This window comes from Flagellimonas hymeniacidonis (genome assembly GCF_008040165.1).
GTDB lineage: Bacteria > Bacteroidota > Bacteroidia > Flavobacteriales > Flavobacteriaceae > Flagellimonas > Flagellimonas hymeniacidonis.
Map to the genome: position 1 here is coordinate 553471 of NZ_VRUR01000001.1, position 57671 is coordinate 611141.

Consider the following 57671-nt stretch of genomic DNA (forward strand, 5'->3'; position numbering starts at 1 on the left):
ATTCAATAGTTTGGGGAACGGGATTTCGTTTATCGCTCACACTTACTTTTACCATGGTACAGCTTTCAATTGTCGTTACAATAAGGAAGATAAATATCCAACGGAATCTTATAGGTTTTGTCCTTATTCCATCCATTTTTTATCAAATTTGATGGCAAAAATAAGATCTAAAGGGTATCCAGAAAATGATGAAAATCAGTTTGCAACTTGTTATAATCCTACTCCAAATCAAGTAAAAAAGTAAAGAACCACAGTATGTACCACAAACAGCTGTTTTAAGTTGCAAATTCAACTGCTAGATTACATCTTCCATTCCATTTATTACTATATTGTAGAATAAATCGAATTTTTATTTCTATATTAGTTCTACAATTTAGTACCATTTATTTTTCAATCTAGAAATATAAAGTGTCATTCCACGTGAATTGAACAAAAAAAATTATTGTCAAATTATGAAAGAAACGCGCTTAGGGGAATTCGAAGAAATCATCTTATTATTAGTGGGTATCCTGGAGAATGAGGCCTATGCTTTTAAGATTGCCGAGGAATTTGAATCCCAAACAGGGAAATCCGTTTCCATCGGGGCAACCCACTCCACTTTGGACAGACTATGCAATAAAGGATTTTTGACTTCCAAACTGGGAGAACCTACAGCAGTACGCGGGGGGCGAAGAAAACGAATTTACACCATTTCGGCAAGTGGCCAAAGGGCTTTGGAGGCATCAAAAAATCTTCGGATCTCCCTTTGGAACCAATATCCTGCATTTACAAAATTTACATTCCAAACATAAAAACAAAATGTCCGATAGAAGAAGTATGCCCCCAAAATTGGCAACCCGGCTGTTGAACTGGTTTGTCAAGGATAATCTGGTCGAAGAGGTTTCGGGCGATCTTGAAGAAAGATTTTATGAAGATGTAAGAAGAAAATCGACGTTCCGCGCCACCCTCAACTACTGGTACCAAGTGCTAAATTACCTAAGACCTTTTGCCATAAGGAAATCAATTTCGATTACAACTATAAATTATGCAATGCATAGGAGTCATCTAAAAATCGGGTATCGCAATATTCTAACCGACAAGTGGTATTCTATTATGAACATCGGTGGTCTTGCTTTGGGGATGGCCGCGACACTTCTTATAGGTATTTGGGTTTATGACGAACTTTCATATAATCAGAAGTTCGAAAACCATGAGACCATTGCTCAGGTAATGCAGACACAGGCCTTTAGTGGGGAGGTAAAGACCAGTGTCAACCAACCAATGCAATTGGCCCCTGTTCTTCGAACAGTTTACAAAGATCATTTTAGCCATGTGGTAACGAGTTCTTTTATAAACAATGAACTTTTGACAGTGGGCGAGAATGGTAAGACCAAGATCTCCCGCTTAGGAAACTTTATGGAACCTGGCATTGCGCATATGCTATCCCTTCAGATGTTAAAGGGGAGCAGGGATGCACTTCAAGACCCTACGTCAATGCTATTGTCCGAAACTACGGCAAGGGCCCTATTCGGGAATAAAAATCCAATGGGTCAAAACGTACAGATCGGCACTGCAATGGAAGCCCAAGTGGCCGGAGTTTATAAAGATCTTCCTCAAAATTCTGATTTTGCAGACCTTACTTTTATTGCACCTTGGCAACTGCTGAAGACTACAGCTAATTTTGAGAATCGCGTAGGCTGGGGCAACAATTGGTTCCAGACCTATGTACAATTATCGGATGGTGCAAATATTGACGAGGTATCTACCTTGATCAAGAATGTGAAATACGATAATATTAAAAATGAAGGGGATTCTGGAGAAGCGCATACAAGACCTGTCATTCATTTACATCCTATGAAAAAATGGCATCTGTACTCCCGTTTTGAAAATGGCATAAATACAGGTGGGGCCATAGGGCGGGTGTGGATGTTCGGAATTATCGGTGTTTTTATTCTTTTGTTGGCCTGTATCAATTTTATGAATCTTAGCACGGCCAAATCGGTTAAAAGGGCGAAGGAAGTAGGTATCCTAAAAACTATTGGATCGTTAAAAAATCAATTGATTTCCCAATTTCTGGGCGAATCTTTCCTAGTAACCTCTATGTCTTTTGTGATTTCTTTGATTTTAGTTTTGATAGGCTTGCCATTTTTTAATAATCTAACGGACAAGACGATGGCAATTCCATATGCGAATCCCTTATTTTGGGTGTCATGTCTGTTCTTTGTCTTATGTACGGGATGTATTGCCGGAAGTTATCCGGCTTTTTACCTTTCATCTTTCCGACCTGTAAAAGTGTTAAAAGGGACTTTTAATGGTGGTCAAGGCGCTTCAAACCTTCGAAGGATATTGGTAGTCTTCCAGTTTACCATTTCCGTGGTACTTATTATCGGCACTGTCACCATTTATAGGCAAATACAGCATGTAAAGGAAAGACCCATAGGCTACGATAAGAACCAGCTGCTATATGTTCCTATAAACGGTCCGGAAGTTCGTGACCGTTTTGAAACAATCCGCAACGAACTTTTACTATCCAACGATATAAAGGAAGTAGCAGCTTCCGATGTCCTGGTTACAGGAACCTTTATTACCAATAGCGGCTTTGACTGGAAAGGAAAAGATCCTGCAATGAGCGAAGAATTCAGTACCCTTCGATCTACTCATGGCTTTGGGGATATGATCGATTGGGAAATCAAGGACGGGCGGGACTTTTCACGTGATTTTAAAAGTGATTCCCTAGCCTTTATCATAAACGAGACAGCGGCTAAATATATGGGGCTTGAAAATCCAGTAGGAGAAATGGTAAAATGGGGAACTATGGGCTCTTTTAAGGTTGTTGGTGTGGCAAAGGACATGGTAACGCGTTCACCCTATGAACAAGTCAAGCCAACAATTTTTACTTTGCATTATGGTGGTTTTCTGAATTTCATCAACATAAAAATCGGTAAAGGGAATAATACCAAAGAGGCATTAGCACATATTGAAAAAGTGTTTAATAAATATGACCCCAAAAGCCTATTCACCTATAACTTTTTAGATGATGAATATGCCCGTAATTTCATTGATGAAGAACGCATGGGGAAATTAGCCACCTTTTTTGCACTGCTTGCCATTTGCATAAGTTGTCTGGGCATCTTAGGTCTTTCGGTCTTTGTAGCGGAACAGAGAACCAAGGAAATAGGGGTCCGAAAAGTGCTTGGCGCGTCGGTTTTAAGTTTATGGAAATTACTGTCCCGGGATTTCGTCGTACTGGTCTTTATATCCTGCTGTATCGCTATCCCTGTTGGTTATTATTACATGAATGTATGGATTCAGGACTATAACTATCGTACCGAACTAAATTGGTGGATCTTTGTGGCGGCGGCTATAGGCACTTTGGCCCTTACACTTTTGACCGTAAGCTTCCAATCTATCAAAGTCGCAATCAACAACCCTGTTGAAAGCTTGAAAACAGAGTAGGTCTTTGAATCGGTATTTCAGTAAAAAAAGCAAGAAGGTCTGCAAAACTATGAACAGAATTCTTTAAAACCAGAGTCTCATAAAACCAACGTTTTTGGAATACCGATAAATGAAGAACAAAGTTTCCGAACACCAACAATTAATAGCAGTTTACGGGCAGCCTATTCTCAGGTAAGGTTAAATCATAAATACAAATTAAGATTTCCCAATACCATATATACAGTCCTGGTGTCCAAATACAAAAAAACACAACAAAATCGTTATTTAAATCGCTAGTTTTAAATAAGTTGAACACCTCTTCTCATTGACAATTGTTCAACTTTATCCTAAACAGTTTTAAATGAAAAATTTGTCCTGTATATTTCTAATCCCCCTTTTAGCACTTTTTGTTTTTGTGACTTGTAAGGAGACCACAGAAAAGACGAAAACACAGCATGGTGCGAAAACAGAACTTCAATTTAAAATTGATTCAATCGGCAAAAGCTATATCGATGATGGCACGGTTTTGGGCTTTTCAATTGCTGTGTTGCAAGAAAACGATACGTTGTATAATGGCGGTTTTGGACATTTGGATACCGCCCGAACAAAACCCATTACCCCAAAAACCATATTTCTCCTGGCCTCTATTTCAAAGCTTGTCGGGGCAACAATGGTAATGAAGCTGGTCGAGGAAGAAAAACTTTCGCTGGAACAAACATTGTATGAATTATTACCAGACTATCCCAATGCCGAACAAGCACAGAAAATAAAATTGCGTCATCTTCTTTCCCATACCTCAGGACTTGCCGAATATTCCGAAGTCATAGACAGTGTTTATGTTAAGACAAGAGTAGCTCCTACTAAAAATGATATCTATGCTTTCTTAAAAGACAACGAATCCTTGTTCGAGCCGGGCGAAAACTATTGCTATAACAATTCAGGATTTCTATTAATGGGGATGATAGTTGAACAAGTAACCGGCAACAGTTTTCAAAGTGAACTGGATCGCATTATCAATACGCCTACCGGACTCCATTTAAAGTTAATTGCTGAAAATACCCATAATACGAACATGTCGCCCTATTATGAACTGCATGGCGAAAGAATGGTAAACGAACCGCATTGGACCTGGATCAAAGGCGATGGCGGTATAACCACTAGCGCTATTGAGTTGGCACATTTTCCATTTAAATGGGCAAATGGCGACATAATTTCCAGAACGTCCTATCGGCAGATGATCACTCCTACAATCTTAAGCGACAGTATTGAGACGGGTTATGGCCTTGGTGTAAGAAAGGGAACTTTAGAAGGGTATCCTGTACACGGTCATACCGGGGGCCATAAAACAACAAAATCAAAAATGGTATTTTTCCCGGACAAGAAACTAAGCATTGTGGTTATGGTCAACACGGACAATACTCCTACACATGCGAACAAGATTTTTGGAGATATTGTGTTGGCCGTCTTAGGCAAAAAAATGCCCGACTTCAGTTCGGTAAACAAGGAAAATGATGACCTCGCCAAGTTTGAGGGCACATATCAAGTTCCAGGAGGAAAGGGTCCTAGGACCATACGAATTGTTTTTAATGAGCAAGATTTCCATTTATACTATCGTTTTGGTGACAATGATACTGAAGGCGAAAAGATGTATCATTTAGGAAAAGGCGAGTTTTGGATAGAAAGATGGCCTTTGGACCGTGTTGTTTTCAATATGGACCACAATGACCAGGTACGTGCATTAAGGGAGTATTACTATGGATTTTATGTCACATTAAGAAAAAAAAACAGAATAAACTAAAATTTGATTATCTCGGAACAAAGTCAAATTGCATAGTTCTTTTGAAGTAATTATAGCTTTTTTTGCCATTGTACTTGTTTTACTAAAGTCTTATAAAGTGAACGTTTAGCTAGACCATTTCTAAGGCATTTTTATTCGATTGCAATTAGGGTTTGATACTATTTGGTAATCCCGAAGATTAAAAGCATGTAAGCGAATTTTCAGAGACAGTCAAGAATATTAAATATACTAGGTTACCCTTTAAAATACAAATAAGCAAAAATAATGTGTACGATAACATAAAAAAGTGTTATCGTACACACAAACTGTATGTCTTTTTCATATCTTGCTGATTGAATGAAGAAAAAACAAACAATAAAAGACATAGCCCATGCCGCTGGTGTGTCAATAGGTACGGTAGACAGAGTACTTCATAAAAGAGGAAAAGTGTCCAAAAAGTCCATGGAAATAGTGACTAAGGTTCTTAATGAACTTGACTACAAACCAAATCCGATTGCCAGAACCCTTAAAAATAACACTATCTACTCCATAAAAGTGTTGCTCCCTGATCCTAAAAAGGATCATTATTGGAAACGTTGTATGGAAGGGATAAACGAAATAATTGTAGAGTTTGGTGCTTTTGATTTTGAAATTGAAATCTATTGTTATGATCCTTCCAAACCCAAATCATTCTCAAAAATTGGAGAGCAATTGATTCAAACTGAAAATCTGGACGCTTTATTATTTGTTCCACTATTTGAAAAGGAAAGTAATACGCTTTTAAAAAAACTTAATACAAGACAAATTTTATCGGGGACTTTTAACAGTAGTCTTTCCAACAACCTTGTAGACCAACATACTGGGCAAGATCTATATTCGAGTGGACGTGTAGCGGCAAAACTCATTTATGATTTAATAAAACCACACTCAAGAATTGCAATTATCCATATTGATGAGGCTTTTAATAATGCAATTCATATGAAACAAAAAGAACAAGGTTTTAGCTCCTTTTTTAAGGAATACAGCTCTTTTGAAATAAAAACACTAACTCTAAATAGTAACGAATTCCAAAGCAAGTTTCCAGATTTTGTGGAGCAATTCAATCCCATAGATGCTTTTTTTATAACCACCTCCAAGGTGTATGAGGTTCCTGAAGCGTTAAAAAGTCAAGGAACAAAGTCTAAAATGGTCGGGTATGATCTATTACTAAGAAATGTTGAATGCCTAAAAAAAGGTGAAATGGATTTTCTTATACATCAAAACCCTAAAATTCAAGCTTCTTTAGGGCTGAAAGGATTAATTGAGAAGCTAATCTTTGAAAAGGAAATTCCCAAGAAGCGTCTGCTTCCTATTGATATTGTAAACTCAGAAAACGTTGAAAGTTACCTGATTTGAGAAAAAATCGATGAAAAGAAGAAATTATTTGAAAACCTTGTTAATGGGGACCATCGCTCCCTGTATTTCCCCTTCAGTGCTTGCCAATAGCACTTTTAAGCCTTGGCCTTATTCAAAAGGTTTGAGTTTCAATAGTAATTGGCACAACTGGCCAAATATGAAATGGACAGGGCCAGAATATTGGGGTAATAGGTTGCAGGATTGGCTTATTAAAGATGGTAAGGTTATATGTGACGTTACCGATAAAAATAGAAGCCTTCACCTACTCCCTATTCAAAAGCCTGAAAAAATGGTTGGTTTTATCACCTCCATAGTAATTGATGTATTGAACCGTGAATTGAAAAACATAGATGAAGGGTGTTTAGGGGTTCAGTTTGGGGTTAGAGGGCCAATTGAAGATTACAGATCGGCTGCCGTGTTTGGGAAAGGAACCCATATTGGGTTAACACCGAATGGTAATCTCAAAATCGGCCATCAAATTTTTGAGACTACTTTGGATTCTATTCCCGATCATTTCGGACTTGTGGTGGAAGCGGTTCCCAACCATAATTCGTATGCGGTTGCAGTTTCTGTGACCAATCCACAAAATGACCTTTTGCTTTATAAAAAAGAAGGGGTGGAATTATCCAACACCCAGCTCACTGGTAATTTTGCTTTATTGTCTGATTTTAAACTCAAAAAAAATCAAAATAAAAAAATAGAGCCAAGTGCCGCCTTCTCCAATTGGCATATTGCCTCACAGGATTTAACCTTAGAGGAAAATAACTTTTTTGGACCCGTCTGTTTTGCACAATACACGTTGAACAAAGGGAAGCTAAAGCTTACCGCACAAATGGCACCTTTAGAAGAAATACAAGGGCTCTCGGTTCATTTTCAAGTAAAAAACGATGAGAATAAATGGACGACTCTCAAGTCAAAGGCCATAGAACCAGAGGGCCGGTCCGTCCAATTTTCATTTGTCAATTTTGAAAAGGAACAAGATGTTCCCTACAGAATCGTTGCTGACATTCCTTTACTAAATAAAACAGAAACCTACCATTACGAAGGTACCATATCTACTGAGCCGCATAGCAAAGATGAAATTAGAACAGCTGTTTTTAGCTGTAATTTCCACTATGGTTTTCCAGATGCCGACATTCCAAAAAATGTATCAAAGTTAAACCCGGACATCATCTTATTCCTTGGAGATCAGTTTTATGAGGCAACAGGAGGTTTTGGGGCCATGTTCCAAGGAGATTATGATAAAATGTGTCTGGATTACTTGCGAAAATGGTACATGTTCGGTTGGTCTTATCGGGACTTATTCAGGCATCGACCGTGTGCCATCATTCCAGATGACCATGATGTTTACCATGGTAATATTTGGGGAGAGGAAGGTGAACAGGCAGACACATCCAGAGGGTTTGGTGCTTCTGCCCAAGATAGTGGAGGGTATAAAATGCCCGCCAAATGGGTAAATATGGTACAGCGCACACAAACTGGCCATTTACCTGATGCATTTGACCCATCACCTGTAAAACAAGGGATAGGCGTATACTATACGCATTGGAATTATGCAGGTATAAGTTTTGGCATACTAGAAGATCGAAAGTTTAAATCAGCCCCCAAGAATGTTCTTCCAGAAAGTGCGGAAGTTAACAATGGCTGGATTATGAGCGATGATTTTGACATCAAAGAGTATCGGCATATTGAAGCAGATCTTCTTGGTGATCGACAACATACATTTCTTGATGAATGGGCTCTAGATTGGAGCAACAACGCCCAAATGAAGGTGGTTCTTTCCCAAACTAATTTTGCGACTTTGGCCACACTTCCCGAAGGCGCAAAGACAGGGGCCGTAATTCCCTCTCTACCTATTCCAAAAAGAGGTGAATATATAAAAGGAGACCGCCCTACGGTAGATATGGATTCCAACGGTTGGCCAGCCTTAGGTCGCGATCTGGCAGTTAAAACTATTCGAAAAGCTTTTGCTTTCCACATTGCCGGGGATCAACATTTGGCGAGTTTTATTCAATATGGTTTAGGAGAACATGGTGACAGTGGATATGCCTTCGCAGGACCAGCCTTAAATAACATATGGCCCCGTAGATTTTGGCCAGATGTGGATAGCAGCGAGCACACATATGATAATCCTGCCTATTTGGGTGAGCACTTGGACGGTTTTGGCAATAAAATGACGGTATTTGCTGTTGCAAATCCTCAGAATACGGGTAAAGAACCAAAAATTTTGCATAATAGAGCGGTAGGTTATGGCTTGGTTACCTTTAATAAAAGGCAGCGAACTATTAAAACCGAATGTTGGCCCAGATTTATTGACCCCACCATACCCAACAGTCAATATCCAGGATGGCCAATTATCATAACACAGGAAGACAACTATCCAAGAAAAGCCGTTGCATGGCTCCCAAAAATACAATGGAAAGGAAATTACAAGCCAGTACTAAAAGTATTTGATAATAAAGGGCAACTAGTTTATGCTATAAGACCTGAGACTAGCAATTATAGTCCAAAGGTTTTTAATGAAGGTACATACATGATTGAAGTGGCTATACCGGACCTTGATTTTGAAAAAAAATATTTCAACCTGAAAGCGAGTGAAAAGCAAACTAAAACCATAAGAATCAATTTACTTAAGGAGATTAAAAAAAAGCCTCTTCAAAAATGAAGTTTTAAGAGTTGGGATATTGCCAATTACTAAAACAACTCGTTAAAAATTTGGACAAAAGGTGCTGTTCATGATTCCATTGATTGTAACACAACAATATTATATTTTTCTATCAACCTTGCTATTCCAATTTCCTTGCTCTCATTTTTAATGGCCATTGGAGGTTTTCCAAATTCTTCTTTAAAACATTTGGTGAAGTATTTCGAGTTCTTATACCCCACCATATATCCGGCTTCCGAAATATTATATCCGTTTTCCAAGAAAAGTAAGGCCGCATGTTTCAACCTTAAGGTTTTGTAAAAATCAATTAGCGTTTTGCCGGTAATATCTTGACATTTCCGGTAAATCACCGAATAGCTCATATTCATAATATCTGATAAATCCTCCAGCTTAAATTCTGAACATTCCAGCTGATTATTCAGCTCATTCACTAATCTTTCCATAAACAGATCTTCCTTAGATTTAACCCTTTCCATTTGAGGGTTGTTGATTATATCTGCCTTGTGCTTAATAATCGTTTTCTCCCTATTATCAAGAATGTTATCCACCTTTACCAATAGTTCATTAGGGTTAAAGGGCTTTTGAATAAAGGCCAATGCTCCAGTTTGCAAGCCCGCCAATTTGGTTTTAGCGGCATCTTTGGCAGTAAGCAATACGATTGGAATATGTGATGTAGCTTTTGATTTAATAAGGATCTTACTCATGGTTATTCCATCCATTGTAGGCATCATTATATCACTGACAATAAGGTCGGGCATTTTTTTTCTTGCCAATTTCAACCCTTCTTGACCATTGTCTGCAATGAACACATGATACTTTTCATAAAACAGATCACGGAGAAAAATTTGCATGTCCACATTGTCTTCTACAATCAGTATGGTAGCTCCTCTTTCAATTTTATTTTCATAAGTAATATCCAATTGATTGAGCAAATCCATTTCGATAGGTGACAGCATGTATTGTGGACTTATATCCATACCAACGCCCTTTTCTTCGTTTGAAAAAATATCACCGGTTTTTAAACCTACAGTAAAACAGGTTCCCTCATCTGAAGAGGAAACTTTTATCTTGCCATGGTGAAGATCAACCAATTCTTTGGTAAGGGCCAGTCCAATCCCCAATCCTTTTACGTTCTTTCCAATTTCTGATTGATAGAACATCTCAAAAATATCCTCTCGCTCTTCCAATGGGATACCTGGCCCCGAGTCTATCACGCAAATTTTGAGCTTTTTCCGTCCTTCTTTTACCTTCAAAACAATCCTTCCGCTACGGGGGGTAAACTTGAAGGCATTGGATAGGAGGTTGTAAAAAATATGCTCCAACTTTTCTGCATCATACCAAAGAAATACTTCTTCTTTTGGGTAGTCTTGGACGAAATCAATATTTTTAAATCTGGCTTGTTCAGAAAATGAATCGGCTATTTTTCTTAGATCGTATATGATATTTTTCCTTAAAGCGTAAACTCGCAGTTTATCCAACTCCCTATCCCTCACGGTCATCAATCCTTTTGAAATTCTGGAGAGTCTTTGCGCATTGTTTTTAATCAAAGAAAGACGTTGCCTCAATAATTGATTGCCGTTGGAGATTGCCCTTTGCAACATATCATCAATCGGACCGGTAATCAGCGTCAACGGGGTCTGAATCTCATGGGACATTTTCGCAAAGAAATTCATTTTTAAGGCATACAGTTCTTTTTCTTTATTAAACTGAAATTCTTCTCTGTGCAATTTATTTCTAAGCCTTACCCAAAAAACAATCCCAAGAAAAAGTAATCCAACAATTAAGGAATATACCAAATATGCAATACCGTTTGACCACCAAGGAGATTTAATAGAAATAGCTATTTGCTTTGTTGGAATATTCCAAACGCCTTTTTTGGTTCCTGCTTTTACTTCAAAAATATATTCGCCCGGCGGAATGTTGGTATAGGTTGCCACGCGCTCCCCTCTTGGAGCGATCCATTCCTTATCAAAACCGTTTAATCTGTAGGCATAATTATATTCTGGATTAAGAACATCCCCAATAGCTGCAAATTGGAATGAAAAGGACGACTGATCATACTTTAAATTCAAGGATTCCACATTTTCAATTCCTTGTTCAACTTGATTAGGCACCAAGTCAATTGCCGGTTTATTCAAAATATCTATTTGGCTAATGCCTAAATGTGATTGCGGTTTATTTTTTTTCATCAAATGGGGATAGAAGGCACTCACCCCATCATCACCTCCAAAATATAACATACCATCTTCGCCTTTAAAAGCACTTTTCCTTATAAAATTGTCTCCTTGTAGACCGTTTACTCTGTAATAAGAATCGAGCGAATCCTTTTTTACGTCATAATGATGAAGTCCGTTTCTACTACTCATCCAAAGTTTTCCATTATCATCAAATAACATTGCACTTATCTCCAAGTCCTTTATGCTGTTATGCGTTATGAATGATTTATAGGAATGATCTTGGGTGTTAAAGCGTAAAAGAGACCCTGAAAGGGACCGTATCCAAAGATTATTGTCCACATCGGCTATCATAAATGAGGGGTCATAGTTATTTGTATCCTCTATATGCGTTTTTTGATAGTACTTAATTTTTCTGAATAGGGAGTTATGAAGATTATCGCTGTTTTCCTCAAACTTGAACAAGCCCCCCCTGTTCATGCCTATCCATATGGAACCATCTTGCGCCTCGCAAATACTTTCTGATATGGTTCCTGACAACCCATGTGACCGATAGTTAAAATGAGCCAACACTTGTTTACTTTCGTTAAAAAGAAGGACTCCTTCACTTGTGGATGCCCAAATGCGATTTTTTGAATCTTGATAAAGAAAACGAACATCAGCACTTCCTTTTTCTGAAATCCCGGGCATCTTAACCTTACTAAACACATTTTGCTTAGGATTGTAAACGGAAAGGCCATTTTTATAGGTGGCTATCCATACTTTTTTATTTGAATCCTCTACAATTCGCTGAATATATCTTCCTTCAAAAATTGGGGAATCATTCGTCTTATTGCCATATTGAACGCTTGTTCCATCTGGAAATACTCTATTCAACCCTTTTCCATCTGTTCCAATCCAAAGTGAATTATCAGAGGTTTTAAGTACACTAAGGACTGTAGATGGGACATTTTCATCCGATCCAGTGTAGTATTGTATACTGCTACTATAGTTTGGTAAGATATCTATAAAACCTCTTTTGTAAACTACCCAAAGATTTCCGTGTACGTCTTCAGAGATATTGGTTATGCTATTGTTTGTAATAGAGAATTTATTGTTGTCGTCATGTTTAAAATGGGAGATACTATTACTGTCCTTATCAATTTTATACAATCCTTCTCCATCTGTTCCTGCCCAAATATTCCCTTGAGCGTCGCAATAAAGGGAATAAAACTGAGGAGAGTTCTCTGGGGATGTTTCCCCCGAACCTGAAATAGGAAACGCTTTCAAATTTTGGGAATCAGGTTCGTACCTATAGAGTCCATAAAGTTCAGAAACAATCCATATTCTGTTTTTCTTATCAGAAACCAAACGCACCACATGGGGGATTTTGTCATCAAAGGGCATTTTTACTTCTTGCAGCTGTTTAATAGTGACCTTGTAACCATAGATCTTACCATCTGCTGTACCAATCCATATTTGGTTGGAATCTGTGGCGGCAATAGTGGTTATTGTTTGAGGTCTATTTTCAATATAGGGCAGGGTGGCTATTCGTGACAATTTTGAATCGCAATAGGCATATTCGTAAAGAGCTCCCTCTGCTGAACCAAACCAAACCTTATTATCAAAAGGGATTATGGTATTGATTCTTACCGGTTTCCCTTCAATGGATAAACTGTCTCTAAAATGAACATATCTGCCATTCTTTCCAAACTGGGTAAGTTCACCATTATAGGTGGCCAGCCAAAAGTTGCTCTTTTTATCCTTTTTAAAGAATACCCTTCTTTTATTCGCAAATTCGTATCCAAAAATTTTAGAATAGGATGTAAAGGTAAAATCATATCCATTATACTTATAAATACCATCAAAGGAAGTAATAAGGATGTTACCTAAACTGTCATTTTCTATTGATGAAGAGGCCTGAAATACCCTTTCAAAGTGAATAAAATTATTGAGTTCCTGACTTTGCGCTAATTGAAGAAAAAATAGACTCAAAAAGCAACATAAACCTCGGTTCAAACGAAACCCTTCCTTAAACTTTGTTACAAAGCATTTAAAAAAACCTCCGGTGTCTGTAATTAATCCGATTGCCATTCTTTCATCTCCCATTTCGACAGCTATTTTAGATACTATCAATCAATACATTTCCATAATCAATCGATAAACCTTACCCAAATTACATTTTTTTTCTTTAAACATGAGCATTTTAAAATCAAATAAATACAATTAATGTGTACGATAACATTTTAAAATGTTATCGTACACATTAATTTATGAAACTTTGACCTCCTTATCTTCCAAAATGAACCATTTTGAAAGGGAAAAAGGACTGAAAGCAGAAAAAATAGGTGGTCTTAGACTAAAATGTATACCCTTTCCCTGGACAGTTATACCAATATTTGAAGAGGAACAAATTAGCAACAATATTAATTAAAGATACCTCTAGATATCAATATGAATTCAAGAAGAAATTTTGTCAAAAAATCTGCACTGGCCAGTACCGGATTGGCCCTTGCTCCTAGTATTTCCTTTGGTATTACAAAAGGATCCAACGCAGCCAAATTAAATATTGGACTTATTGGAGTTGGCTTGCGAGGAACAAATCATTTAAACAACCTACTGCTTAGAGATGATATAAATGTAGTCGCCATTTGTGATGTAGATGATGCAAGGATACAATTAGGTTTGGATATTATCTCCAAAAAGGGTGCGGCCAAACCAAAAGTATTTGGGAAGAATGAATATGACTACAAAAACTTACTTGAACTGGACGAGTTGGATGCGGTAATAATAGCCACTCCATGGTTGTGGCATACCCGAATGGCAAAAGATTCAATGCTCGCCGGAAAGTATACAGGTTTGGAAGTTTCGGCCGCTAATACCCTTGAAGAGTGCTGGGACTTGGTTAATACCCATGAACAAACCGGAACACATTTAATGATTTTGGAAAATGTCAATTACAGAAGAGATGTATTGGCTGTGCTCAACATGGTAAAACAAAATGTCTTCGGAGAAATGGTACACTATAGATGTGGCTACCAACATGATCTTAGAGGAGTACTCTTTAATGACGGAAAAACTGCCTATGGCAAAGGTGTGGAATTTGGTGAAAAGGGAATCTCAGAATCCAAGTGGCGTACACAACATTCACTATTACGAAATGGAGACTTTTACCCCACTCATGGAATAGGACCCATAGCTCCAATGGCCGATATCAATCGTGGAAATCGATTTTTAACGATAACCTCACATGCTACCAATGCAGTTGGATTCAAGGATTATATAACCAAACTTGGTGGTGAAGAACATCCCAACACTAAATTAAAATGGAAGCAAGGTGATGTAGTAACAAGTACCATTGAAACCTCAAATGGAGAAACAATCATCATAACCAATGACTGTAATCTACCTAGACCATATTCCCTAGGATTCCGTGTACAAGGCGCCAAAGGCTTATGGGAAGTAGATGGAAACCGTATTTACGTTGAAGGGAAATCAAAACCACATCGCTGGGATGAAGCCAATCAATGGTTGGAAAAATATGATCACCCCCTATGGAAAAAGTACGGAACCTACGCCAAAGGAGCGGGTCATGGCGGAATGGATTTCTTTGTAATCAATGCCTTTGTACAATCAGCTAAGCAAAATATTGCGCCTCCTATGGATGCCTACGACGCCGCAGCTTGGAGTGCTATTACTCCACTTTCTGAACTTTCCATTGCCAATAATGGTGAACCACAGGATTTTCCAGACTTCACTCGTGGAAATTGGATAAAAAGAAAACCCTACAATTGGATTAAGGATTCTTATTAAAATTTAAACGCAAGCAAACTAGATAACCTAAGATTACTAACTAAAATCAAATGATTAATGCAAAAACTGAAAACTAAATTCGTATTTCTAACGACTCTTGTTTTTTGTGGCATGCTATCCGCCCAAAATATCAAGGTGACAGGAAATGTAACAGATGTTGAAACCGGAATGCCTATTCCAGGTGTTAGTGTCATAGAACAGAATACGACAAACGGCGTTGCCTCAGATTTTGATGGAAATTATGAAATAAATGTACCATCAGATGCGTCATTGATTATAAGTTCAATTGGTTTTATTTCTCAAACCATACTTGTAAATGGACAAACCACAATAAATGTTTCTCTATCTCCCGATGTATCTCAATTGGACGAGGTAGTTGTAGTTGGTTTTGGCACGCAAAAGAGGGAAAACGTTACAGGGGCTACCTCTTATGTTCAACTTGATGAAATTATTAATGATCGTCCTATAGTAGATGCCACACAAGCCTTACAAGGTGTCGCTGCTGGATTACAGGTTGTACAAAATTCAGGACAACCCGGTAACAATACCACTTCAATAAACATTAGGGGTTTTACCTCAATCAATGGAGGATCTCCTTTGATTCTCATCAATAATGTCCCAGGTGATATTGAAGACCTTAACCCAAGGGATATTGAGTCCATATCGGTGCTTAAAGATGCCGCGGCCTCATCCATTTATGGTGCAAGGGCAGCTTTTGGGGTGGTACTCATTACCACAAAAGCTGCCAATCGTAATAAAAAAGTGAGTTTTAGTTATGATGTGACCACAAGTATTTCACGGGCTGTAGATCTTCCTGAAAAAGCTGCCACCAGACAATTTGTGGAGGCCCTCGATGATTTTGGCGTGAATGCCTATTTTGCAGGCCAGAATGTGGATCGTTGGAAAGAACTATTGGATTTGTACGATGCCAATTCCAATGAACTTAATTTGGTCACAGACCCAATCAGTAACAGAACCTATCCTATACACGATGATGGCGGACAACTATATCCCCTGGCAGATTCAGATATCATAGAAGATTTTATCAATAATTTTGGGTACTCTACCATCCATAATTTTTCAGTATCGGGTGGTGGTGAGAAGATTGGTTACCGCTTAAGTACCGGTTACGCTTTTGAAGATGGTGTTATGGTCACGAGTAAAGATTCGTTCAAAAAATACAACATTAATGCCCAAATAGATGCCGATATTACTCCATCCCTTACATCTTCCTCCAACGTTTTGTTCCGTTCCAGTATCCAGTCCATACCAGATGCTAGGTATAACGATGCAATTCAACAACGCATGTACGATCCTACAGGTTTTTTTGATGATGGAAGCGGGGTAGTTCTACCATTTGACAGTCCTGGGAATAGAGTACGTTTTACCGTTCCCGATAAAAGAGATGATGATAATTTACGTTTGTTCCAGCGTTTGGAATGGAAGCCCTTCAAGAATTTTTCAATTACAGGGGAATATACATATGAAAAGAACTTTATAAATCGAGTTGAAGTTAATAATGGCCAAAGGTTCTACAGCACTTTTAGGTTCAATCCAACCGTTCCTGAGGAAGATGCACTTCGCAATTCAAGTCTTAGAAAAGCACAGACAAACAGGATTTATAATGGTTTGAACATTTACGGAAAGTATGATTTGACCTTAGGTGACCATAACTTCAATTTTCTTGCAGGTTTTAATAAGGAGGACGAAAAGCAAGATGTTTTTACGGCATTTAGAAATGACCTTATTGATCCAGAAACTCCAACCTTCAATTTAGCACAAGGAGAAGATTTCTTAATCACCGATTCTTTTTATGAATGGGCGGTAGTGGGTTATTTTGGTCGATTGAATTACAATCTCTTAGATCGTTATTTCCTTGAAGGAAACCTACGTTATGATGGCTCTTCCCGATTTGCTTCGGGTAATAGATATTCATTGTTGCCCTCTGTGTCCATAGGCTGGGACATTAGCGAGGAACCATTTATGAAAAATGTGGACTTTATAAACCTATTAAAGCCTAGGGCCTCTTGGGGTAAGATAGGAAACCAAGAATATAGAAGGCCAGACAATAATCAACAAGACTATTATCCTTCCATACCAGGATATGAAAGCTTTTTGGCAGAATGGATAAATCTAAGTGCGGACCAACGTTTTATAAGTTTTAACCCAGCTCAGTTGGTTAGTGATACTTTTACTTGGGAAGAAGTAGTTACCAAAAACTTGGGGTTGGATGCTAATTTTTTCAACAATCGGTTGAATACCTCTTTTGATGTTTATGTACGTGAAACCAATGGTATGCTCAAGGCTGCCCTTCCGTTGCCTGCCATCCTGGGCACAGAAGCGCCTTTACAGAACGACGCCGATCTAGAAACCACTGGATGGGAAGTACAAGTGGGCTGGCAAGATAAAATTGGTGACTTTACCTATGGTATAAACGTCAATGTTTTTGATAGCCAATCTAAAATAACTCGTTTTGAGGCATCCGAAAAATTGATTGGTCAATTTTATGAGGGTCATGAAATAGGTGAAATCTGGGGTTATGTTACCGATGGTTACTATACCGCTGATGATTTTGTGTCCGGAACTTTGGACGCCGATTTATCTGGTCCTAACAGACAGTTGCTCGATGGCGTTCCCTTTCCGGAAAATGCTCCTGTTCCCTACCCTGGCGATGTAAAGTACAAAGATCTTAATGGTGATGGTATAATCACCGATGGAAACGGTACGACAGCTCCGCAGTTTGATGACAACGGAAACGTGATTGCAGATACTGGTCCTGGTGATCGCAAACGTATTGGTAATAATACGAGAAGGTACCAATTTGGCATCAATGGTAATATGGCATACAAAGGATTTGATGTTTCTTTTGTCCTGAACGGAGTAGGACAACGAGATCGTTGGAGAGGTTTCACAACCGTAAATGGGGAGAATAGGCAACAAGATCTGGATTTGATTTTCCCTTATGTTTCAGTTTTTGATCATATCTATGCACATCAACTGGACTATTGGACACCAGATAATCAAGATTCCTTTTATCCAAGAATTTATGGTGATGCAAGTACCGGCAATACGGATAGCAACTATGTGAGGAGCAGATTTGTACAAACCAAATACCTAAGTGATGAGAGTTACCTTAGAATTCAAAACATCACTTTGGGCTACTCATTTGATTCCAATGTTTTAGAGCGTTTAAATGTAAACAAGCTAAGGGTTTTTCTAGCGGCCAACAACCCTTTTACCTTCGATAGATTGCAAAGGGGCCTAGATCCAGATCAATCGTTGACAGGCGCTGGTGTACGAACCAGATATCCCATATTGGCACAGTACTCTGTAGGTCTTAATGTATCATTCTAAAAAAATTGAAATGAAAAATTTGAAAAATATTTTTTGCTTAGCAAGCTTAATGCTGCTTTTGACCATAAGTTGCGATAGTGAATTGGAACTTGTTCCACAAGATGAGCTATCCGAGGCGACTATATTCAGTACTTATAACAACGTACGAACATATTCATGGAGTTTCTATGAGTTTTTTAACACCTTTCCCAGAAGTACTACTTGGGCGGCCACACTGGATTTGGATGGTGACCTTATGCAAAATGGCGGCAGCAGTGTCTCACGACCTTATATTGCTCAGAATATTGATATTCCCGCTAACAGTTCAGGAACCATTTATGGTAATTCTTATGCTAACATACGTCGTGTGAACATCATGTTGGGAAACATCGATGAATCCGAAATGGAAGAAGATGATATTGCCCATTGGAGAGGTGTAGGACTATTCTTTAGGGCTCATGAATTTTTTAATCTTTTAAGAACTTATGGAGGGGTGACTTGGTTGGAAAATGAGATTACCGATGCTGACACAGATATATTGAATGCTCCCAGGGATTCAAGAGATCTTGTGGCAAACAATATATTGAGAGACTTACTTGAGGCCATTGCTACCATTAAAGAAGAAGGTGATGGCCCCAATACAGTAAACTCTGATGTTGCCAGAGCGCTATTGGCACGTTTTGCTCTTTTTGAAGGTACATGGCGCAAATACCATGGACTTGGTGATCAGGATAAATTCCTAAATGCAGCAATACAAGCTTCCTCAGAGCTAATTGACAAATATCCAAGCATACACCCTAGCTACGATCGCGTTTTTAACAGTATTGATCTTGCTGGCATTGAAGGGATATTGCTCTACAAACACTATGTAATTGATGAATTAACCCATACTGTTTCAACAAATACCAGGTCAACCAATAACAAATACGACATTACCCGAAAAGGAATTAATAAGTTTTTGACCAAAAATGGTCTTCCAGTTGCCAATCCAACTAATACCCAGTTTCAAGGAGATCAAGACTTTTATGCAGAATTCAGAGATCGGGATGACCGTTTACTTCTTATGAGTCCGCCTCCATATAGGGTAAATGGAGATGGAACCCAGAACTGGACTCCCACAGGCAATCCCGCCGATGAGGAATATTTTCCAATACTTGCGGCTATAACAGGTGGCTTTCCTTACAAAGAATTACCTGACAGAAACTGGTCCAAAAGAGTTACCGGTGAAGTTCCCAATTTTGACAGGTTAGTTCCTACGCAAACTGGAAATGGGTATCGTTTTTGGAAGATTTGGAACGATCACAATGATGCGGTATCATCTAGGGATTTAAATGATGACCCCATATTCAGAATGGGAGAGATACTTCTTATCTACGCAGAGGCAAAATTTGAGGCAGGTGATTTTGATCAGGCTACGGCAGATTTGACAATTAATCAACTTAGACAGCGAGGAGGTGTAGCAGCCATGACAATTGCTTCAATTACCGCAGATTTTGACCCAACCAGAGATCCTGATGTTGATCCTGTTTTGTTCGAAATAAGACGTGAGAGAGCGGTTGAAATGATGGGGGAAGGCGTCCGAAGGGACGATTTACGAAGATGGAAAAAAATGGATTACGCCACGGAAGTAAAATTGGGAAGGTGGATACGACAATCGGATTATACCCAAACGATACCAATTCAGAACAATGCAGCAGAAGGTTATGTGCAATTGATTCCCATTGCACCGCCAGCTTTCCCCGATTATTACTATTTATTTCCACTACCGGCGGACCAATTGGTCCTAAACCCAAATCTTGAACAAAACCCTGGGTGGTAAACCAAACTAAAAATCGACAAAACATGAAAAGTAATACTATAGTTTTAATGATGAGAAGTTTTGGTCCTATGGCCATATTCCTATTGACCTTAGGCTCATGTGCGCGTAATGATGATGGCTATCCTGAAACCATCGATATTGATCCAGCCAAGTTACCCGAAGTATCTTTCACCGCATCAACTACTTTGGTTATGCAAGACGAATCGGTAACTTTTGAAGATACCTCGACCAAGGAACCAATTTTATATACTTGGGAATTTGAAGGAGGAAGTCCAACCAGAAGCACGGTGTCCAATCCTGTGGTTACCTATCCAGTAGTAGGTACCTTTAGGGTATCCCTTAAAGTCCGCAATGAATTTGGAGCAGCTGAGGTTGTACAAGAAAACTTTATTACCGTTGAAGGTATACCAATTGATCCTGCCGTTACGGTACTTCTCAATTTAGATGATAGCCTTCTCAATGAGGGTTCCGCGGGTGGTGCCGCAATTTCAGCGGGGACGCCAGCATACGCCACTGGCGTGGATGGTCAGGCGTATTCTTTTGATGGAACAAATAACCTAACCCTTCAAGGGTATACTGGAATAAACGGAGCAGCTCCAAGAACTGTAGCTGCTTGGGTAAATACTACCAGCACAACTAGGGAAACCATCACCCATTGGGGTGCGCAGGCTATTGGTAGTCGAGCCTCATTTGTTATGAATGGATCTGGAGTTATCCGCTACGAGGTTGCCGGTGGTGGAATTAACAGTGTTTCTACTGTAAATGATGGAGCTTGGCATCATGTAGCCCATACCTACGATGGTTCAACTGTTAGGTTATATATTGATGGAGTCGAGGATGTTTTTTGGGATACGACAATAATCAATACAGGTGTGGGTGGTGAAACAGATGTAGAAATAGGTGCCCAACTCGGAAGCAATATTTTTGATGGATTGATTGATCAGGTATATATATACAATAGGGCTTTGTCCGCAGCAGAAATTCTAACATTGTCACAGCAATAAATATTAAGATAATAGTTTAGTTTGAGTTAGTTCTTTTGTAAAGATGCCCGAAAACGTTCCCCCAATAGGTTGGTTGTTCGGGCATTCTTTCTTTTAAGGGATTTAACCCACCCTATGATACCATTAGACATAATTTCATGAGAATTAAGATTGTAATATTTGTAAATATCTTTTTTGGTTTGGTGGGATGTCAAACAAGTCAGCCGTCAAATACCTCTACCCAGACCAAACCCAATATCATAATAATAAATATAGATGATATGGGATGGGGAGAACCTTCATATATGGATGGTGATTTTTATGAAACTCCCACAATAGATGCCCTATCTAAGCAAGGAACTATATTTACCAATGCCTACGCGGCGGCAGCTAATTGTGCGCCGAGCAGGGCAAGTTTAATGACCGGAAAATGGACCCAACGACATGGGATTTTTACTGTTGGAAGCTCCGAAAGAGGAAAATCCAAGGACCGAAAATTAATTCCAACAGTTAATAAGACGAATATATCCGAAGAGTTTTTATTGATTCCTGAATTGCTTAAAAAAAATGGCTACCATACCATTCATGCAGGAAAATGGCACTTGTCCGACAACCCCTTGCAAAATGGATTCGACACGAATATAGGTGGAAGTTATGCCGGACACCCATCAAGTTACTACGCTCCCTATAAAAATTTAGATATCACAGCTCCGAAGGGTGAACGCTTAACCGGGGTCATTATGGATAGGCTTATTGACTCTATAGAAAACAAGGATAAACCATTCTTTGTTAATTATGCTCCCTATGCCGTGCATACCCCTATTCAACCCATAGATTCCTTATTGGAAAAATATCAGAACAAAGAGAAAATTGAAGGAAGAAGCAATCCCAAATATGCGACCATGATTGAGGATGTGGATACTAATATTGGGAAATTAATTTCATTCTTAAAACAAACAGATCGTCTTAAGAACACCATTATCATATTTACATCGGACAACGGGGGGTTGTTTTATGTTAGCAACCAACACCCTTTAAGATCAGGTAAAGGGAGTTACTATGAAGGAGGTATTAGAGTGCCTTTTTTCATTATTTGGGAAGGCAAAATTGATAGGAGTAAAGTAGATAAGACCCCTATTTCCCATCTAGATATCTACCCCACCTTGTTGGAGATTGCTGATATTGATTCACCTGGCAATTTAAGATTGGATGGAAAGAGCTTACATCCTATCCTATTAAAAAAGGAAGTTTTGGAAACACGTCCCCTATTCTGGCACTTTCCTGTTTATTTACAGGCCATCACAAAGGAAAATGAGAATCGTGATCCAAAGTTTAGAACACGTCCAGGGTCGGTGGTCCAATATGGCAAGTGGAAACTGCACCATTATTTTGAAGATAACGCCTTGGAACTTTACAATTTAGAAGATGATCTGGGAGAAAGAAACAATTTAGTCAAAGCCATGCCGGAAAAAGCTGAGGAATTATTTGGGTTATTGGAAATATGGAGAGCCGATACCAACGCCCCAACACCACATGAAATCAATGAAGCATATCAAGAACCAACCATAAAAAGGTCGTGAATACAAACACCATGAAACCAATACATCTTTTTTTATTCTTTTTGACATTTTTTTTTGGCTCTTGCTCATCAGATAGTGCAGAAACTAATACTCCGCCAACCAGTAGCGAAAAACCAATGGAATCCAAAGAACCTGAAACTTCAGAGGATGATGTTTGGAATGTTAACCGGAGTAATCAATATGCTTTGAATGTGGTTTTCTTTAATCCTACAGATTATACAGTAAATGAGGGATTATTGAATGAAGTCGGAAATATGATGGTCTATGTGCAACAGTGGTTTGAACTTCAAATGGAGCTCAACGGATATGGCAAAAAAACCTTTGGTTTGGTTACAAATCAACAAGGCAAGGCAAGAATTCATTTAGTACAAGGCAGGCTTGCATCCACATCTTACCAAGGACATAACGAAATCCTTAACGAAATTAACCAGTATTTTGCTGCCAATCCAAACGCGAAACAAGGAACCCATACGTTTGTTCTAGGTTTTAGGGATAGTGGCGTTCCTTTTTACGGAATCAATAAAATAGCTTTTGCCAATACAGATGATTTTAAACTAGTCCCGACTGGAAAATCCATTGGTGATTTTCAACTTATGAACTGTGACCGATTGGGCGGTATCATGCATGAACTAGGGCATGGTCTCAATCTGCCACATTGCGCACATAAGGGTTCAGATTTGCCGAAAGTTTCTTTAATGTCATTTGGAAATCACACTTATCAAAATGATGGTTCTGAACGTGTTTTTCTAACCGCATCGAGTTCGGCTATCCTAAATGTATGTGAAGCTTTTAATACAAAAGACAATATTCCATATTATGCCACTGATGTTGGTGCCGAATTTTTGGGATATACGGTAGAGAAAGATGAAACTAACAACTCCTTGATGGTACAAGGTACTGTTACATCTCCTGCGGTATTAAATCATATCTATGTTGGACATGACGGTTTTCCTGCAGGCGGGGGTGATAATTACGATGACGTAACCTTTACGACAGTACTTGACCCCACTGGAAATATAAATGAATACAATTTCAATCTGCGGATTCCGTACAGCGACCTTTTTAATGAATATAAGGATGAGACGAAAAATGATATGCAGCTCACATTCAACGTTATTGCAAAAAATGGCAACAGGCAAAAAATAGGAGGTTATGCCTATACCATAGATTTAACAACAAAAATCCCCAATGATGACGTGATTGCTTCCTATATCCCATTCGTGTTACGTGATAGAAGTAACTGGACCATATCAACCAATACAACAAGCCCAAATCCCGACCGTGTTGCCACCACTATGCTAGATAGTGATCTATCATCTTACTGGCATTCAGATTATCCTTATAGCATTGCAGATAGTGGACCCCATGAGATTACCATTGATATGGCGGACTCAATGACTTTTAGCGGAGTTTACCTGTTTTCAGACAGAGCGGGGACCAATTATAGACCAAAGAATGTAGTCATTCAAACAAGCAATGATGGTATAAGTTTCACAACGGTTAAAGAAATGTCTCTATCCAATGGTTTGACAGAAGCTAAGATCAACTTAGACAACAGTGTTAGCTCACAATATTTAAGAATTTTGATAAGTCAGGTATACATTCCCTCTGGAACAGAGGAAAACCTTATCTTAAACGAAATCGATATCATTTCGGAATAATAATATTTCTTTAAAAAAATGAACATGAAATTCCATTCTTTCTCAACAGATTCGATCTATTTCAAACCTATCAATACAATCATGCTCTTGTTGCCAACTGTCTTTTTTGGCCTTGTGGTAAGTTCGTGTAAAGACAATACAGAAACAGAAGTCAAAACGGAAAAACCAAATATCATTTACATCCTTGCGGACGATTTGGGATATGGTGAATTGGGCGCTTATGGTCAAGAAAAGATTGAAACTCCGCATATTGATGCTCTGGCCAAGAACGGGATGCTATTTACACAACATTATACCGGAGCTCCTGTTTGCGCTCCCGCAAGATACATGCTAATGACAGGTAAACATTCTGGACATGCCTACATAAGAGGCAATGATGAATGGAATGAAAGAGGAAATGTTTGGAATTACAAAGCTGTCGTTCTAGACTCTACTTTAGAGGGCCAAAGACCAATTCCTTCATCTACGGTATTGTTTCCAAAATTGTTAAAAGAAAATGGATATACAACGGGAATGGTAGGGAAATGGGGACTAGGAGCACCTCATACCGATGCAATTCCAACCAAGATGGGTTTTGATTTTTTCTATGGATACAATTGCCAAAGACAAGCACATACCTATTACCCTGTACATCTATATAAGAATGAAAACAGAGTCCACCTTAACAACGATACCATTCCACCAAGTAAAAAGTTAGCTGAAGGTGCAGACCCTAATGACCCATCAAATTACAAAGATTACAACCTAAACGATTATACCCCTGATTTAATGTTTGATGAAATGTTGGGTTTCATCTCTGAACACAAAGAAAATCCTTTCTTTTTCTATTGGGCAACGCCTATACCCCACAATCCAATCCAAGCTCCCCAAAAATGGGTGGATTATTACAAAGAAAAGTTCGGGAAAGAGAAACCATATTTAGGAGAAATAGGTTATTATCCACATCAAAATCCAAGAGCAGGATATGCCGCCATGATTTCTTATTTAGATGAAAATGTAGGGAAGCTTGTTGAACACCTTAAAAAAAATGGGCTCTATGAAAATACCATTATCATGTTCACTTCGGATAATGGAGTAACCTATTCTGGAGGTACGGATGGTGAATTTTTTGACAGTTCAGGTATTTTTGGCGAAGAATATGGAAGAGGTAAAGGTTTTGTGTACGAAGGTGGAATTCGTGTTCCAATGATTGCTTCATGGCCAAATCATATTAAGCCTGGCAGCACAACCAATCATATTTCTGCTCAATATGACTTAATGGCAACCTTATTGGACCTTAACAATATTGAAAATCCTAATAAAACAGATGGCATTAGTTTTTTACCAACCTTGTTGGGGAAAGAAAATCAATCTGAACATGATTTTTTGTTTTGGGAGTATCCTGAATACGGAGGACAAGTTGCTATAAGAATGGGGGATTGGAAAGTAATCAGGCAAAATCTCAAGAATCCAAAAAAAGAACCAACATTAGAACTATACGATCTTAGCATAGATCCTGAAGAATTGAACAATATTGCCCACCAAAATCCAGAAATCATTGAAAAAGCAGCCAACATTTTTAAGGATGAACATGTCGACGCGGAGATAGAACGATTTAGGATTCCTTTAATTGAAGATGGATTGCTTTCTGATGCGCAAGATTAACTATATTATCTCAAAATTCAGGACGAATTTATCACTGATTAAGTATCTGTTTTCCATTGGAGATATTAACGAGCTTGGACGCAGAATAGTTCTGAGTTTTGGAATCTTTCCTAATGGGAATACCGAATGGCACCAATTTCTTCTCGTTCACCAAAACTTAAGTGACTGATAATGAATCGGTAAGTTACCTGATGGGGATTTCTTTGAAGAGTGTTCCAAGACTTTTTCCCTCTTACCAGCCAGAGTTGATTCGCTTCATATATCTATTTACTAGGTACATGGTCTTCACATCAGAAGAGATGAACGGTACACCACCGTGGCGGAGCACATGCCAACCCACCATAGGTTCGTCAGCGAATGGAGCAGCGGGAAGTTCATCGCCTGGACGGCACAGATCGGCCCGCACTGCAAAACGTACATCATCGGGATATTGGACAAGAAGCAGCACCCCGAGCAATCCTACAAGTCATGCCTGGGGATACTCCATCTGGCCAAAAAGGTCGGCGACCAGAGGTTGGAAAATGCCTGCAAGCGGGCATTGGACTACGGGGCGTACAATTACAATATGGTGGAGCATATCCTAAGGAACGGATGGGACGACATCGAGGAAAACCCAGGGGAGCACATCGAAGTTCCCAACCACGACAACATCAGGGGCGGAGATTATTATAAATAAAACCATAAAATCAATGATCATGAACACAAAGACACTTGAACATATGAAACAACTAAGGTTTTACGGAATGGTAAGGGCCTTCAACACCAGCCTTTCCTCCGGGAGCGTCGATTACACCAACGACGAACTGGTGGCCTACCTTATGCAGTCCGAATGGGACGATAGGCACAACCGCAAGATCAAACGCCTGACCAAGGCCGCAAGGTTCAGATATGGTGCCGTGATGGAGGCAATCGACTACGCCCCCGAGAGGAACATCGACAAAACCAAGTGCAGCGTTTTGCATCCTGCGAGTTCATCCGTAAGAAGGAAAACGTCCTCATTACCGGAAGTACCGGTGTGGGCAAAAGCTATATGGCATCCGCCATAGGCCATCAGGCATGCTCGATGGGCCGTAGGGTTATGTACTTCAACACCGCAAAGCTGTTCACCATGCTCAAGACATCGAAAGCGGACGGGTCATATCTAAAACAGATAGGCAAGCTTGAAAAGCAGGACCTGCTCATACTGGACGACTTCGGCCTGAAACCATTGGACAACATCAACAGGCACTCGTTCATGGAAATAATAGAGGACAGGCAAGGCAAGCGCTCGACAATAATAGCATCACAACTGCCCATCGAGGCATGGAACTAGATAATCGGGGAAAAGACCATTGCGGACGCAATACTCGACCGTCTGGTGCACACGGCCCACAGAATAGATATCAAAGGGGAATCAATGAGAAAAAAATTGAGAAATAATCGCTAATTTTAATCCACGAATGAATCGATTTTAAGCACTTCGTTTACACTGCTCACTTTTATCCGCTGTGAGTGGTATACTTTAGCCGCCCTATCCAGCCTAATGTTCTAAAATAAGTGTAGTATAAAATTAAAATAGAAGACTTACAATAGCAACTATAGCACTTGTAAGTGTTGTTCGCACACAAAAATTTCCCGTGCGTTTATTTTATAATCGTCATATGTGAGGTTGCGGTTATCTTTTGTAGATATCTTCATACCTTTTGATATTGGCAGACGCGTGCAACAAAATGCCGCAGGAGGAACAAATCATGGAGCTGCTAATAACGTATTTATTATTGGTGAAAATCTTAAATCAAAAGGGTTTTATAATGAATTACCTAACCTAACAAATTTAGATGCTAATGGAGATGTTATTCATAGTGTAGACTTTAGGTCTGTGTATGCCACTATTTTAGATAAATGGCTTCAAGTAGACGATGAGATTATTCTAAATAAGTCTTTTAGCAAGCTAGATTTTATAAATTAAGCTTAATTATATTAAGCTGTTAACGTTATTAAGAATCAACATATCAACTTCAGTTTCTATTTATTGTTTGGGGCGTATTTTGGCTACGAGAGAGTTATTTGTAAAATCTTTGAAATACTATCCACTAATATTTTTGATATCCGCTGTATAGATCATAAAAGCAAAAAGTTCTAAATATTTTACTTAATCAAAAGATAGAACAAAAAAATAGCTTTTGATATTAAATGTATCTAAATCTCATCATTTTAAATTAAGCCTACAAGGACAACAAAATGTTGTACCTACGTTGTACCTGAATAAAAATGGTTACTATTTTTAACGAAAAAAGCCGAAGATTTCTCTTCGGCTTTTTGTGCGGGCGGAGAGACTCGAACTCTCACACCTCGCGGCACTAGATCCTAAGTCTAGCGTGTCTACCAATTCCACCACGCCCGCAAAAAGGTCTGCAAATATAAATCAATTTTCGGATTTGCAAATACACTCTTTTTAAAAACTTGTTTTTTGTACTTTTAGTGTCCTTTTTAAAACTTTACATGGAACAAATTAACGACTACATCAACACGCATAAAGATCGATTTATTTCTGAACTCATAGAACTGCTAAAACTACCATCCATTAGTGCGGATACCGCTTTTTCTCAAGATGTTTTGGAAACCGCTAAAGTTGTAGAAAAATCCCTTAAAGAAGCAGGATGTGATAAAACTGAAATCTGTGAAACCAAAGGCTATCCCGTTGTCTATGGAGAAAAAATAATAGACACTAATCTACCCACAATTTTAGTATATGGTCATTACGACGTGCAACCACCTGACCCGATGGAGCTATGGACTTCCCCCCCATTTGAACCTGTTATTAAAAAAACTGATTTGCACCCTGAAGGTGCAATCTTCGCAAGAGGTGCCTGTGACGATAAGGGTCAAATGTACATGCATGTCAAAGCGGTGGAATTTATGATCAAAAACAACCAGTTACCCTGCAATGTCAAATTTATGATCGAGGGGGAAGAAGAAGTCGGAAGCGATAGTTTGGCGGATTTTTTGGAAGCCAATAAGGAAAAGCTGTCCAATGATATTATTTTGATTTCGGATACTGGAATGATTGCAAATGATGTTCCCTCGATAACCACGGGATTAAGAGGGTTAAGCTATGTTGAAGTTGAAGTTACAGGACCCAACCGTGATCTCCACTCAGGAATATATGGTGGAGCTGTACCCAATCCCATCAACGTTTTAAACAAAATGATTGCCTCATTACATGATAAAAACAACCATATTACCATTCCAGGTTTTTATGATAGGGTTGAGGAAGTTTCGGCAGCAGAGCGTGCAGAAATGGCAAAAGCACCATTTAATTTGGATGATTATAAAAAGGCTTTGGATATAGCCGATGTTCAAGGTGAAAAAGGATTTACAACCTCGGAAAGGTATTCCATTCGTCCTACTTTAGATGTTAATGGAATTTGGGGCGGATATACTGGTGAAGGAGCAAAGACTGTAATTGCCAGTAAAGCCTATGCAAAAATATCCATGCGTTTGGTCCCTGATCAGGATCCAGATGAAATTACGGAGTTGTTCACCACACATTTTAAATCCATTGCTCCAAAAGGCGTAAAGGTTAAAGTCACGCCTCACCATGGAGGACTTCCTTATGTGACCAATATGGACAGTGTAGGGTATCAGGCAGCGGCAAAAGCTTACGAAACTACCTTTAATAAAACACCTGTTCCAGAAAGAACAGGTGGGAGTATTCCCATCGTTGCCCTTTTTGAACAAGTTTTAGAAAGCAAGACCATTTTAATGGGCTTTGGGCTGGATAGCGATGCCATTCACTCTCCCAATGAGCATTTTGGGGTTTGGAATTATCTGAAGGGTATTGAGACCATTCCATACTTTTATAAATACTATACAGAGCTTGCCAAATAAACGTTAAAGCCCTGATTTTAGGCCTTTTCTTGTAACAAATCTATAGTGTTTGCGTTCTAATAGTCTATCAAACTTAAAACGGACACTATCATGTTACAACACTTTTTTATTTTCTGCTCTGGGGCAGATACTAAGATTTTAGAAACTTGTTCCAACGGGGAACGTAACAAATATGCTGGCATAGGCGCTACTGTTTTCTTTACCGCTGTAATGGCATTTATTGCCAGCGGATATGCCCTTTATACCGTTTTTGACAATGTATTTACATCCGTTTTCTTTGGATTGATTTGGGGTTTATTGATTTTCAACTTGGATCGCTACATTGTTTCAACCATAAAAAAACGAGATAATTTTAGAAGTGAGCTTATGCAAGCAGCACCTAGAATTATTCTTGCCATTATCATTGCCATTGTAATTTCAAAACCACTTGAAATGAAGATTTTTGAGAAGGAAATCAATCAAGTGTTATTGGAAGAAAAAAACGCAATGACTTTGGCCAACCAAGAGCAAATAGCTTTGCAGTACAATCCAAAAATTGAAAGCTTAAATCAGGAAGTTTCAAGATTAAAAAATGAAGTTGCTCTTAAAGAAGCCGAAACCAATGCCCTTTATGATACTTATATCTCCGAAGCAGAAGGTACGGCTGGAACCAAGCTTTTAGGTAAAGGACCCGTTTATAAGGAAAAGCGAGAAAAGCATGATGCTTACTTGGCCGAACTTAATGGGTTAAAAGAGATAAATTCAAAAAAAGTAGAAGCTATTGAAGCTCAAATTGCAGCATTGGGGACGGATTATACCGCTGCTGTAACCAATTCTCAACCTATAATTGATGGTTTTGATGGGCTTATGGCTCGTATCAATGCATTGGGTAAGTTACCTTGGCTGCCTTCCTTTTTTATTTTCCTGTTGTTTCTAGCTATTGAAACGGCCCCTATCATCGCTAAACTTCTGGCACCAAAAGGCGAATATGATTATAAGTTTGAAGAGCAAGAAAGTGTAGTTGCAACCTGGGTGACCCAAAAAGTGGCGCAACGCAAACTGTTGTTTTCCACTGATGGTGAACTCAACCAAAAAATTTATGAGGACATTAAAAATGAGGAAGAGCTCTATCGGTATAAAAAAGAGAAAGCTCAAGAACTGCTTAAGTTACAAGCAGATTCATTTCATAAGGTTCAGATGAAGGGGCTATAGTTGGCTTTGAAGCAGAACAGTTTTAATAGAAAACCATGAGTTCCTTTTCCTAATTTGTCAATCCACAATTTACATCCATCAATTAGCTTGTGAATCTTAAATTGAATTTCCCAAACTTCACTTATCGTAGGATATAAATCATTAAAACAAATTCATATCCTTTTTAGTTGTACTTAATTAGAGAACTAAATAGATGAGTAAATCTCAATACACATTAAGCTGTTATTTCAAATTGAATCCAGAAAGTTTTGTAAAGGTTTCTGACCAATTGGAAATATCATTACCCTGTATTAATTGTCAAAGAGACCATAGAACAATAATATTTGAAAACATTAATGAAAAAGGAATCTGTACACCAAGGAAAAAATGTGAAGGATTTCCAGGGAAATTAGTAAGTAGAGAGATAATAAAAGAAGCAGATGGAGTTAAAGTAAATTATTTAATTGAGTTTGATTATCACAAATTTACAGACTTAAAATACAATGCAGAATCAAATTTTAAATTTGGATGGGCGAGAGTGTATTTTACTATTAAATGTTCCGAATGCCAAAAAGAAAAAACGATTAGCACTCAAGAAAATGTTGGAAGACCTTGGGATGAAAAATGTGAATGTGGGAACATAATATTTCAAGATTATGAAACTCCATTCAAATATCAAGCAACTGAAAAATAACTAAGTACAACACTGTGTAAAAATGCATTAAAACGCATTTTACACTAAACGATAAGTGTCCTTCAGTTTTGATTCAAAGCATAGGTTAGCATCTTTTTCTTCTACACTTCGCCTTTCCTTCGACAGGGTCAGGATGACAATAGAGAGTGAAATCAAATATTAATTTTGGAGTATGCTTTTAAAGCTACTTTTAAGCTGTCTTTCCAATGTGGAATTTGAAGACCGAAAGTATTCTTAATCTTGGATTTGTCCAACACGCTAAACTTTGGGCGCTCTGCCGGCATAGGATATTCTGTGGAAAGAATAGGTTTTAAATCAATGTTGATTTTGTAATCATCAAAAATAGCTTTGGCAAAGTCATACCAACTCGCAACACCTTCATTGCTGTAATTGTAAACTCCGTATTCTATACTGTGGGCTTTTATAATATGTAAAACCACATTGGCGAGATCCAATGCATAGGTCGGAGTTCCAATTTGATCGTAGACTACAGAAAGTTCATCTCTTTCACTTCCTAACTTTAGCATGGTCTTCATAAAGTTGTGCCCAAATTCTGAATACAACCAAGAAGTTCTAATAATAAAATGCTCTTGCAGATTATTTATAATGGCACGTTCCCCCTTATACTTGGTATCGCCATAAAACCCAATGGGTCTTGCGATATCTTCTTCTAAATATGGGGTGTTCAGGAATCCATCAAAAACAAAATCTGTAGAGATATGGATTAAAACAGTTTTACTTTCATTACAGTTCATGGCCAAATTACGAGCGCCCGTAACATTTACCCTGTACGCCAAATCATTCTCAGCTTCCGCCTTGTCTACATTTGTAAATGCTGCACAATTAATACAATAAGCATAGTCGGAAGAAACAAGCTCCTGTCTTACCTCATCAAAATCCGTGATATCCAATTCTGAAGAGGATTTAAATACAAAATCCAAATCTTTTGTATGTCCATCAGAAACTAGTGATTTAAAGGTACTTCCCAATTGTCCAGATGCGCCGGTAACCAATATTTTCATAGTATGCTTGTAAAATTAATGGGGGACTGCCTCTTTAAAGACAGGCAAAAATTTATCTTTTTCGGAAATGATCAAATCCTCACTTGCTAAAATCCAATCAATATTGAATGTAGGGTCGTTGTATATTATTCCTCCTTCGGATGCTGCATTATAAAAGTTATCGCATTTATAGGAAAACTTAGCAGTATCGCTTAAAGTTACAAAACCATGGGCACATCCCCTTGGAATAAACATTTGTTTTTTATTGTTTGATGAAAGTAATGTCGACACCACTTGTCCAAAAGTTTTGGACTCAGGCCTTATATCAACAGCTACATCCAACACTTCTCCGTCCAAAACACGAACCAATTTAGCTTGGGCATGTTCTCCTTTTTGAAAATGCAGCCCTCTAAGCACTCCTTTTGAAGAGAAGGATTCGTTGTCTTGTACAAAAAATGGTTTTGCACCGGTTAACACTTCAAATTTTTCTTGGTTGTAGCTTTCCAAAAAATATCCTCTTTTGTCCTCGAACACTTTGGGCTCAATAACAAAACAACCTTCTATTTCCGTTTTATAAACTTCCATACTTATGTCAAAGCTTCTAATAATCGTTTACTATAACCACTCTTTAAGAATGGCTCTGTCAATTTTTTAAATTGACTTTTGGTTATGAATCCCATTTTGTAAGCAGATGATTCAATGGCACCTATTTTAAGGCCTTGTCTTTCTTCTATTACTTGAACAAATTGAGAAGCTTGCATCAACGATTGAAAAGTTCCTGTATCTAACCAAGCGGTACCCCTGTCCATAATGCTCACTTTCAGTTTTCCTCTTTTTAAGTATTCTTGGTTGATGTCAGTTATTTCCAATTCGCCCCGTTTACTTGGTTTAATGTTTTTTGCAATTTCCACCACCTCATTATCATAAAAATAAATCCCTGGAACCGCGTAATTGGATTTTGGCTTTGTTGGTTTTTCCTCAATCGAGGTCACCTTACCATCTTCATCAAATTCAACCACTCCATATCTCTCTGGGTCGGTAACATGATAGGCATAGATGATTCCTCCATCTGGATTGTTGTTAGATTGTAATAATTCTTCCAATCCCGTTCCATAGAAGATGTTGTCTCCAAGTATCAAGGCTACCTTGTCATCTCCAATAAATTTTTCACCAATGATAAAGGCTTCTGCCAAACCATTGGGGTGTTCTTGTACCGCATATTCAAACTTGCATCCGTATTTTCTGCCGTCGCCCAACAAGCGCTGGAACATGGGCAAATCATGTGGGGTTGAGATAATCAATATTTCCCAGATTCCCGATTCAATCAACGTTGAAAGTGGGTAATAGATCATGGGTTTGTCGTAGACGGGCATCAGTTGCTTGCTCACCGCTAAAGTAATGGGGTGCAAGCGTGTTCCCGATCCTCCTGCTAAAATTATTCCTTTCATGTGTCTAATTTTAAGCCAAACTTTTGGTTTTGTTATGGATGAACTTGTTTAAATACCAATCGATGGTTTTGTCAATACCGCTCTCAAAATTCTCATCAGCTTGCCAGCCTAAATCATTTTCAATTTTTGATGCATCAATGGCATACCTAAAATCGTGCCCTGCCCTATCTTTCACATAGGTAATCAAATCTTTATAGGAACCTTTAGATTTTGGATGTTTTTTATCTAAAATTTCGCAAACAGTTTGTGCGATGTATAGATTGTTTCTTTCATTCCTTCCACCTATGTTATAGGTCTCTCCCGAGACTCCCTTATCATAAGCCAGTGCAATTCCCTTACAATGGTCTAAAACGTAAAGCCAGTCCCTAATATTGGAACCATCACCATAAATAGGAATTTGTTCTCCCGCCAATGCTTTTCGAATAATGGTTGGAATCAATTTTTCATCATGCTGTTTTGGTCCATAATTGTTGGAACAATTGGTGGTTACCACATTCATACCATAGGTATGATGATAGCTTCGCACAATAAAATCAGATGATGCTTTTGAAGCACTGTATGGACTGTTGGGTGCATAGGGTGTAGTCTCCATAAACAGACCTTCTTTTCCAAGAGTTCCGTAGACCTCATCTGTTGATACATGGTGAAATCTTGAGTTTTTATAAGCTTCTTTATATACTCCCGGGCCAACCATCCAATACTTTTTGGCTACATCTATTAAATTAAATGTACCCAAGATATTGGTCTGCATAAATGCATCTGGATTGGTAATGGAATTATCAACATGCGATTCCGCAGCAAAATGGATAACCCCTTGAATAGTATACTTTTCAAATATCTTTTCTATGAGTTTTCTATCACAAATGTCTCCTTTGATAAACGTATAGCGCTCATGCTTCTCAACTTCATTCAAGTTTTCTAAATCTCCTGCATACGTGAGTGCATCAATATTAATGAGGTGAACATCTGTATTTGCTTCTAAAAAATAGGGAACAAAGTTGGATCCTATAAATCCTGCTCCTCCCGTAACTAAAATATTTGTCATGCAGATTATGCTTTCGTATTACTTATTTTGTAAATATAATCCTACTTTTTGTGGTCGTTCAATTATTGTTGTGAATGGCTGGTTTTTGTTGGTGGAATACTTTAATATATGTTTTAATGCAAAACAAACCAATTTATTAAACTCCATATTTTTATTCTGACAGTAAATGCTGAATAAACATAAAATCTTTTTCCTACTTTCGTATCAGGCCTTTTTGTTTTAAATGGAAAACCAAGTTACGGAAAAACCTTATATCCTTGCGGTTGATGACGAACAGCTAAATTTAGAGCTGCTTCGATTTATTTTAGAAAGAAATAACTACGAATTTGAAGGCACCAGCGATGATGACTATTTTTTTGAAATTCTAGAGAAAAGAAAGCCAGACCTTATTCTTCTGGATGTTATTATGCCTCGTATTGAAGGGTTTGAACTCTGCGAGAAAATTAAAGGTTTTAGAAAATACAAAGACATACCCATTATTTTTCTTACTGGCAAGGTAAATGTGAAAGATAAGGTGAAAGGTTTTGAAGTAGGCGGGGTGGATTATGTGACCAAACCATTTAATGAGCAAGAATTGATTGCCAGAATACAGACTCATGTTGAGTTGATTCGAGCTAAAAACCAAATTGAAAAACAGGCCCAAAACCTGAAACAATCCAATGATCTTAAGGACCGAATGTTTTCCATTATCGGACATGATCTGCGTTCTCCTTTGAGTGCTGCTAAATTGAAAATGGATTTCATTATGAGGGGAATCATTGACCCCAAGGATGACAAGTTTTTGGACGAAACAGTTTATGATCTTCTAAAAACTATGGACGAAGCATTGAACCTACTTCAAAACTTATTGGGCTGGGCAAAATCCGAAAGTGATCAAATTCAAGTGATTCCTGAAAAGCTTAATATCAATGAATTGGTGGAACAGACTTTTCGTTTATTAAAAATGGGGAGTGATCATAAAAAAATTGAAATGCAGAATAACGTTCCGGTGGATGTTTTTGCCTATGCCGATAACAACATGATCAAGACCGTACTACGAAATATACTTTCCAACGCCATAAAATTTACACCGGTTGAAGGGATTATTAAAATCAATTCTAAGCTTAGAAAAAATAAGCTTGTTATAGAAATCGAGGATAATGGTAATGGTATTCCCAAAGACGACATTAAAAAAATCTTGAATCCCAATGAGCACTTTAGCAAGTTAGGAACTGAAAAAGAACCAGGTACGGGATTGGGTCTTGTGCTTTGTCAAAATTTTGTCCAAAAAAATGGAGGCACTTTAAAAATTCGAAGTGAGGTTGGAAAAGGAAGCACCTTTTATTTTGATCTCCCTCTTTTTACTGAACAGGACTAAGCAACAGCTTCTGTCTGTACATCCCTTTTAGCACGCTCCCAATTAACGGATTGATTTCCTTTAATGTATCTTCCAAAACCAAGGAATACCGAAAGGTTCATGATAAAGAAATAATACGGTATAAAAAGTGCTTTTAAGCGAATTTGTCTGTTTTCTAGAAACCAACCCAACAAAGCCGCTGTATAAAACAATACCTGTCCCCAAAACAATATGCTGAATAGCCCAAATGAGAGTACTCCTTCATTTTGAGCCAAAACAAAGTTGATTGGTATTATTAGAAAAAGTAAAAGTGGAGTCAACGTCCAACGCAATACACGATGCGAAATATATTGAAACGAGAGTGTTCCATATTTAAAGAAGTTTAGCAAAGCTCTTAATCTAACCACAGATTGAATGCCTCCTGCCGAAATCCTTACTTTTCGTTTTAATTCTTCCTTTACATTGGCAGATGCAGTTTCAATGGCATACGCCTCAGGATTGTATTGAATGGTATAACCAGACATAGCAACACGAAGTGATATCATAAAATCATCCAACAGGGTATCCTTCTCTACTTCTTGCCAAAGCTCTGTCCGTATTGCAAAAAGTTCTCCTGCGGCTCCAACCACAGAGTAGAGTTCTGCATCCCATTTTTTAAGCTGCGATTCGTATTTCCAATACATTCCCTCTCCAGCACCTGCCGCGCTATCTGCATCTTTAGAATAAATTCGTTTTTCACCTGAAACACAGCCTACTTTTGGATTTCTGAACAAGCTTACAATTTCTCTAATAGAATCTTTGCCAAGATCGGTATTTGCATCAGAAAAGATAACAATTGGCGTTTTTACAAACGCCATACCGCGATTCATAGCTGCAATTTTGCCAGCCCTTTCATCTTTATGATGTACTTCTACTCCATCAAACTTTTTTAATAACTCTGGAGTACCATCATCGGATCCATCTGTCACCCAAATTTGGGTCACTTTATCTTGTGGGTAGTTCAAACTTTTTGAGTTTTTTACTTTTTGCTCTAAATAATCCTTTTCATTAAAGGCGCTTACAAAAAGGGTTACTTCTGGCTCATAATCTTCATTGCCCTCAAAATTTTTAGACAACCCGAGGATTCTTCTAATCTTGATGATTAAAAACAATAGTATTCCATACCCCAGATATGAGTAAAAAATAATGAAAAGTGAAATCCAGAAAAATATCTTTAAAAACTCCATTGCTATTTTTTTTAATTCATGAATGAATCATACGGCTACAAGATTCTTTTTTGCGGTTCTTTCCCATTCTCCCGTATCATGGTTATATGTTTTAACCACTCTTGCGGGATTTCCAACAGCAACTGAATAGGCCGGAATATCTTTGGTGACCACACTCCCGCCTGCAATAATGCAATGCTTTCCTATTGTAACTCCTGCAACAATTACACTATTTGCCCCTATCCAAGTTTCTTCTTCAACAATAATGGTAGCCGTAGATACTCCTTGCGCATGTATAGGTAGTGACACGTCCTCATAATTATGGTTAAGCCCAGAAAGCACTATGTTTTGTGCCAATCGGACATCATCGCCAATTGTTACTGGACCTATAATGGTATTGCCAAGACCAATTCGAGTTCTATTTCCGATTCTTACCGCCCCTACTCCGTTGTTAATGGTTGAAAAATCTTCTATTGTAGAATTTGCACCTAATTCAAAAGGGCTCCAAGGCAAAACATCCATACGGGTTCTTCTACAAATGGTTGAGCCTCTTCCTTTTTTATGATAGAAGGGATTTACAAACCATTTCACCCATAAACGTGGTCTTGCTTGGTTTTTAGGAACTAAAAGCCAATGCACATACTTTTTAATGATTTCACTATTCTTTATTTTGTCCTTTAAACCCATAACCTTTGGTTTATGCTGATTTTTTTATAGCGTCATAAATAGCCTGAACATTATTTTCCCAGGTATGGCTCTTTGCAAATTCGATTCGTTTTTTAACCAATTCTGAATTGTTCTCAACTAAAGCTTTTTCCGCTAATTGAATGTATTCTTCCTTGTTGGAGCCCAGATACACATGTTCTTTGAACATTTCCATAGCTTTGGTTCTTGTTGCCAAAGTAGGTTTGCCCATGGCCAAGTATTCATCAATTTTACGAGGATAATTTCCGATGGTCCAATCGTTGACCACTTGCGGGTTCATGGCAACATCAAAGCCTTTAACATAGGCAGGAAGTTGGGATGCATCTTTGCTTCCCAAGAAAAACACATTGTCCAATTCATGTAATTTTGATGTTCTAAAATCCTCATCTTCGGGTCCAACCAAAACAATGCTCCAATCTTTTTTGGTATTGGCCATATATTCAAGGAGTTCAATATCTAGTCGCATACTGGTTAAATATCCCACGTAACCAATTATGGGTTTGGGAATGGCATCAAATTCTTTGGGAATTTGAATAGTATCTTTTTCATCATTAAATAAGGAAACATCACAACCTTGACCAACCATAAAGCTGTTTGGATTGAACTTGGAACCGTATTCTGCATAAAGTGAAGAATTGTTTACAACGGTATCTGCTTGCTCAATAATTTGCGGTTCAATACGTTCCCCGTGTTTTCTCCAATACGGAACCCGTATTAAATAATCCCTCATGTAATACGTATAGGTTTTAGGGGATAAAAATTCCTTAAGATGTAATCCCAAAAACATAGAACTATCATTGAAGAGCAATACATCCTTGAAGTTTAATTGATGCATTGCCTCTTGAATATCGTTGGAGAAAACTCTCGAATTTCTTTTATTCAGTTTTTTAAAGATTGAATGAAATGGAATCCAGTTAATTGACTCTGTCAAGGACTTTGGGTATAAATTCCAGAGGTTTTCCTTTAACTGGACCAAATTGGTTTCTTCACCATTTTTGATTCTAATTCTTTTTTCCACTTTTTCGGTGCCCCTTCCTCTTCTTAAAGTGGCCCTGTCTAACGGAGGATTTACATAGAGCACTCTATTGTGCTTGGCAAATTCCATAGCAATGTTCTTGCAGTTACTGCCAATTTCAATATCCCATGCTTGTATGCCCACAACTACAATATCTTGACCTTTAATCATATTAGCTGTTTTTTAATTCGATATTGACATCTTCATATAGTTCCAATACGTTCCTCGCCATAGTCTCCCATGAAAAGTGTTTTGCTCTTTTAATCCCTTTTTCCGACAAAACCTGAACTAGTATCTTGTCCTCCACCAAAGTCCGCATTGCGGATGTAATCTCCGATGGGTTAAAAGGATCTACCATAAGTGCAGTATCTTCTCCAGCGACCTCTGGCATTGATGACGTGTTTGATGTAATTACGGGTACTCCACATGCCATTCCTTCCAGAATGGGTATTCCAAAACTTTCCCGTAATGATGGGTATAAGAATATGGTGCATTGGTTTATAATAGCTGGCAAATCAGTATTGGGAACGTATCCCGTTAAATGAATCAATGGTCTTATTTCTTCACCTTCAATAGAAGTTAAAAGTTTTTGAAGCTCTCCTTCATCATAATCCAACATTACCAGTTTGTATTGGTTGGGATATGCTTTATTGAAGTCTGAAAATGCCTTTAATACGCCTTTGGTGTTTTTCTTAGGGTCTGTATTCCCAAGAAAGAAAAAGAAATTGTCCGGTAGTGTATATTTATCTTTTATAGTCTTTAAATCACCTTGGTCGGTTACCTTTTTAAAATGTGAACCAACACCATTATAAATTGCAGTTAATCTATTATCCTTAAATCCAAAGTGATTGTTTATGCGTTCTTTTTCATAGTTGGAAACGGTGATTACCTTTTTGCTTTTTTTAATCACTGGGGGCACAAAATACCTTCGGTACATATTACCCAATTTCTGATACCAGGTGCCTTCTTTTTTAAAAATACTTATGCTTTCTAAATAAATAATATCATGTAAAGTGGTAATAAGAGGGACCTTGGAAAACAACGGTCCTGTATTGCTTGTGCAGTGCAGAACATCACAACCTTCTTTATAGGCAGCTTTGGGCAATGCAATTTGTTCCCATCCCGGATAACCCCATTTAGATTCTAGTTGTACTATTTTAAAATTAGGTGCATTGGGAATACAGGTGTCATCAAAATCTGGCTTTACAAAGACTACATATTCATTCTGATGGTCAATCTTCTGAAGGCTTTTAATAAGCTCCAGAGCAACCATGTCCATCCCATGCTTCTTTTTCCTGAAAAGGCGTTGTCCTTCTATTCCTATTTTCATTTGCTGTTATTGACTTTTAACTGTACCGTGTTGGGTATGAATAAATTTTTTGTTGGCCCCTTTTAATTTGAAAAGAGATAAGAACATAAGTAAAAACGCCTTAGGCAAAGTGAGCACTGCGCGTAATGTTTTTGAGCTATAAAACTTTTTAGGAATAGCGAAAAAGAACGCCAATATGGTTAGCAATAAACTTGCATACCAAAAGATAGCCGGTACACCTGAAAGGTTTGCTAGAGAAAAAAAGTTTATAGCAAAATATACAAAGGAAATAACCACTACCAACCCAAGCAATAATACTCTTGGAGGAGATACCATCTGATATACTTTATCAAAAAAATCTATATTTCCTTTTGTAAATAATTCTTTTAATCCAAGAACAAAATATCTTCCAAAATATATAAATTGAGCTGAAAGCCAGCGCTTGCGCTGGTTAGAAAACACTTCTGATTTTTGAACTTTTTCATCCAATACCAAAGCGTTATTTAAATATTCAATCTTGGTTCTGTTCTTTAATAGTTTTAGCTCCAATTCTTTATCAAAACCACCAACAGCATTAACATTGGCCATGGTATTTTTAAAGAAATAGTAATCAAATGCCATCCCAGAGCCAATCAATGCGGATGACAGGCCAAGAACGCGATGTCCTTTTCTAAAAATATGATTGTTTATTTCCTCGCTAATGGCATCCAGTATTGCAAAGGACGTATTGGTGTTTTTTGCAATTCGATGTCCTTGCACCACCTTATATCCCTGATTAAATGCGTTGTTGACCTTTTCAATAAAATGGTCTTCCATAATATTGTCCGCATCTAGTATCAAAGCAACATCATAACCATCTCCAATAACTTTCATCGCTTGGTTAAGTGCTTTGGATTTTGTGCTTTTTTCGAAAGAAACTTCAATTACTTTTATTGCTAATTTCTGGAGCTCTGCTAACGTCTCTTCTTGAAAAGAGTCCGCTATAATAATTACTTCAAAAAAATCTTCAGAATAGCTTTGTTTTAATGCCTGTTTGGCAACCTCAACAATAACACTGTCCTCCTTATAACCAGGAATCAATACCGCAAACTTTCTTTGCTTATGGAATATTTCATTCCGTTTTTTTGCTTTAAAGAGGCCCGCAAAAGAAAAAATAAATACGTAGATGGATGCAAATCCAAAGTAACCTATCAAAAGGAATTCAATGCCATGTATTAAAATTTTGATTACATCCATCTAAATATTCTTCTTAGCTATCGTTAGCCCTCTATTAGTTCTTTAATGGATTTCTCCTTTATTAGATTGTCAAAATATTCAATGGTCTTTCCAAGACCCGTTCGTAAATCAACATTAGGTTTCCAATCTTTTAATTTTTCTTGAGCCAATGAGATATCTGGCTTTCGCTGTGTAGGATCATCTGCTGGTAATGGCAGGTGGATTATTCTAGACTTTGACCCAGTTAAATCGATGATATTTTCCGCTAGCTCCAACATGGTAAATTCTCCAGGGTTCCCAATGTTTATAGGGCCTATAAATTCATCTTCTGTCGCCATCATCTTAATCATTCCATCCACTAGATCACTAACGTATTGAAAGCTTCTGGTTTGCATTCCATCTCCAAATATGGTAATGTCCTTACCTTGTAGTGCCTGCATAATAAAGTTGGAAACCACTCTACCATCATCCGGTTCCATTCGAGGTCCATAGGTGTTGAAGATTCTAATAATCTTCACCAAAACGTCGTTGGAATTGTGGTAATTGACAAAAAGCGATTCTGCACATCGTTTGCCCTCATCGTAACATGAACGAATTCCTATAGGGTTTACATGTCCCCAATAGTCTTCTGGCTGCGGATGCATTTCTGGATCTCCGTAGACCTCACTTGTTGAGGCTTGAAGAATCTTGGCATTTATTCTTTTCGCCAATCCCAGCATGTTGATCGCCCCTAAAACAGATGTTTTAATTGTTTTTATGGGATTGTGTTGATAATGCACCGGTGAAGCTGGACAAGCCAAATTATAGATTTCGTCCACCTCCAAAAAATAAGGTAAGGTTACATCATGACGGATTATTTCAAAATATGGGTTATCCATCAAATGAACTATTTTACTTTTTCTGCCTGTGAAATAATTGTCCATACTCACCACTTCATTTCCCTCGTTCAAGAGTCTTTCGCATAAATGAGAGCCAACAAAACCTGCTCCTCCTGTTACCAATATTCGTTTCATAGTATTCTTATTAAATGTTAGCGGTTTCCACTTCAGTATTTTTAACAACATCTCTACCTATGCTGTAGTAGGTAAATCCTTGTTCACTCATTTCCTCTGGATCATAAATATTACGTCCATCAAAAATGGTTTTGTTGTTCATCAATTTTTCAAGAATTCTAAAATTGGGCATTCGAAACTCTGACCATTCCGTAACCACAATCAAGGCATCTGCATCTATAATAGCATCATACTCATCTTTTGCATATTCAATCTTATCCCCTAAAATTCGCTTGGTTTCTTCCATAGCAACAGGATCATAAGCCCTTACCGTGGCGCCAAGTCCTTTCAATTGCTCAATGATCACCAATGATGGTGCTTCTCGCATGTCATCTGTTTTTGGTTTGAATGCCAATCCCCAAAGTCCGAATTGTTTGCCTTTAAGGTTCTTTCCAAAATGGCTCTTGATTTTTTCAACTAAAACAGATTTCTGTCTATAGTTAACACTTTCTACTGCTTTCAATACTTCTAATGAGTGGCCGTATTCATCAGCTGTTCGTACCAAGGCCTGTACGTCTTTTGGAAAACAACTGCCTCCGTATCCTGTGCCAGGGTAAATAAACTTGTTCCCAATTCTGGAATCAGAACCAATACCTTTTCTAACTAAATCCACATTGGCCCCAACCAATTCGCAGAGGTTGGCAATGTCGTTCATAAAACTAATTTTAGTTGCCAGCATTGAGTTTGCGGCATATTTTGTCATCTCTGAAGAGAATATATCCATAAATAAAAGTGGATGTCCGTTCATTAAGAAAGGCTTGTAAAGCCTTTTCATCACCTTTTCAGCGCGCTTGCTTTCTATACCAACAACTATACGGTCTGGCTTTAAGAAATCATCAACGGCACTTCCTTCTTTTAAAAACTCTGGGTTTGAAGCAACATCAAAAGGAATGCGAACATTTCTGCTTGCCAATTCTTCTTCAACAGCTGCTTTTACTTTGTAAGAGGTCCCTACGGGAACAGTACTTTTGGTAATGATTACTTTGTAATCCTCCATGTGTTGGCCTATTTCTCTCGCAACACCCAACACATATTTTAAATCTGCACTACCGTCTTCATCTGGTGGAGTGCCCACTGCGATGAAAATAGCATCACTACTTTTAATTCCTTTTTCCAAACTAGTTGTAAAGGAGATTCTTCCTTTATCTATATTGCGTTCTAAAAGTACATCCAGACCTGGTTCATAGATGGGAACTTCACCATTACGGAGTTTTTCAATTTTTTTCTCATCAATATCCACGCAAACCACATTAATCCCTGTTTCTGCGAAGCATGTACCTGTTACCAAGCCTACATAGCCTGTGCCTATTACTGTTATATTCATAATTTAAAGTGTATTAAAGGTTGATTTTTTCTATTATTTATTACATACCAATCCAAGTCTATTGTCCCGCCCGAATTGGCCCAAGTGACTTTCGATTACAAACTGTATAAACAAAAGAAGAACTACAATTTTTAAAGCCCTAAACATTGTAGTAGGATCAATATTTTTGTAAATATTATCCTACATTTTAATTAAGAAAAGTATTTGTTGTAAAGTGCTGTATTCGTGTTGTCAATACAGGGCAAACCTTTATGAGTGCTGCTTAGCCAGCGTTAAAATACAAGCTGTATCTTCTTTTAAGTGCCATTGCTAATCGAATTCGATATGTAGAAGTTGTTCATCCTCATTAAGCTCAAGGTTTGCCTTATTTCCATAAAATTTTACGATTTCTCCTAAATCTACCATAATAAGTTTCTTTGAGGACATAACCGATTTACCTTCATAAACCTGAGTACTAATCATAAAAGATTTGTCCTCACAATTTTTCAGCGCCCTAGATTCGTAGGTTTTAACATTTTGTTCCCAACTGATTTCGAATGACTCTCCTGTATTGGTATTCTCCAATTCCAACGTATTTATCCTAATCTGCTCACCAATATTCTCGCCATTTTGGTTTTTAATGCCATTTGAAAGGCAATTTGTTTTTCCCACCGTGACGTAGCCATCCTGGTTATTCTCCTTATGTTCGTGTATCACATAATTTCCACACAACAGATTGACAAAGTCTCCTATACTATGAGGAGTGGCATAAATGGTGCCATCACCTTCAAAAACCTGCATAAAGGAAACCACACTTGGACTCTCATTTTTTTTCAAACTATTTTGAGCTAAAAATGTCCCCATTTTTGAAAACACATAGACTTTTCCTTTTTTTTTCAGAACCAGGTTCACAACAGCGCTATCAGATTCCAAAAGCATTGGCAAAAGAATAGAACTTGCAATAATAAATCCGATAATGATCAAAATAGATTTAACCCCTTTCTTCCTAGCCATATCAAAAAAGTTCTGATTAAGCACTAAAAGTAGTGGCTACGGATTTGGTCCATGCATTATTTTGACGAATGGTATGTTTGAGTTTATACTTGGGAAATTTTTAGACAGTTTCCGGCGTATTGAGTGTTGCCTTATGTGTTAAATTCCAAGAAATGGCACGCCAAAATGCCTTTAAGTGTTCAAACTCTCTTTTTGCTATAAACATTAAAGTATTTTTTGGTATGGACACAAAGCTTTGAAACAATAAACTTATAAACAGTTGAAATGGCTTAAAGTTTCTTCTTGCAAAGAGAATCCTGTTTCTTGAAATGTAATAGGTTTTTAAAGGACTAAACTTTCCTGTGGAGACAGATTCTTTATGAAGAATATAGGATTTTGGTTGGTAGTAAATTTTGTATCCTGCCCGTTTTATCATTTCTGCCCAATCATGCTCTTCGTAATACAAAAAATAGATTTCGGTCATCATTCCAACGTTATCCACCACACTTTTCGGGACCATCATCGCTGCTCCATGAATGGATTGTGTTTCACCCGCCCTGTCAAAGTCACCATCATCTTTTTGATGATACCCTATACTGTTGTTTCGTATGGTCCAATGGCTCATGGGCGTATATCCGGCATATTGTATTAAGGTGGGGTCCCAATGAAATTTAATTTTTGGGCTCACCATACCAATGGTTTTATCTTTTTGCAGTGTTTCTACAAGTGGTTCTATAAAATCTTGAGGAACTATAGTGTCATTATTTATAAAAAGCAGGTAATCTCCTTTAGCCTGTTTTACTCCTAAATTATTACCTCCGGCAAAGCCCAAATTTTCCTCGCTTTTTATGAGAACAACCTCAGGATATTTCTCTTTTATGATCTCTGGATTGTCATTAGGGGAAGCATTGTCCACAACAATTATTTCATAATTGGGATAGGACAACTTTCTTATCGATTCCAATAAATCTAAAGTAACTTCCGATTCGTTGTAATTAATTGTTATTATCGATACAAGTGATTTCATAGTTGGTTTGTGATATTGTTTAGGAAGCGATTTCTAACTGTAGTTTCGCCTCTTTTTCTTCCATTATTTTTTTGTCCAATTTTGGAGCGATAAACATGAATACCATTCCGGCATACATCAATATACATGTTGGAAATTGCCCGAATATTCCATTTCCGTAAGAAGCGGCCATAATACCGAACATACCGCATACCAGAGCTGCAATTTGTCCTTTTAGCCAGCCATCCCGTATTTTATACATAACATTATATGCCCCGGTAATCAGCACAAAAAAGAGAATGAACAAATGAAGGTATAGACCAACGATTCCAGTATCTGCCCAAACAGCAACAAACCAGCTGTCCGTTGCCGTATTAGCCAAAAAGGTATTGGGTGAAAAACGCTTCCCCCAGTTTCCGGTAGAACCGATGCCGCCGCCAAATGGCCTGGAAGCCAGGTATCCTTTTAATTTGGCTTGATTTTCAAATCGTACTTGCAAAGAAGCATCGTTAGGATCAAAAGCAGTTCGCATTCTTCGTATCTGATCGTTATCATTGCCTATGGTGGTATACTTGAAAAAAACGAAAATACTGATTCCGGCAAGGACACCCAGTATAATACTTGGCATATGTTTTCTAATGATTATAAACATCATCCCGCCTGCTGCAGGTACGGCAATTGCTCCACGGGTTCCAGAAATCATCATTCCTAAAAGCCCTGCTAAACAGACAATAGCGCAAAAAATCTGAAATTTTCTATTCTTTGCAAAAAGTGCCAATACTCCAAAAACCACTCCCGCATGACCTTGGGCGGCACCAAATTGCCCAGCATCTGAATAAAAGGAGAATATTCTAAGTTTTCCAAACAGTATATGGGTCACATCTCCTCCAGCATCCAACCATGCTTGTTCAAAAGGGTCTACACCAAAAATTAATTGTTGCATTCCTTTTGCGGTAGCCAATAATGACAATACTCCCCAAATAACAAAGAACAATCTAAGGTCTTTTGGCTTGTTGAACAGAATAAATACCAAGGGAATAAATAGCCACATATAAAGAGACAATCCCCTCATGGCGTAGAACCAAGCCGCAATGCTTACCGCTTCTGGGTTTACAATTTGAAATATGGCATAGCCAAACCATACGGAAGACAAAATAGTAAGCTGTGAAGCCGCCCTGTTCCAAGGAACTTTAATTCGAAACGCTTTAAAAAATAACGCCAGGTACATCAATACCATTATTCCATCCATAAGCAATCCCCAGGTCATTGGAATATATCTTCCTATACCCAATACAAAAAAATTGAAAATTAGTACCGTAATCACCCCAATTCTAGGGTTTACAAAAAGTGCTCCCAAGTAAATAATGGCAAAAGGAATCACCATAATACCTATACCAGCAACCAAGCCTTTGGTGGCGGTAAGATGTGCTGTTGTCAGCACCACCGATAAAAGCACCAAAATGGGAAGCGGCTTTTTTAAATAATCTGATCCATGAGTACTTTCAAAAGGATTCATTAGCCCAAATGTGTTTTAAGGTTTTTAAGAAAAAGAACACTTTCTAAAACTATCTGTTTGCTTTGAATTTGGATTTCTTTTTTAAGAAAATAGAATCCAAGGAAAATCCCCATCAATGTAAATAATACGGTACCTACAGCAACAGCCACCAAGCTTTGGAACACAAATACTGCCAATACATTAAGAATAATATTTGCCGAGGTCATCACCAACACTTTATAAAGGTTGAGTTTTGGCCTATTAATGCTATCCAACAATACCCCTGTAAAACGATCAATGGGCAATAACATGATATAAACCGTGAATACCCTAAAGATTAATGTTAGTAATGGAAGTGAGTCCAAGTATTCATTACCCCCTAAGAAAAGGACCAGGTATTCTGCAAAAACAAAACTTACCATGGCTACCGGAAAAAATAGAAGTGTAATAATTCCAACGTAGGAATAAAAAATCTTCTTTACCCCACTTAAATCTCCTTCTATGGATTTTTTCGACATTCTTGGATATGCGGTCATAGCAAAGCTATGCAAGGGTATTCCCAGGAGATCAGTTAGTTTTAAGGGTATGGCATACATAGCAATTCCTGCTGATCCCAAAATGGGACTCATTCCAATAATAAAAGTATCTGAGCTTTTTAAAAGGCTAGAGCTTATTAAGGTTCCCATAGAGTATTTGCCAAAATTGATCAGTTCTTTTTGGATTGTTTTTTTAGCATGTCTTAAGTAAAAAAAGCCATCCCAGCTTTTAAGTGTGCACCAAATTCCTGAAACAGCATTAACTGCAATATTTACCCAAATAATTTCAACAAGACCTAGGTGCAACCACCATTGATTCAACAAAAGGAACAAACAGAAGAGGCCCACATTGGAAATCCTAACTACCATCATACGTTTAAAATTCTGTTCTGCTTGAAAAAGTGACATGGCATTGTTCCAACTTAAATTGGAAAACGCCAAAAATGGGTAGTAAAACAAGAACAACCTATATCCGTTGTTAATCTCTAGATTGAAAATAAGCAGAGCCACATGGGCTCCCCAACACAACACTGTCAATATTCCCAAGAGCTTAAGATTGATTCTAAATGTAGAACCCAAAATATTTTTTTGCTTTTGATTATCAGCTCCAGACAATAGACGTACCGAAGATGTACGGGTGAGTCCAAAACGTAAGAGGTCCACAAAAGTGGCCAAAGTGATAAACAGCACCCATTCACCAAATAATTCCTTGCTCAGCTGCCTTGTTAATAACATAAAACTCAATAATCCCAAAAAGGCAACACTTACGTTTGCCATTAAGGAAGAGAGGTTCTTTTCTTTGCCAATATTTTTAATTTTTCCCAACATTATGCAACGGAATCTTTGGTGAAAAATTTAAACTGTACTATTTTTTTAATCCAAGTTCGGATTAAGGATCTTTTCTTAGGAAGGTCGCCAACTACAGTTTCCATTTCCAGAATTTTTACGCCATTTAAAATAATACTAGGCTCTGGTCCTGTAGTAGCTTCATTAAAAAGTTCCAAAGCATTTTTATCGGCTTCACCCCATGCCCTATTTGCCCTCGTAACCAAGAAGGTATAGTCCATCGTTGAAGCTAATTTTACTGGAAATGGGTTTTTAATAATGCTCGGGATTTCAAGAATCACAAAGTCAAATCGGTTGAAATCTGTAATAGTATTTTCCTCATCAAACTCTTGAACAGTTGAAATGGTATAGAGCTTATCGCTCACCTTGTAGATTATTTTATGGTAACAATCCCCTTTCAATCCTAAATCTTCTTCATCATAAGTAACGTGCAGAATATTGTAGTCCAGCTCGCATAATTTGGCGATCAAATGTTTGCAGATAAAAGTTTTCCCTTCATTTTCCTGGGTAGAAAAAAGCATGTTCACTACGGGTACGTTTTCTTTCGCCTTCTTATACTGATTGAGAATCACATTTCTAGAAATGGCATTTGCAGCTTTGTTTTTGAGGTAGCAGTAATCAATTTTTTTGTTCTTTTCGTTAATTATAGGGAAAATTGAAGACACTTTCATCTCAATTTTATCTTCCGCCCTTTTTGCAGTATTTATATTTCCGTCTAGCAATTCCAGAAGTAAAATGGTAGCAGCCACTAAAACAAAGCCAACCATTCCTGCTACAATGACCAAAAGCATACGTTTACTCGGCTTTGGGCTAATGGGATAAAATGGAACCTCGGTCAATTTAATGTTAGATTTTAACTCCACATTCTGCTGCCTTAATTTGGCCAATCCAAGACTATGCAGTAAGCTCAGATACTCTCGTTCAGCGATGTCTATTTTTCTTTCCAATCGTTTCATGGTAGCTCCCAGAGGTGAAAATTCTTGATACAAATCTTCAAACTCTAAACGTTTTTGCTCCATTACTTTCAATTGTGCATTGTATCCTTCATATTCAATGGTGTTCTGCAACCAATCTGTTAATACACTTGTAGATGCAATGCTCTTGGTATCAAAATCCGTAGTATACAGCGTATCAATATGGGATGCCAGCCTATTCTCTAGTGTCGCTATCCTTTGCATTTTCTTAGAGACTTCTTTTGCGTCTTTTTCATGCTTGGCGGAATCTTTTTCCATCCCCAACGTCTTCATTGAAACTTCAAAATTCAATGTTGAAAGTTCCTTTCTAAGCTCCATGATGCTTTGACTGGAAATCCGCTTTCTTTCATGGGTTTTCAACTTGGATTCTAAAACGGTAAGTACCGCTTTTGCTGCATGATACTTTCTTTGTACTTCAAAATATTTAATTTCAAACTCCTCTTTTTCTGCAGCTATATGTTTGGTCTGTTCATAGTAATTGATAATGTTATTGGCCCTGTTGAAGTCTAAAAGTTCATCTTCCGCCCCTCTTAAATCTTTGGTTGATTTTCCCAACTGTCCTTCAAAATATTTTACTACTGCATCTGATTGGTTTACTTTGATGTCTGCATTCAACTGAACAAAAACCTCGCATAAAATCAGTAAGGTGTTCTGACAAATTGCGGCATCTTCAGACTCAAAATCAATATCTACAAAATCACTATTGGAAATTCTTCTTATCCCTACTTTGCCGGAAATCTTTTCAATACTATAATCTGGGTGGTCTAAATTGATCAGCTGGTAGATATAGTTTGTATGGTTGGATTCTTTTAATGCTATAAAATTCTCATAGGTTTTTTCTAGATCTCCTTTTACCACTAATTTTTTTACCTCATCTGGAACATCTTCCATCAAGTTTTGATATTTTTTTGATGAAATCACCTTAATGTCGGCACTGTCCAAAACCATATGTTGGGTAAACAATTTTAACCCTACAATTTCCATAGTTGTTCTGGCCTTAATGAGATTTAAGAGGTTGTCATAAGCCGTATTGGTTGCCCTAAAATCAATTTTGGTATTTTCCAATTCTATATTAGAGCCTGTAGCGATACCTGTATAGATTCGAGCCTTGGAATTGTACACTTTTGGTTCTCCTATGGTCATAAAAAATACCAGCGACGCCAAGATTATTGGCATTGCTATTAGCAAACCAATATGCCTTAGTAAAAGACGAACAAAAAATAACAGATTAAACTTCATTCTTAAATATTCAAATCAGCTCCAATAATGCTTTCTAAAGCCATTACGGAAGAAATAAATTCTGAGCGTTGTAACTCAAAATTCATGGTTGCTTGGTTCATCATTTGTTGCAAACGGGTATACTCAGTCACATTGATTACGCCGTTGGCGAAATCTTTTTCTGCCCGTATGGACTGCACTCTAAAATTGTCCACAATGGAACCTGATATAAAAAATAGTCGATGGGTCTTGAGCAAATCGTTGTACAGTTCAACAACTTTTTGCTCTAGTTCAACTTCAGCTACTTGAGTTTCGAAACGCGCTTTTTCTGCTTCACCTTTTGCGCTTTTTATTTTTGCTCTACGGTTAATAATGGCAGATAGTGGCAATCGTAGTGAAACACCAACATTGTATCTGCTTTGCTCTGTAGAAAAGAGGGTCTGACTTCCTGGATCACCTGCAATTTGGGCGTTGCTCAGATTATCGAAAATGCCATAATTATAGCCTGCTTCTAAATTTATATATTCTAACCAGGCCCGTTGTTCATCAGAAACAACACCATCTCTATATTGCTGTTCGGAAATGGTCACTTTTATAAATGGCGAATATTCTTTGGCCATATAAATAAGTGTATCAATGGGTGGTAATTTTTTGCTGATATCATTTTCCTTCAGTCCTTTTTCAATAAAATCATTGATAGACTGACCGGCAGCAGTTTGTAGTACTAAAAAAATCAATAAAATGCCCCAATTTTTTCTCATTATACATTCTCTTTTTGAAAAACTGCTTTGAATGTTCTAAGTACAATCCACATATCAATCAAAAAAGCATATTTACTATTAGCATATTCTACATATTTAATGTCCAGTATTTTTCTTTCTTCGGGAGACATTTTTGAGCTTCTACCTCTCGCCTCTACTTGCCATAAACCTGTAATCCCTGCCGGTCCATTAAATCTATCTGTCCATTCATCTGTGGTTAACACTTCCGCTTCATATAGCGGCAATGGCCTATTCCCTACAATGGACATATCTCCTTTGAGTACATTAATTAATTGTGGGAGTTCATCAATGCTCAACTTTCTAATGATCTTGCCAACTTTAGTAATTCTAGGGTCGTTATCGAACTTCACAAAAGCGCTCTTTGCACTTTCTTTTCGTATGTTGTTGTGAAGGTTTTCATCTACCTCCGTATCATCTCCAAAGAGAACTGTTCCTTGAGGTTTACTAGCTGTTGATTCGGTGTTTTCGGTGTTAGAATCATCTATATCCTCATGAGCATATTGATTCAAATGCTGAAATTCTTTTAAGCGCTTATCCGCATCGGGATACATAGAACGTAGCTTGTAGAAGTCAAAAATTTTGTATCCTGTTCCTACCCTTTTGGAAATGTAGTAGACTTTTCCTTTTGATTCTAGCCGGATAGCGATGATAAATAACAATAAAAATGGAGCTGCACAAAGTAAAGCTAAACCCGCTACTGCAAGGTCAAAGCTTCGTTTCCAAAACCCTATTTTATATTCTTTGATTGCTCCTTGAGGGGGTACAATTTTTTCCTTTTTCAGATTCGCTTTAAGCTCTTTTAAAAAATGAACTCTATCTAAAATATTTGCTGTGGATAGCGGTTGAACATAAAAGTCATCTATACCATTTTTCACCGCTTCAGATAGGTCGTTTTTATTCCGATCTTTAGCCACCAAAATGAATGGAATTGTATTCTTATTTGCAAATCGCTCCTGTACAATTTTATGGAATTCAATACCTGTTTGGCCTGGAATCTGTTTTTCACATAAAATGGCATCCACATGCTGATTCTCATTCAGCCATTTAATGGCCAATAAGGCATTCTTTGCTACTTGGAAATCGACCTTTTCCGAGCAGCTGAGAAACTGACCCACTACTTTTTGGTCTGTTCCCACGTAAAGAAGACACAGCTTTTTGTCTGATATAACTTCCATGTTTGTTATGCTCGTATGAGTAATTTTTCTACACGGATTAAAAGTTCTTCTGGATTAAAAGGCTTTACCAAGTAGTCATCCGCTCCCAATTTCAAGCACTGAATTCGGTCAGAACTACTATCTCTACAGCTTAAGACTATAATAGGAATGTTTGAAAAATAACCGCTTTCCTTCACTTTTTGGATTAATTCAAATCCATCCATATTTGGCATTTCCAAATCCGTAATGATTAAATCGGGAATATTTCCTTCTTGCATCCAACTTAACGCTGCCAAACCATCTTCCATGGTGGTTACATTATAAGATTGGCCTAAAAACTGAGATACCAGTTCACTTAAGGATTGTTTGTCATCAACAACTAAAATTTTCATAATATCTAGTTTAATTAATTGTAATACTTAACTTCATGGAAAAGTAGGATAAATATTACTTAAGAATAATTCTATGTTGTAAAACCAAGGCAGTATGTTGTAAGCTGTGTTATATTGGAGGTTACACTCTCCACCTTCCAATCAGTGGGGACTAGAGACATATTTGGAGTGGATTAGCACCATGGGTTACGGCTTCTGATCTATTTTTATAAAACTGTAGAAAATTTTGGCTTTTTTAGAAAAAAGAATAAGAAAAATTAGTCCGATAAATCTATCTCAATGGTTTGACCAATTCCAATTTTCTGTATGTTTCCTCCAAGGTCTTTTGAGCTGGTAAAAATCTTTCGTTGCAGAAGGGAAAGGGCTTTCCGGGTTCTCTTTTTGGTGGTAAGGCCGTATACACATCAACTGGAATGTATTTAAATTTCCCAAGGTTATACAAATGTATGGCCAACATTCCATCATCACATCCTGAAACCGCCCTTAGGTCAACATCATACCCAATTGGGAGAAGAGTTTCTCTGCGAATTGCCATGCAAACTGCTCTAATGTGTTTGATTTTTGTGGTGAAATTTTGTGATAGCTTCCATCTAAAATAAACAGTCTTCAGTGTATTCCTGAACCTCATTTTTGAGGAAAGACGGAAATCTTCTTCATAACTTTTTGACACGGAATAGCAAAGCACCAATTCCTTGTCAACAAAAAATGGAAGAGCCATTTTATCTATGTAGTATGGATCATAAATAGAATCTGGATCCATGGTACATACAATTTGCCCCTTGGCTTCTTCCAATCCTTTCTGTCTTGCGTATGTTATTCCCTGTAAGGGTTGGCTTGTTACTCTTGCACCCAATTCATTCAATATGGATAGGCTCTCATCGTCCGCATTATTCTCCACAAAAATGACTTCATAAGGAATAATGGTCTTAAGGTTAGCTAATGACATCATATGTGCCACCAAAGTTTCCTTAGCTCTATATATAGGTATTACAAGGCTAACAACCGGTTTTTGTACTGCATCCAACAACTCAAAATATGTGGTCAACCTATTAAAGTCAGAATCATTTAGGTTCTTCGGAGTCACCCCAAAATAGGGTTGATAGGCAGTAACATTCATTTTATATGATTTTGGAAATCTTGTTTATCAAATGCAATCTGGACTAAGGATATAGTTTGTTTTGGTGGTATTCATAATTTCTGTAATGCACTCATTTTGTCTTCCAATTAATGAAATGACCTTGTTTTGTTTTACAGATTTTTGATACAATTTTTCGAAGAAATGTGCTGCTGCAGAATCCAACATGGTAACCTTTTCCAAGCTCACCACAAAATTTTCATTTTTCTCCAGTATGGAATCAAAGTAGGAATTCAATGCACTAATATGCTGGGTAGATACTTTTCCTAAAATTTCAAAAATTCCATGGTTCTCCCTTATTTCCAATGACATATGCTAAAAAGATTTAATTACTGAGTTCTCAATCCATCTAACATTTTCAAAAAGTGTCTATCTAATTAACGTGAAAGATGATAAATATTGTAATATTTTTCTTTCTTTTTATAAAAGGTTCAATCGTTGCATTAACTCAGGTCGATTTGATCTGCTTATTGGAATTACATTGCGCTCTATTAAAACGCTATTGTCCTGTATATCTATAATTTGTGTAAAATTGATGATGAATGAGCGGTGAATTTGAAGGAATCTTGATTCTGGCAATTTCTCCTTTATTTTCTTCAATGTTGAGTGCACACGATATCGCTTTTGCTGTGTTTGGATCTCTATATAATCTCCTTGAGCCTCTATTAATTGAATCTCCCCGAATTTAAGTTTTATCAACCGTCTATCAATATTGATGTATAGGTCTTCATCCTCCGTTTGAGCTATACTATTTTCCACATGTTCAAGTTTGCTTGTTTGAAAAGCGCGCTCCAATCTTGCCTTGCATGTTTGAAAGCGTTCTGCCGTTATAGGTTTTACTAGATAGTCTATAACAAAATCATATCCATAAGCTTCAATGGCAAAGTTCTTGTCTGAAGTGGTCAGAACAATTTTTGGGGGATCCTTGGCTGTCTCAATAAAATCTACACCTGTGAATTTGGGCATATGGATATCCAAGAAAATCAGATCAACCTGGGTGTGCTTTAAAAACTTAAGTGCCTCCAGTGCATTGGGAAATTCTGCCACCACCTCCAAATCTGGAATGGTTTTACATAGTTCTAGCACGATTGCTCGTGCGCTTACCTCATCATCTACAATAATACACCTCATTTTAAGCTATTTTTAAAATAAATTCTTCAACAGATTGTAATATTTGGTAAAACTCCTCTTTGAGTTTAGTGTCTCCATGCTTAAGATCTTCTTCGTACTTAACAGCGAGTTTGTACCCACCAGTAAGCCCCAGAATACCAAGTTTGTGTTTTATCTTGTGAACAATCTTTGCCGATTCTTCTAAATCGGAACGCTCCAAATTTTCAATATAATCGCTCTTCTCTTTGGGAAATTCTGTTTGAATAATGGTCAAGAATTTCTTTTCAAAATCTTCATTGCCTCCAGAGATTTCCTTTATATAGTCTAGGTTTGGTTGCTCAGTCATTTGGGTTATTTTTTATTGTAAAAAAGAAGGTGGTTCCCATGCCTTCCGAAGAAGAGAGCCAGATATCCCCTTTGTAATAATTCACTATTTTCTTTACCAGTGCAAGACCTATTCCGGTGGCACTGGAGTTGTTCTCCAATTTTTTGAACATTCCAAAAATGCCGGTCTGCAAATGCTTGGGAATACCTTTTCCATTATCCGTAATACTGAATAGCCATCCATCTTTTTCTTCTTTAACATCAATCATGATATGACCATCTTTTTTATCCTCTGTGGCGGTAATTGCATTGGTAATCAAATTTTTGAATAATTGTTCTATTCGATATTTTCCGGTATATAATTTTGGTAGATTTTTACTCCTTTTTATGGTTATATTTTCGGGAATAAATACCGTACGTTCTATTTCCTCAATCAATAGATTGACATCCACCATCACTGCATTTTCTTGTATGGAATCTATTGTTGAGTGCCTTAAAATCCCATCAATCAAACTGTCCATTTTAGAAAGGTTTTGAAAAATAAGCTGTACATTTTCCTTGCTTTGTTCTTTACATCCATCACGGCCATCTTCAAAAACCCAACTTACCAATGAGTGAACATTACGTATTGGGGATTTTAAATCGTGGGAAACCATATGGGCATAATTGTTCAAAGATTCATTCTGCTGTTCCAGATTTCTTAGCAGCATATCTTTTTCAGCTGTAATTTTTACCAGTTTATGGGCTTGCTTTTCGATATCCTGCACCAACTTCTGTGGATTGAAATCCTTGTTGTTGATGCGATCACTTGTTTTGTGCTGCATGGAAGCGACAGCTTTACTCAATGCTTCTAGCACTTTACGTTGGTTTTCGGCTTCCTTGTTTAAACGTTGATTGGCTAAATACAATTCTTCCGAACTTAAAGACGTTGCCCTTTGTATCATTTTCAGTTTTCCATCAAAATCTGAATATGATTTACTAACGGATTCGAAGAACCTTTCCATTTCAGGATGTTCGGTCAATTCCTTGGGTAAAAATTTCTTTATTTGTCTTTTAAGCAGAGAGTGCATTTATTCGCTCAATAATGTTAAGGTCATGGTT

General features: G+C 37.7%; 45 protein-coding genes, 1 tRNA gene and 1 pseudogene (2 of these 47 only partly in view). 19 read left to right on the top strand and 28 right to left on the bottom strand.

All coding sequences use genetic code 11. The annotated features are described in order from the left end of the window. Positions 1-55, bottom strand: partial view of an MBL fold metallo-hydrolase gene (locus FVB32_RS02470; protein WP_222707942.1) — the 5' end (the start) only. The gene continues 674 nt to the left of window position 1, outside the view; the window shows 55 of its 729 coding nt (coding positions 1-55); it begins with the start codon at positions 53-55; its stop codon lies off the left edge, out of view. A 397-nt stretch (positions 56-452) separates the two neighbouring features. Between FVB32_RS02470 and FVB32_RS02475 the strand changes: the two genes are divergently transcribed. The 5 genes from FVB32_RS02475 (at position 453) to FVB32_RS02495 (ending at position 9251) form a co-directional block, all read left to right on the top strand. Beyond that, entirely contained in the window at positions 453-791 is a 339-nt protein-coding gene (locus FVB32_RS02475; protein WP_147741005.1) for a PadR family transcriptional regulator, read from the top strand. A 7-nt stretch (positions 792-798) separates the two neighbouring features. Beyond that, complete coding sequence (locus tag FVB32_RS02480) at positions 799-3435, top strand: ABC transporter permease (RefSeq protein WP_222707943.1); 2637 nt, start codon at positions 799-801, stop codon at positions 3433-3435. Positions 3436-3775: 340 nt separating this feature from the next. After that, the gene (locus FVB32_RS02485) at positions 3776-5212 is read left to right on the top strand and encodes a serine hydrolase domain-containing protein (protein ID WP_147741006.1); all 1437 of its coding nucleotides are present in this window, start codon (positions 3776-3778) and stop codon (positions 5210-5212) included. Positions 5213-5548: 336 nt separating this feature from the next. Further along, positions 5549-6586 (top strand): substrate-binding domain-containing protein, encoded by a 1038-nt coding sequence (locus FVB32_RS02490; protein WP_147741007.1) that lies wholly within the window; start codon positions 5549-5551, stop codon positions 6584-6586. A gap of 10 nt (positions 6587-6596) precedes the next feature. After that, positions 6597-9251 (top strand): metallophosphoesterase family protein, encoded by a 2655-nt coding sequence (locus FVB32_RS02495; RefSeq protein WP_147741008.1) that lies wholly within the window; start codon positions 6597-6599, stop codon positions 9249-9251. 68 nt (positions 9252-9319) lie between these two features. Here FVB32_RS02495 and FVB32_RS02500 read toward each other — a convergent pair whose 3' ends face one another. Beyond that, entirely contained in the window at positions 9320-13513 is a 4194-nt protein-coding gene (locus FVB32_RS02500; protein ID WP_147741009.1) for a hybrid sensor histidine kinase/response regulator transcription factor, read from the bottom strand. 345 nt (positions 13514-13858) lie between these two features. Here FVB32_RS02500 and FVB32_RS02505 point away from each other — a divergent pair, with 345 nt between their 5' ends. The 10 genes and pseudogenes from FVB32_RS02505 to FVB32_RS02550 all read left to right on the top strand — a co-directional run bounded on the left by FVB32_RS02505 (position 13859) and on the right by FVB32_RS02550 (position 28185). Further along, on the top strand, positions 13859-15217 hold the full coding sequence (locus tag FVB32_RS02505; protein WP_147741010.1) for a Gfo/Idh/MocA family protein: 1359 nt from the start codon (positions 13859-13861) through the stop codon (positions 15215-15217). Between the two features lie 57 nt (positions 15218-15274). Further along, positions 15275-18571 carry a SusC/RagA family TonB-linked outer membrane protein gene (locus FVB32_RS02510; protein WP_147741011.1) on the top strand — a complete coding sequence of 1099 codons (3297 nt, stop codon included), beginning with the start codon at positions 15275-15277 and terminating at the stop codon, positions 18569-18571. A gap of 10 nt (positions 18572-18581) precedes the next feature. Beyond that, a complete protein-coding gene (locus tag FVB32_RS02515) occupies positions 18582-20369 on the top strand; it encodes a RagB/SusD family nutrient uptake outer membrane protein (protein WP_187269478.1) in 1788 nt (595 codons plus the stop codon). 23 nt (positions 20370-20392) lie between these two features. Further along, positions 20393-21373, top strand: coding sequence for a LamG-like jellyroll fold domain-containing protein (locus FVB32_RS02520; RefSeq protein WP_147741013.1), 981 nt, complete (start codon positions 20393-20395; stop codon positions 21371-21373). A 137-nt stretch (positions 21374-21510) separates the two neighbouring features. Then, on the top strand, positions 21511-22932 hold the full coding sequence (locus FVB32_RS02525) for a sulfatase (RefSeq protein ID WP_147741014.1): 1422 nt from the start codon (positions 21511-21513) through the stop codon (positions 22930-22932). An 11-nt stretch (positions 22933-22943) separates the two neighbouring features. Beyond that, positions 22944-24593, top strand: coding sequence for a discoidin domain-containing protein (locus FVB32_RS02530; RefSeq protein ID WP_147741015.1), 1650 nt, complete (start codon positions 22944-22946; stop codon positions 24591-24593). 24 nt (positions 24594-24617) lie between these two features. Beyond that, a complete protein-coding gene (locus FVB32_RS02535) occupies positions 24618-26237 on the top strand; it encodes an arylsulfatase (RefSeq protein WP_246139815.1) in 1620 nt (539 codons plus the stop codon). A gap of 316 nt (positions 26238-26553) precedes the next feature. Continuing rightward, a complete protein-coding gene (locus FVB32_RS02540) occupies positions 26554-26913 on the top strand; it encodes a hypothetical protein (protein ID WP_147741016.1) in 360 nt (119 codons plus the stop codon). A gap of 19 nt (positions 26914-26932) precedes the next feature. Then, positions 26933-27663 (top strand): annotated as a pseudogene (gene istB / locus FVB32_RS02545) (IS21-like element helper ATPase IstB). A gap of 216 nt (positions 27664-27879) precedes the next feature. Further along, entirely contained in the window at positions 27880-28185 is a 306-nt protein-coding gene (locus FVB32_RS02550) for a hypothetical protein (protein WP_147741017.1), read from the top strand. A gap of 353 nt (positions 28186-28538) precedes the next feature. Here the strand turns inward: FVB32_RS02550 and FVB32_RS02555 are convergent. Further along, positions 28539-28620, bottom strand: a tRNA-Leu gene (locus FVB32_RS02555). A 98-nt stretch (positions 28621-28718) separates the two neighbouring features. Here FVB32_RS02555 and FVB32_RS02560 point away from each other — a divergent pair. The 3 genes from FVB32_RS02560 (at position 28719) to FVB32_RS02570 (ending at position 31971) form a co-directional block, all read left to right on the top strand. After that, complete coding sequence (locus tag FVB32_RS02560; protein ID WP_147741018.1) at positions 28719-30107, top strand: dipeptidase; 1389 nt, start codon at positions 28719-28721, stop codon at positions 30105-30107. 90 nt (positions 30108-30197) lie between these two features. Next, positions 30198-31298: a DUF4407 domain-containing protein gene (locus tag FVB32_RS02565; RefSeq protein WP_147741019.1), complete on the top strand. Its 1101-nt coding sequence runs from the start codon at positions 30198-30200 to the stop codon at positions 31296-31298. 193 nt (positions 31299-31491) lie between these two features. Next, the gene (locus FVB32_RS02570) at positions 31492-31971 is read left to right on the top strand and encodes a hypothetical protein (protein ID WP_147741020.1); all 480 of its coding nucleotides are present in this window, start codon (positions 31492-31494) and stop codon (positions 31969-31971) included. A gap of 152 nt (positions 31972-32123) precedes the next feature. Here the strand turns inward: FVB32_RS02570 and rfbD are convergent, their stop codons facing one another. Genes rfbD through rfbB form a run of 4 tightly spaced genes read right to left on the bottom strand, consistent with a single transcriptional unit; the run spans position 32124 to position 35465 of the window. Further along, entirely contained in the window at positions 32124-32993 is an 870-nt protein-coding gene (gene rfbD / locus FVB32_RS02575; RefSeq protein ID WP_147741021.1) for a dTDP-4-dehydrorhamnose reductase, read from the bottom strand. Between the two features lie 15 nt (positions 32994-33008). Then, positions 33009-33557, bottom strand: coding sequence for a dTDP-4-dehydrorhamnose 3,5-epimerase (rfbC, locus tag FVB32_RS02580; protein ID WP_147741022.1), 549 nt, complete (start codon positions 33555-33557; stop codon positions 33009-33011). Between the two features lie 2 nt (positions 33558-33559). Then, positions 33560-34420 carry a glucose-1-phosphate thymidylyltransferase RfbA gene (rfbA, locus tag FVB32_RS02585; protein WP_147741023.1) on the bottom strand — a complete coding sequence of 287 codons (861 nt, stop codon included), beginning with the start codon at positions 34418-34420 and terminating at the stop codon, positions 33560-33562. A gap of 10 nt (positions 34421-34430) precedes the next feature. Beyond that, positions 34431-35465 (bottom strand): dTDP-glucose 4,6-dehydratase, encoded by a 1035-nt coding sequence (rfbB, locus tag FVB32_RS02590; protein ID WP_147741024.1) that lies wholly within the window; start codon positions 35463-35465, stop codon positions 34431-34433. Positions 35466-35688: 223 nt separating this feature from the next. Here rfbB and FVB32_RS02595 point away from each other — a divergent pair, with 223 nt between their 5' ends. Next, positions 35689-36822, top strand: a complete 1134-nt coding sequence (locus FVB32_RS02595) for a hybrid sensor histidine kinase/response regulator (RefSeq protein ID WP_147741025.1) — start codon at positions 35689-35691, stop codon at positions 36820-36822. On the opposite strand, the gene FVB32_RS02600 is transcribed toward FVB32_RS02595, so the two are convergent. The 21 genes from FVB32_RS02600 to FVB32_RS02700 form a co-directional block, all read right to left on the bottom strand. Continuing rightward, on the bottom strand, positions 36819-38027 hold the full coding sequence (locus FVB32_RS02600) for a glycosyltransferase family 2 protein (RefSeq protein WP_147741026.1): 1209 nt from the start codon (positions 38025-38027) through the stop codon (positions 36819-36821). The genes FVB32_RS02595 and FVB32_RS02600 overlap by 4 nt on opposite strands. A 27-nt stretch (positions 38028-38054) precedes the next feature. Continuing rightward, positions 38055-38693, bottom strand: coding sequence for an acyltransferase (locus FVB32_RS02605; RefSeq protein WP_147741027.1), 639 nt, complete (start codon positions 38691-38693; stop codon positions 38055-38057). A 10-nt stretch (positions 38694-38703) separates the two neighbouring features. Then, positions 38704-39897, bottom strand: a complete 1194-nt coding sequence (locus tag FVB32_RS02610) for a glycosyltransferase (protein WP_147741028.1) — start codon at positions 39895-39897, stop codon at positions 38704-38706. A 1-nt stretch (position 39898) separates the two neighbouring features. Continuing rightward, complete coding sequence (locus FVB32_RS02615; protein WP_147741029.1) at positions 39899-41056, bottom strand: glycosyltransferase family 4 protein; 1158 nt, start codon at positions 41054-41056, stop codon at positions 39899-39901. Between the two features lie 6 nt (positions 41057-41062). After that, entirely contained in the window at positions 41063-42271 is a 1209-nt protein-coding gene (locus tag FVB32_RS02620; RefSeq protein ID WP_147741030.1) for a glycosyltransferase, read from the bottom strand. 23 nt (positions 42272-42294) lie between these two features. After that, positions 42295-43263, bottom strand: a complete 969-nt coding sequence (locus tag FVB32_RS02625) for a UDP-glucuronic acid decarboxylase family protein (RefSeq protein ID WP_147741031.1) — start codon at positions 43261-43263, stop codon at positions 42295-42297. A 10-nt stretch (positions 43264-43273) separates the two neighbouring features. Further along, positions 43274-44626, bottom strand: a complete 1353-nt coding sequence (locus tag FVB32_RS02630) for a UDP-glucose dehydrogenase family protein (RefSeq protein WP_147741032.1) — start codon at positions 44624-44626, stop codon at positions 43274-43276. Between the two features lie 309 nt (positions 44627-44935). Then, a complete protein-coding gene (locus FVB32_RS02635) occupies positions 44936-45619 on the bottom strand; it encodes a hypothetical protein (RefSeq protein ID WP_147741033.1) in 684 nt (227 codons plus the stop codon). Positions 45620-45719: 100 nt separating this feature from the next. Continuing rightward, the gene (locus tag FVB32_RS02640) at positions 45720-46625 is read right to left on the bottom strand and encodes a glycosyltransferase family 2 protein (RefSeq protein ID WP_147741034.1); all 906 of its coding nucleotides are present in this window, start codon (positions 46623-46625) and stop codon (positions 45720-45722) included. Positions 46626-46644: 19 nt separating this feature from the next. Next, positions 46645-48120, bottom strand: a complete 1476-nt coding sequence (locus FVB32_RS02645) for an O-antigen ligase family protein (RefSeq protein WP_147741035.1) — start codon at positions 48118-48120, stop codon at positions 46645-46647. Beyond that, positions 48120-49463 carry an oligosaccharide flippase family protein gene (locus tag FVB32_RS02650; protein WP_147741036.1) on the bottom strand — a complete coding sequence of 448 codons (1344 nt, stop codon included), beginning with the start codon at positions 49461-49463 and terminating at the stop codon, positions 48120-48122. Before FVB32_RS02650 ends, FVB32_RS02645 begins: the two co-directional genes overlap by 1 nt. Further along, positions 49463-51694, bottom strand: coding sequence for a GumC family protein (locus FVB32_RS02655; protein ID WP_147741037.1), 2232 nt, complete (start codon positions 51692-51694; stop codon positions 49463-49465). The genes FVB32_RS02650 and FVB32_RS02655 overlap by 1 nt, the downstream gene beginning before the upstream one ends. 2 nt (positions 51695-51696) lie before the next feature. Beyond that, positions 51697-52434: a TolC family protein gene (locus tag FVB32_RS02660; protein WP_147741038.1), complete on the bottom strand. Its 738-nt coding sequence runs from the start codon at positions 52432-52434 to the stop codon at positions 51697-51699. Next, positions 52434-53630 (bottom strand): sugar transferase, encoded by a 1197-nt coding sequence (locus tag FVB32_RS02665; RefSeq protein ID WP_147741039.1) that lies wholly within the window; start codon positions 53628-53630, stop codon positions 52434-52436. The genes FVB32_RS02660 and FVB32_RS02665 overlap by 1 nt, the downstream gene beginning before the upstream one ends. A 5-nt stretch (positions 53631-53635) precedes the next feature. Beyond that, positions 53636-54001 (bottom strand): response regulator transcription factor, encoded by a 366-nt coding sequence (locus tag FVB32_RS02670; protein ID WP_187269479.1) that lies wholly within the window; start codon positions 53999-54001, stop codon positions 53636-53638. Between the two features lie 271 nt (positions 54002-54272). Next, positions 54273-55118 (bottom strand): glycosyltransferase family 2 protein, encoded by an 846-nt coding sequence (locus tag FVB32_RS02675; RefSeq protein ID WP_147741041.1) that lies wholly within the window; start codon positions 55116-55118, stop codon positions 54273-54275. 27 nt (positions 55119-55145) lie between these two features. Next, entirely contained in the window at positions 55146-55448 is a 303-nt protein-coding gene (locus FVB32_RS02680; RefSeq protein WP_147741042.1) for an STAS domain-containing protein, read from the bottom strand. 108 nt (positions 55449-55556) lie between these two features. After that, positions 55557-56267, bottom strand: a complete 711-nt coding sequence (locus FVB32_RS02685; RefSeq protein ID WP_147741043.1) for a LytR/AlgR family response regulator transcription factor — start codon at positions 56265-56267, stop codon at positions 55557-55559. A 1-nt stretch (position 56268) separates the two neighbouring features. Then, a complete protein-coding gene (locus FVB32_RS02690) occupies positions 56269-56592 on the bottom strand; it encodes an Hpt domain-containing protein (RefSeq protein ID WP_147741044.1) in 324 nt (107 codons plus the stop codon). Further along, positions 56585-57574, bottom strand: coding sequence for a sensor histidine kinase (locus FVB32_RS02695; protein WP_246139816.1), 990 nt, complete (start codon positions 57572-57574; stop codon positions 56585-56587). Before FVB32_RS02695 ends, FVB32_RS02690 begins: the two co-directional genes overlap by 8 nt. A gap of 66 nt (positions 57575-57640) precedes the next feature. Next, on the bottom strand, positions 57641-57671 hold the 3' portion of the coding sequence (locus FVB32_RS02700; RefSeq protein WP_147741046.1) for an FIST signal transduction protein. The gene runs 1097 nt beyond the window's last position; the window shows 31 of its 1128 coding nt (coding positions 1098-1128); its start codon lies beyond the right edge, outside the window; it ends in the stop codon at positions 57641-57643.

What these genes read in the sequence shown, in the direction of transcription:
- FVB32_RS02595 (WP_147741025.1), top strand. Translation starts at nt 35,689, where the DNA reads ATGGAAAACCAAGTTACGGAAAAACCTTATATCCTTGCGGTTGATGAC.
- FVB32_RS02505 (WP_147741010.1), top strand. Translation starts at nt 13,859, where the DNA reads ATGAATTCAAGAAGAAATTTTGTCAAAAAATCTGCACTGGCCAGTACC.
- rfbD (WP_147741021.1), bottom strand. Translation starts at nt 32,993, where the DNA reads ATGAAAATATTGGTTACCGGCGCATCTGGACAATTGGGAAGTACCTTT.
- FVB32_RS02690 (WP_147741044.1), bottom strand. Translation starts at nt 56,592, where the DNA reads ATGACTGAGCAACCAAACCTAGACTATATAAAGGAAATCTCTGGAGGC.
- FVB32_RS02560 (WP_147741018.1), top strand. Translation starts at nt 28,719, where the DNA reads ATGGAACAAATTAACGACTACATCAACACGCATAAAGATCGATTTATT.
- FVB32_RS02480 (WP_222707943.1), top strand. Translation starts at nt 799, where the DNA reads ATGTCCGATAGAAGAAGTATGCCCCCAAAATTGGCAACCCGGCTGTTG.
- FVB32_RS02530 (WP_147741015.1), top strand. Translation starts at nt 22,944, where the DNA reads ATGAAACCAATACATCTTTTTTTATTCTTTTTGACATTTTTTTTTGGC.
- rfbA (WP_147741023.1), bottom strand. Translation starts at nt 34,420, where the DNA reads ATGAAAGGAATAATTTTAGCAGGAGGATCGGGAACACGCTTGCACCCC.
- rfbC (WP_147741022.1), bottom strand. Translation starts at nt 33,557, where the DNA reads ATGGAAGTTTATAAAACGGAAATAGAAGGTTGTTTTGTTATTGAGCCC.
- FVB32_RS02660 (WP_147741038.1), bottom strand. Translation starts at nt 52,434, where the DNA reads ATGAGAAAAAATTGGGGCATTTTATTGATTTTTTTAGTACTACAAACT.
- FVB32_RS02605 (WP_147741027.1), bottom strand. Translation starts at nt 38,693, where the DNA reads ATGGGTTTAAAGGACAAAATAAAGAATAGTGAAATCATTAAAAAGTAT.
- FVB32_RS02680 (WP_147741042.1), bottom strand. Translation starts at nt 55,448, where the DNA reads ATGTCATTGGAAATAAGGGAGAACCATGGAATTTTTGAAATTTTAGGA.
- FVB32_RS02600 (WP_147741026.1), bottom strand. Translation starts at nt 38,027, where the DNA reads ATGGAGTTTTTAAAGATATTTTTCTGGATTTCACTTTTCATTATTTTT.
- FVB32_RS02665 (WP_147741039.1), bottom strand. Translation starts at nt 53,630, where the DNA reads ATGGAAGTTATATCAGACAAAAAGCTGTGTCTTCTTTACGTGGGAACA.
- FVB32_RS02485 (WP_147741006.1), top strand. Translation starts at nt 3,776, where the DNA reads ATGAAAAATTTGTCCTGTATATTTCTAATCCCCCTTTTAGCACTTTTT.
- FVB32_RS02520 (WP_147741013.1), top strand. Translation starts at nt 20,393, where the DNA reads ATGAAAAGTAATACTATAGTTTTAATGATGAGAAGTTTTGGTCCTATG.
- FVB32_RS02570 (WP_147741020.1), top strand. Translation starts at nt 31,492, where the DNA reads ATGAGTAAATCTCAATACACATTAAGCTGTTATTTCAAATTGAATCCA.
- FVB32_RS02695 (WP_246139816.1), bottom strand. Translation starts at nt 57,574, where the DNA reads ATGGAAAGGTTCTTCGAATCCGTTAGTAAATCATATTCAGATTTTGAT.
- FVB32_RS02655 (WP_147741037.1), bottom strand. Translation starts at nt 51,694, where the DNA reads ATGAAGTTTAATCTGTTATTTTTTGTTCGTCTTTTACTAAGGCATATT.
- FVB32_RS02535 (WP_246139815.1), top strand. Translation starts at nt 24,618, where the DNA reads ATGAAATTCCATTCTTTCTCAACAGATTCGATCTATTTCAAACCTATC.
- FVB32_RS02625 (WP_147741031.1), bottom strand. Translation starts at nt 43,263, where the DNA reads ATGAAACGAATATTGGTAACAGGAGGAGCAGGTTTTGTTGGCTCTCAT.
- FVB32_RS02610 (WP_147741028.1), bottom strand. Translation starts at nt 39,897, where the DNA reads ATGATTAAAGGTCAAGATATTGTAGTTGTGGGCATACAAGCATGGGAT.
- FVB32_RS02515 (WP_187269478.1), top strand. Translation starts at nt 18,582, where the DNA reads ATGAAAAATTTGAAAAATATTTTTTGCTTAGCAAGCTTAATGCTGCTT.
- FVB32_RS02495 (WP_147741008.1), top strand. Translation starts at nt 6,597, where the DNA reads ATGAAAAGAAGAAATTATTTGAAAACCTTGTTAATGGGGACCATCGCT.
- rfbB (WP_147741024.1), bottom strand. Translation starts at nt 35,465, where the DNA reads ATGACAAATATTTTAGTTACGGGAGGAGCAGGATTTATAGGATCCAAC.
- FVB32_RS02645 (WP_147741035.1), bottom strand. Translation starts at nt 48,120, where the DNA reads ATGAATCCTTTTGAAAGTACTCATGGATCAGATTATTTAAAAAAGCCG.
- FVB32_RS02500 (WP_147741009.1), bottom strand. Translation starts at nt 13,513, where the DNA reads ATGGGAGATGAAAGAATGGCAATCGGATTAATTACAGACACCGGAGGT.
- FVB32_RS02640 (WP_147741034.1), bottom strand. Translation starts at nt 46,625, where the DNA reads ATGAAATCACTTGTATCGATAATAACAATTAATTACAACGAATCGGAA.
- FVB32_RS02475 (WP_147741005.1), top strand. Translation starts at nt 453, where the DNA reads ATGAAAGAAACGCGCTTAGGGGAATTCGAAGAAATCATCTTATTATTA.
- FVB32_RS02525 (WP_147741014.1), top strand. Translation starts at nt 21,511, where the DNA reads ATGAGAATTAAGATTGTAATATTTGTAAATATCTTTTTTGGTTTGGTG.
- FVB32_RS02510 (WP_147741011.1), top strand. Translation starts at nt 15,275, where the DNA reads ATGCAAAAACTGAAAACTAAATTCGTATTTCTAACGACTCTTGTTTTT.
- FVB32_RS02565 (WP_147741019.1), top strand. Translation starts at nt 30,198, where the DNA reads ATGTTACAACACTTTTTTATTTTCTGCTCTGGGGCAGATACTAAGATT.
- FVB32_RS02490 (WP_147741007.1), top strand. Translation starts at nt 5,549, where the DNA reads ATGAAGAAAAAACAAACAATAAAAGACATAGCCCATGCCGCTGGTGTG.
- FVB32_RS02650 (WP_147741036.1), bottom strand. Translation starts at nt 49,463, where the DNA reads ATGTTGGGAAAAATTAAAAATATTGGCAAAGAAAAGAACCTCTCTTCC.
- FVB32_RS02685 (WP_147741043.1), bottom strand. Translation starts at nt 56,267, where the DNA reads ATGAGGTGTATTATTGTAGATGATGAGGTAAGCGCACGAGCAATCGTG.
- FVB32_RS02675 (WP_147741041.1), bottom strand. Translation starts at nt 55,118, where the DNA reads ATGAATGTTACTGCCTATCAACCCTATTTTGGGGTGACTCCGAAGAAC.
- FVB32_RS02630 (WP_147741032.1), bottom strand. Translation starts at nt 44,626, where the DNA reads ATGAATATAACAGTAATAGGCACAGGCTATGTAGGCTTGGTAACAGGT.
- FVB32_RS02620 (WP_147741030.1), bottom strand. Translation starts at nt 42,271, where the DNA reads ATGGATGTAATCAAAATTTTAATACATGGCATTGAATTCCTTTTGATA.
- FVB32_RS02635 (WP_147741033.1), bottom strand. Translation starts at nt 45,619, where the DNA reads ATGGCTAGGAAGAAAGGGGTTAAATCTATTTTGATCATTATCGGATTT.
- FVB32_RS02670 (WP_187269479.1), bottom strand. Translation starts at nt 54,001, where the DNA reads ATGAAAATTTTAGTTGTTGATGACAAACAATCCTTAAGTGAACTGGTA.
- FVB32_RS02615 (WP_147741029.1), bottom strand. Translation starts at nt 41,056, where the DNA reads ATGAAAATAGGAATAGAAGGACAACGCCTTTTCAGGAAAAAGAAGCAT.